Genomic DNA, 56,673 nt, shown 5'->3' with positions numbered 1-56,673 from the left:
GAGCTCAGAAGCCACCAGTGGTACGGCACCGAGGGCCGGCTGCGCACCTGGTCGCACAACGCCCGTATGCGTCAGCTCGGTTACGAGGCGGAGGAGTACCGGGGCCGCCCGGTGATCGCCGTCCTCAACACCTGGTCCGACATCAACCCCTGCCATGTCCATCTGCGCGAGCGCGCCGAGGCGGTCAAGCGGGGCGTGTGGCAGGCCGGCGGCTTCCCGTTGGAGTTCCCCGTCGCCACGCTCTCGGAGACGTACCAGAAGCCGACCCCGATGCTCTACCGCAACCTGCTCGCGATGGAGACGGAGGAACTGCTGCGGTCGTACCCGGTCGACGCGGCCGTGCTGCTCGGCGGCTGCGACAAGTCGACCCCGGCGCTTCTCATGGGCGCCGCCTCGGCCGACGTACCGTCGATCTTCGTGCCCGCGGGGCCGATGCTGCCGGGGCACTGGCGCGGTGAGACCCTCGGCTCCGGCACCGACATGTGGAAGTACTGGGACGAGCACCGCGCCGGCAACCTGACGGACTGCGAACTGCGGGAGTTGCAGGGCGGGTTGGCGCGTTCGCCCGGTCACTGCATGACCATGGGGACCGCCTCCACGATGACCGCGGCGGCCGAAGCCCTCGGCATGACGCTGCCGGGCGCCTCCTCGATCCCCGCCGTCGACTCCGGGCACGAGCGGATGGCCGCCGCCTCCGGGCGCCGTGCCGTGGAACTCGCCTGGACCGGGCTCAAGCCGTCCGGGATCCTCACCCGCGAGGCCTTCGAGGACGCCGTCACCACGGTGCTCGGGCTCGGCGGCTCCACCAACGCCGTCATCCACCTGATCGCGATGGCCGGGCGCTGCCAAGTCCCGCTCACCCTCGACGACTTCGACCGCATCGCCCGCACCGTGCCGGTGCTGGCCGACGTCCGGCCCGGCGGACAGACGTACCTCATGGAGGACTTCTACTTCGCCGGCGGTCTGCCCGCCTTCCTCTCCCGGATCACCGACCTGCTGCACCTGGACCGGCCGACGGTGGCCGGCACCCTGGGGGAGCAGATCGACGGCGCCGTCGTCCACGACGACGACGTCATCCGCACCCGCGAGAACCCGGTCGCCGCCGAGGGCGGAGTCGCCGTCCTGCGCGGCAACCTCTGCCCCGACGGCGCCGTCATCAAGCACATCGCCGCCGAGCCGCACCTGCTCAAGCACACCGGCCCCGCGGTCGTCTTCGACGACTACAAGGCCATGCAACGCACCATCAACGACCCCGGGTTGAATATCACGGCCGACAGCGTGCTGGTGCTGCGGGGCGCCGGCCCCAAGGGCGGCCCGGGCATGCCGGAGTACGGCATGCTGCCGATCCCCGACCACCTGCTCAGGCAGGGCGTGCGGGACATGGTCCGGATCTCCGACGCCCGTATGAGCGGTACGAGTTACGGCGCCTGCGCACTGCACGTCGCACCCGAGTCGTACATCGGCGGCCCGCTCGCCCTCGTCCGCTCCGGCGACCTCATCACCCTCGACGTCGAGGCACGCTCCCTCCATCTCCACGTGGGCGACGAGGAGTTGGAGCGACGCCGGGCGGACTGGACACCTCCGCCCACCCGTTACGAGCGCGGCTACGGCGCGCTCTACAACGACCAGATCACCCAGGCAGACACAGGCTGCGACTTCAAGTTCCTGTCCACCCCGGGCAAGGTCCCAGACCCGTACGCCAGCTGAAAGCGCTCCTTCAGGGCGCGGGGCTGTATCGATATGCGGCTTCGCCGCGTGGGCTGATCGCTCCGGCGGCCCTGCTCATGCTGGGCTTCATCGCCTACCCGGAGCGGGCCGCGAGCGCCATGTTGGAGACCTTGCGCACGCATCCGAAGGTGCGCGACAGCTCGGCTGCCTGCGCATCGGTCGGATGGAAGCGGTATTTGCGCGCTTCACGTGTGGGGACATGGCTCACGAACTATCACCTCATTTTGTGGGCACTGATGGGCCGTCGGAGTGAAACGCCGAACGGACATGGAAGCGACGCGGCATCAGGAGGTGTCCAATGAATGTCATGAGCATCGCTGTTCCCGTCGTCCTCGCGGGCGCGCGCGGCCACGGCCGCTGGCATCTGGACAACATCCGTCGGCTCCAGGACAAGGGGATCGTACGGCTGGCAGGCATCTGCGAGCTGACCCCGCTGGCTCCCGACGAGATCCCGGACGGCCTCGGCACGCCCGAGCAGTCCGCCGACTTCGGCGCGCTCCTCGACTCCACCGGCGCCCGGATCGCCGTGATCTGCACCCCCATCCCCACCCACACCGACCTGGCGCTCACGGCCGCCCGCAAGGGTGTGCACCTGTTGCTGGAGAAGCCGCCCGCGCCGTCGTACGCCGAGTTCCGGCGGATGGCCGACGGGATCGCCCAGGCGGGCGTGGTCTGCCAGATCGGCTTCCAGTCGCTGGGTTCGCACGCCGTACCGGCGATCCTCGGGATGGTCGCCGAGGGCGCCGTCGGCGAAGTCGTCGGGGTCGGCGGGGCCGGTGCCTGGGTGCGCCCCGAGGCCTACTACCGGCGGGCGCCCTGGGCGGGCAAACGGCGCCTGAACGGCGTCGACGTCATCGACGGCGTGCTCACCAACCCCCTGGCGCACGCCGTCGCCACCGCGCTCGCGGTCAACGCCACCACACGCGCCGAGGACGTCACCGGCATCGAACTCGAGCTGCTGCGCGCCAACGACATCGAGTCCGACGACACCTCCTGCGTCCGCGTCACCACCGCACCGGGGCGAAAGGTCACCGTCGCCGCGACCCTGTGCGCCGAGCGGGACGACGAACCGTATGTCGTCGTGCACGGCACCCGCGGCCGGATCACCTTCTTGTACAGGCAGGACCGCGTCCTGCTCCAGCGCGCCGACCACGGCCCCGAGGAGTACGAGTACGGCCGTACCGACCTGCTGGAGAACCTGGTCGACCACCTCACCGACGGCGCCGACCTGCTGGTCACCCCGGACGCAACGGGCGCCTTCATGAAGGTCGTCGAAGCGATTCGGCAGGCGCCCGACCCGGCCCCGCTGCCGACCGCGGCCTGGCATCTGATCCCCGACGAGGGCCGCAGGGTCGTGCCCGGCATCGACGGACTCGTCGCGGCCGCCGCCGACACCCTCGCCCTCTACTCCGAGCTCGGCGCCACCTGGGCCCCACCGAAGGAGGTGAGCACCTGAACGCCCGCAGCTCCAGTGGCACCCTGCCCGCGACGACCTTCCTGACGACGGGGAGTACGACGATCGGGGCGACGAGGAACTGAGCTGCAGCTATCCGGAACCGGCCCGTCCGGGCGGCTTGACCCGTTTTTTGCCTGTGGGAGAGATATCGATCAGGCAACGGGTCTCGCGCCCACCCGGATGACGCGCGTAGAAACCTGTCATGCATAAGTCACTGCGTATCGCGGCGATCGCCGCAGCGTGTGCCCTCGCCGGCGGCGCCCTGTACGGCGCCGGTGCGGCCACGGCCGGCCAGTCCACGGCCAACTCCACCCACGAGCCGTACAACATCGGGCTCCTGGTGAAGGACATCGACACCTATTACGGCACCACGGCCGACGCGGGCGGCGTCTACCAGGCGTCCCCGGACAGCCCGTACGCCCAGGACCTGGCGCGGCTCGACTCGGCCGCCCGGAAGTACATAGACCGGGCCGCCCGCAAGGCGCACCACCGGGGCGAGAAGCCCGCGGTCGTCTTCGACATCGACGACACGCTGCTGCTCAGCCTCGACTACGAGAAGCGGTACAACTACACGTTCAACCCGACCACGTGGGCCGACTACGTGAACAAGGCCGACCGCCCGGGCGTCTTCGGCAGTGCGGAGCTGGTCCAGTACGCCGAGTCCAAGGGCGTCGAGGTCTTCTACAACTCGGGGCTGAGCGAGGCGCAGCGCACGGCCGCCGTCGCGAACCTGAAGAAGATCGGCGCCGATGTGAACCTCGACGCCGACCACATGTTCCTCAAGGACAAGGCGAACCCGCCGGCCTACCTGAGCGCCTGCGCCACGCCGGGCGCCTGGACCTGCACGACCGTGCAGTACAAGTCCGGCACGCGCAAGCACATCGAGGACGACCTCGGCTACGAGATCGTCGCCAACTTCGGTGACCAGTACTCGGACCTGGACGGCGGCTACGCCGACCGCACGTACAAGCTCCCGAACCCGACGTACTTCGTGTCCTGACCCGTTCTGACCTTCCTGATCTGTCCTGACCTGTGCTGACCTTCCCGGTCAGTCGCACGTCCTGAGCAGCCGCTCGTACTCGGCCCCCGTCACCGGCAGCACCGTGCCGTGGCGGGGGCCGGGCGCGTCGTGCTACGCGGTGCGGGTCATCAGGGGGAAAGAGCATGTCAACAGCTGAGCGTGGGGACGGGAGTCAGCGAGAGTTTCGCCTGCTTTCGAGGACACGCGGCAACCTCTTCCGGCCACGGCGGCGACTGGCTTTCAGAAACGGCCGGGAGGGGCCCCTCCGGCCCCGTTTCGTTCCCACTCCCTAGGAAAGGAACGCCCAGTGCGACTCAGCACCGGACGCCACCGCAGGACGCGCACGCTCTCGATCGCCGCGGCGGTGGCCGTCTCCGCCGGGGCCGGCGGCGTCTACCTCGGCCTCTCGGACGGCGGCGCCCAGGCCGCCACGACGACGGTCACGGTGTCCACCACGGCCCAGCTGGAGTCGGCCGTGAAGAACGCGGCCGCGGGCACCGTCATTCAGGTGCGCGGCGGGACGTACTACCCCACGGCCACCCTCAAGTCCACGGCGAGCGGCACCGGTTCGAACCGCATCACGCTGCGGGCCCACGGCAGCGAGAAGGTGAGGATCGACGGCTCCAAGCTGCCCGCCGGGTCCTGGCTCACCGGGATCTACGGCAGCTACTGGACCGTCCAGAACCTCACCTTCCAGCACTCCCCGGCCCAGGGCTTCGTCGTCACCTCGTCGACCGGTGGCATCTTCAAGAACCTCGTCACGGCCGACAACGGAGACTCCGGGTTCACGCTGCGCGGCGACGACACCGTCGACAACCTCGTGCAGAACCTGGACAGTTACGGCAACTACGACCCCGCCGGGCACGGCCAGAACGCCGACGGCATCGCCATCAAGTTCGGCTCCGGCACGGGCAACAAGGTCACCGGCGCCCGCCTCTACGACAACTCCGACGACGGCCTCGACCTCTGGCAGTTCTCCTCGCCGGTCACCATCGAGCACTCCTGGGCCTTCGGCAACGGCAAGAACCGCTGGAACGACTCCGCATTCGAGGGCAACGGCAATGGATTCAAGCTGGGTGGCGGAGGCGTCGCCGTCGCACACGTCGTGAACAACAACGCGGCCTGGGACAACACGCTCAACGGGTTCACCGAGAACTCCAACACCGGCGCGATCGCGCTGAACCGCAACACCGCCTACGCCAACACCGAGGCCGGGTTCTGCTTCGCCACCGGCAAGGCCCGGCTCGCCCGGAACCTCGCGGTGAGCGACAAGGGCGGGATGGACAACCCGGGTTCGAGGACCGTCTCCGCAGCGAACAACTGGGACAGCGGGGTCGGTACGCCGGCCTTCAGGTCGACGGACGCCACCTCGGCCTACGGCGCCCGCAAGGCGGACGGCTCACTCCCCGCGACGGCCTTCCTCACCACGAGCTCGACCACCATCGGCTCGACGATGAACTGAGGCGCACGAGGATGCGCAGGAAAACGCCCCGCCGGTCGTCACCGGCGGGGCGTTTCTTCTGCTGACCGAGGGGGGCTCAGGTCAGCAGGTCCAGGCAGTCGAACGACGTACCGGCGCTGAGATAGGCCGTGCCGCCCGAACCGCTCACGATGTTGATCTTCAGGACGTTGTACTGAGAGGTGTCCGTCCGCCACGCACTTGTAGGGACGTTGAAACTGAAGGTGTGGTTGTTTCCACGATACGAACCCGTGGTGAGGGAACGAGTCGAGGGCTGTGTGGGTGCTGTGGGAATGACCGAAACCCAGTCGTTCACGGCCACCCGCGGCCGCCCGCCGGCGAACGCGTCCGTCACCCCGACCCGCAGCGTGTGCGCCGCCGCGGCCTGCGCCTCGGTCAGCTTGAAGTAGACCAGGATCCCGTCGTTGACGCCCTTCCACATGTACGCGGGGAAGGACGCGGCCTCGCTGCCGCTGCCGATGGTGACGTTGCCGGTCCACTTGGCCGCGCGGGCGTCGGAGGGATGCGCGTACGTCATCAGCCTGGCGTTCTTGAACTCGCCGGGCGTGCCGTCCCAGTCGCCGAGCCGCCAGACGGCGGAGGCGGCGGACGGGTCACCGGTGATGCTCAGGGTGTGCAGGGACGTCGTACCGCCCGCCCTCACCTTCACCGACGCGGTGTGCACGGCGAGTTCGCCCTTGTAGACGGTCAGTGTGTACGTCCCCGGGAGCATCCCCTTGCAGGAGAAGGCGCCGGTGCCGGCCGCGGCCCTCGCCCAGTACTGCGCGTCGGGGTTGGCGAAGCCCACGGTGTAGGCGTACTTGGCGTCCATGCCCTTCAGGCCGACGCCCGCCACCTTGCCGCGGCCCGCCCTGCCGACCCAGCCGGTGATGCCGAGCCCGTCCACCCAGGAGGTGTCGAGGTTGGCCTGGAAGAGCGAGGGGGAGGGGGCGCCGCCGTCGGTGAGGGCGATGACGTACGGGCCCTGGAGGCCGAAGCGCTCCGCCTCCGTCTGGGCCTCGTTGTAGTGCAGGATCTCGTACAGGCCCGCGCCGCCGTCGTTCGAGTGCCGCAGCAGTGAGCGATAGAAGGGGCCGCCGGAGGCCTTCTCGTGGTTGGAGCGGACCATCCAGAGGCCGACCGAGCCCGTGGTGAAACCGACGTGGTCGTAGTCGATGGTGCGCTTGCCCGAGTAGTGCTTGGAGTGGGTCGTGCCGTCCGGATGCCGCCAGACGTCACCGGCCTCAATGATCTTGTCCGTGGTCGAGTTCCAGGCGTCCGAGCCCGTGTTGGGGAACATCCCCGGCTTGAGACGGACGATGTAGCGGGTCGCGGTGACGGAGGCGTCCTTCTTGTCCGTCCACAGGTAGACGTTGTTCTGGCCACGGCGGGCCGCGTACCACTGGGTGATCGCACCGTGCACGACCTTGATCAGGATGGTCGACCCCGACTGCTTGACGGTGACGGTGGAGGCCCCGAGCCCCGACTCCACGTGCGAGTGCTTGCCGCCGTAGCCCTCGTACTCCTTGCCCTTGTAGACCAGGGACGTGAGGTCGCCGGTCGTCTTGGAGACCTTGAAGACGAGGGAGGAGCCGGTGTCGACGACGTAGTCGCTGCCGTCGTCCTGGTAGCCGAAGCCCGCGGCGGACGCGGACGACAGCAGGCCGACGCCTCCCGCCACGGCGGCGCCGGTGGCGGCGACGCCGAGCGCGGAGGCCCCGAGCACCCGGCGGCGGGTGGGGTGTCTCTTGTGCGTGCTCAAGGGGCGAAAATCCCGTCGTACTTGAATGTTCACTCAGCTGCAGGTGAAGAGGAAGTCCTGTGCTTCCTGGTTGCCGCCGCCGAGGAACGGGTTGCCGCCCTTTTCAAGATTTTTTGCGCGGGATTCCGCGCAAGGTCCTCCTACGAGTCGCCCGCGTCGCCGGCGTGGGCTGCGAAGTCGCCGCTCACCGAGTGCTGGGTGCCGTCCGCCGTGGCCGTGATCACATAGGTGTCGCCCTTCGCGTCCCGGCCGCCGCGCAGATGGTTGTACTGCCCGGCGAACACCCACTCGCCCTTGGGGACCGTACGGCCCGCCTTGAGTGTCCAGGTGTAGACGAGGAAGCCGTTCTGCTCGCCGACCGTGAGGTCGAAGTCCTGCTCCGGCAGTGCGCGCCAGGCCCCGGTCGAGCTGACCCCGCCGGTCTGGGCGACCTTCAGCTGCACGGTCAGCGCGGTGAGTTGCTCGCTCGTCCTGAGCGTGATGTTGCTCTGCGCCCAGAAGTCGTTGCTGTGCGGGTCCACCGAGCCGTTCGACGACAGCGGGCCGTCGCTCTCGCCGGGGGCGGGCGGCAGCATGGAGGCCGAGGGCTTCGTGGTGGGGATGCTGCTCGGCTTGTGGGACTGCTGTGGGGTGCTCGGTGTTCGGTCCACCGGCGGGCCCGGCGCCCGGCTCGTCGCATCGGGCGACGGTGTGGGGGTCGGCGAGACCGCGACCGTCTGCCGCTGGGGAGTGTCGTCCTTCACCGCGGACGCCACCGCGTAACCGCCGACCGCGAGCATGCCCGCGACCGCGGCCGTCGCACTCACCACCCGGGCCCAGCCCCACACCGGCGGACGGGTCGCCCGGTGGTCGGGGCGGCTGTGCTCGCTCATGCCCCGCTCGATCCGCGCCAGGATCCTGGCCCGGTCCGGCTGGTGCGCCTCGGCCGTCTCGTGCAGCCGGGCGCGCAGCTCGTCGTGCACGTCCTGCTGCCTCATCGGTCGACTCCTCCGGTCTCGCCGCCGCGCGCCATCGCCACGTGCACCTTCCGCGGTACGCCCTGGGAACCGAGGATCTTCTGCAGTTCGGCCATTCCCTTGGACGTCTGGGACTTAACCGTACCCACGGAAACACCCAGGGCGAGAGCGGTGTCCTTCTCCGACAGGTCGAACGCGTGCCGAAGCACCACACACGCCCGTTTCCTGAACGGCAATCTGCGCAGAGCGGCCTGGACATCGACAACGCCCGCTATGTCGGGATTATCGGTCTTCTCCTCGCGCTGTGACCAGAACAGCGAGATCCGCCGGCGCTCGCGCACGGCGCTGCGGATCCGGGTGCGGGCCAGGTTGGCGACGACCCCGCGGGCGTACGCGGCCGGGTGGTCCGCGGCGCGTACCCGGTCCCAGCGGTGCCACAGGGCGAGCAGCGCATCGGCGGCCAGATCGTCGGCGGCGTCCGCCTCGCCTGTCAACAGGTGAGCGAGCCGGGACAGTTCGGCGTAGTGGCGCTCGAAGAAGGCGTGAAACTCCACGGAGGCTGCATCGTCGACGACAGTGCCCACGGGCGACCTCTCTGTGCGTGGCATGTAGATGGCATGTGATCATCCGGAGGAGGACCGGATGAGATCCGGAAGCGTAGCAGTGATGAACAACTCGGTTCGTACGGGGCTTCGAACGCAGTCTGGCGAGCCGACCGATTCCGTAACACGGAGAAAACCTGAAACGGGTTCACCGGGGGAACAATCCAGCCAGCATCCGCACACTGATCCATCAGGTACCTAGGAGCACCCGCCATGCCCGACACCGAGAAGACGGCCGACCGGTCAAGTGCCGCGCCACCAGCGACGCACGGCATCGACCGGTTCTTCAGGATCTCCGAGCGGGGATCCACCTTCGGCCGGGAGATACGCGGCGGCTTCGCCACGTTCTTCACCATGGCCTACATCCTTGTCCTGAATCCCATCATCCTCGGCAGCGCGAAGGACAAGTTCGGCCACAGCCTCGACACCGGCCAACTCGTCACCGCCACCGCCCTGGTGGCCTGTGTGATGACGATCATCATGGGCGTCGGCGGCAACCTCCCGCTCGCCATCGCCGCGGGCCTCGGCCTCAACGCCGTCGTCGCCTTCCAGCTCGCCCCGCTGATGAGCTGGTCCGACGCGATGGGCCTCGTCGTCCTGGAAGGCATCCTGATCTGCGTCCTGGTCGTGACCGGGCTGCGGAAAGCGATCATGGACGCCATTCCGCAGCAGCTCAAGCAGGCGATCGGCGTGGGCATCGGGCTGTTCATCGCCTTCATCGGCTTCGTCGACGCCGGGTTCGTCAGCCGTATCCCGGACGCGGCGCAGACCACCGTGCCGGTGCAGTTGGGGGCCGTGGGCAGGCTCACCGGCTGGCCCGTCCTCGTCTTCTGTCTCGGCGTGCTGCTCACCATCGCGCTGCTCGCGCGCAAGGTGAAGGGTGCGATCCTGATCAGCATCGTCACCATGACGGTCGTCGCGATCATCATCGACGCGGTGGCGGACATCAAGAGCTGGGGCCTGACCACCCCGCATGTGCCCGACAAGATCGTCTCCACGCCCGACTTCGGACTCGTCGGTCACTTCAGTCTGTTCGGCGGCTTTGCGAAGGCAGGGTTCCTCACCGCGGTCCTGCTGGTCTTCACCCTGATCCTGTCGGACTTCTTCGACGCCATGGGCACCATCGTGGGCATCAGCGCGGAGGCCGGACTGCTCGACGAGCAGGGCCAGGTGCCGGGTATCGGGCGGGTGTTGTTCATCGACGGCGCGGCGGCCGTGGCCGGCGGTCTGGGCTCCGCGTCCTCCAACACCGCGTACATCGAGTCGGCGGCCGGTGTCGGTGAGGGAGCGCGCACGGGCTTTGCGAACCTGATCACCGGTGGGTTGTTCGGGCTCGCGCTGTTCCTGACGCCGTTGCTGACCATCGTGCCGCTGCAGGCGGCTGCGCCGGCGCTGATCGCGGTCGGGTTCCTGATGATGACGCACGTCAAGCACATCGACTGGGACAAGTACGAGATCGCGATCCCGGCGTTTCTGACCATCGCCGCGATGCCGTTCACTTACTCGATCACCGACGGTATCGGGGCGGGCTTCGTGGCCTACGTGGTGATCAAGGCGGTGCTCGGCAAGGCCAAGGAGGTGCACTGGCTGCTTTGGGGGGTTTCGGCGCTGTTCCTCGTGTACTTCGCCATTGACCCGGTTGAGCAGGTTCTCGGGGTGAAGTGAGGGACGCTGCGCGGCCGGTGCGGGTTTGTAGTGGCTGGTCGCGCAGTTCTCCGCGCCCCTAAAAGAACGGGGCGCCCCCCTACGGGGGCTACTTCAGCGCCGCCTGCATCACTGCCTTGGCCACCGGGGCTGCCAGGCCGTTGCCGCTGACCTCCGAACGTGCCGCGTTCGACTGCTCGACCACTACCGCCACGGCTACCTCCTTGCCGGCCTCCTTGCCGTAGGACGTGAACCAGGCGTACGGCGTCTTGCTGTTGTTCTCGCCGTGCTGGGCCGTGCCGGTCTTGCCGCCCACGGTGGCGCCCGAGATCTGGGCGTTCGTGCCGGTGCCCTTCTCCACCACCGTCTGCATCGCCGACTGGAGTTGCTCGGCGGTCGAGGAGCTGACGATCTCCTTGGTGTCCGTGCCGTCGTCGTAGTTCTCCAGCACGTCACCGCCGCTGTCGGTGATCTGCGAAACCATGTGCGGCGAGACCAGCTTGCCGCCGTTGGCTATGGCGGCGGACACCATGGCCATCTGGAGCGGGGTCGCGGTGACGTCGTACTGGCCGATGCCCGTCAGGGCCGTGGAGGACTGGTCCATGTCGGAGGGGTAGACGCTGGGGTACGCCCGCACCGGCACGTCCTGCTCCTTGTCGTTGAAGCCGAACTTCTCCGCCATCGCCCGTACCTTGTCCTGGCCCAGGTTGAAGGCCATCTTCGCGAAGACGTTGTTGCAGGAGTACTGCAGCGCGGTGCGGATCGAGGCGTCCTCGCAGGGCGCGTTCGGGTTCTCGTTGGACAGGTCCTTGGTGGTGCCCGGCAGCGTGTACGGGTCGGGACTCTTCGTGTTCTCGTCCACCGACGAGTACAGCCCGTCCTCCAACGCGGCGGCCGCCACGACCAGTTTGAACGTCGAGCCCGGCGGCAGCGGCTGGCGCAGCGCGCGGTTGGTCAGCGGCTTGTCGGAGTCGGCGTTGAGCTTCTTCCAGGCCGTGCCCGCGGTGTTGGCGTCCGTCAGCGACGTCGGGTCGTACGACGGCGTCGACACGATCGCCAGGATCCTGCCGGTCTTCGGATCGATCGCGACGGCCGCGCCCTTCTTGTCGCCGAGCGCGTTGTACGCCGCCTTCTGCACGTCCGGGTCGATCGTCGTGACCACGTCGCCCGGGTCGGCACGCTTGCCGGTGATCGTGTCCATCACGGTCTTGAGGCGGCTGTCCGTCCCGTCGAGGACGTCCTGGTAGATGCCCTCCAGCTGGGTCGGGGCGTAGGCCTGCGAGGCGTAGCCCGTCACCGCCGCGTACAGCTTGCCGTCCTTGTACGTGCGCTTGTACTTGAGGTCGCTGTGCCTCGTCGCCGCGGAACCGGTGATCGCGTTGCCGCCCACGATGATGTTCCCGAGCGGGTCCGCGTACGTCTGGATCGCGTTGCGCCGGTTGTACTTGTCGTCCGCGAGCGCCTTGCCGTCGTAGAACTGCACCCAGGTCGCCCTGACCAGCAGAGCGATCACGAGCAGCAGTGTGAAGACGGAGGCCCGCCTGATCGTCTTGTTCATCCCACTCGGAAGACGATCAGAAGCGGGTCGATCGTTCCCATCCGTCCGACTTTCTCATCGGACGCTCATCCACGGCGGTGTCAGGCGTCCAGCGCGAGCACGAACTCGTCGATCTCCTCGCCGCGCGCGTTGGCGAACTCGGAGGCCCGGGCGGTCACTCGGAATCCGCACTTGCTGAGGACGCGCAGGGAGCCGGTGTTGTCGGCGGCCGCACGGGCGTACAGCGGACGCTCGGGCACCTGGGCCACCAGCTCCCGCAGCGCTGCCGTGGCGATGCCCCGGCCCCAGTACGCGCGGTCGATCCAGTAGGTGACCTCGCGCTCGCCCGGCTCGCCGTAAACCGCCGCGCTGCCCACGACGTCGCCGTCCGCCAGGACCGCGCGGAAGGCGGCCTCGGAGGCCCGGATCCGTTTCCAGCGGGCGTCGAACGCGTCCCGGTCGGCCGGATCCTTCGGGGTGAACGCGGCCATGCGCAGGGCCTCGGGATCGTTCATCTGCCTGAAGAAGACCGGCAGATCACTGTCGTGTACTTCACGGAGTACGACGTCCATGGCGTCGAAGCCTAGGAGTCACAGCCTCCGTGTAGCCAGAGTCAGCCGGTCCCGCGCGTCGAACAGCGCGTCCTTCACCATCTGCTCGTGCGCGGGCGTCAGCCGCGCCACCGGCACCGAGCAGCTGATCGCGTCACGCGCCGGAGTGCGGTAGGGAATCGCGACCCCGAAGCAGCGCAGGCCCAGCGTGTTCTCCTCACGGTCCACGGCGAAGCCCTGCTCGCGGACCTGGTGCAGCTCCTCGATGAGCTTCTCCCGGTCGGTGATGGTGTTCTCGGTCAGCGCCGGCAGGGTCTCCGGGAGCATCTTGCGGACCTGCTCGTCCGTGTAAGTGCTCAGCAGCGCCTTGCCCAGCGAGGTGGAGTGCGCGGGCAGCCGGCGCCCCACCCGCGTGAACGGGCGCAGATAGTGCTGCGACTGGCGGGTGGCCAGGTACACCACGTTCGTGCCGTCGAGGCGGGCCAGGTGAATGGTCTCCGTGGTGTCGTCCGACAGCCGGTCCAGGGTCGGGCGGGCCGCCGCGACCACCTCGTCGCCGTCGATGTACGACGTACCGACCAGCAGGGCCCGCACCCCGATGCCGTACCGCGTGCCCGTCGCGTCCGTCTCCACCCAGCCCAGCTCCACCAGCGTGCGCAGCAGCATGTACAGGCTGGACTTGGGATAGCCGACGGCCTCCTGGACCGAGGCCAAGGAGTGCATACCGGGCCGGCCTGCGAAGTACTCGAGCAGTTCCACGGTCCGCACCGCGGACTTGACCTGCGCCCCGCCGCCTGTCTCGCCTGCCGACATCGCCCTTGACCCCTTCGTTCGACGGGAAATAGTCTCCGACAGCATATTCATCATCAGAGACAGCGTTCAGTATATCGAACGACCCTGGTGGATGACCCAGATACTGCGGCAATACAAGCAGGACATACCGCAAGACATACGTGGAGGGACCCGCGGTGGCAGCAGCACCAGTCTGGAGTGTCGACCCCCGTACCGGGAAGCAGCGTGAACAGGTTGCGGTGGAGGCCACAGCCCAGGAGGTGGACGCCGCCGTCCGCGCCGCGCACGCCGCGCGCGGCGCCCTCGCCGACCGCGCGGTCCGCTCGGCCTTCCTGCGCACGGCCGCCGAGCAGCTGGAGGCGGCGAAGGACGGGCTCGTCGAGACCGCCGACGCCGAGACCGCGCTCGGCCCGGTCCGCCTCAATGGCGAACTCGCACGCACCTGCTACCAGTTGCGGGCCTTCGCGGACATCGTCGACGAGGGCGCCTTCCTCGACGTGATCATCAACCACCCCGACGACACCGCGACCCCGCCCATCCCGGACCTGCGCCGCTACAAGGTGCCGCTGGGCGTCGTCGCCGTCTACTCGGCCTCCAACTTCCCCTTCGCCTTCTCCGTCGCGGGCGGCGACACCGCGAGCGCGCTCGGCGCGGGCTGCCCGGTCGTCGTCAAGGCCCACCCCGACCACCCGGCTCTGTCCGAGCTGGTCGCCAAGGTGCTGCGCCGGGCGGCCGCCGCACACGGCATCCCCGAGGGCGTCGTCGGCCTGGTCCACGGCTTCGAGGCGGGCGTCGAACTGGTCAAGCACCCCCTCGTCTCGGCGGCCGGCTTCACCGGTTCCGTACGGGGCGGCCGCGCCCTCTTCGACGCAGCCGCCGCACGCCCGACCCCGATCCCCTTCCACGGCGAGCTCGGCTCCCTGAACCCGGTCGTCGTCACCGAGGCCGCGGCGGCCGAGCGCGCCGAGGCGATCGGTACGGGCCTCGCCGGGTCGATGACGCTGGGCGTCGGCCAGTTCTGCGTCAAGCCGGGCCTGGTGCTCGCGCCGAGCGGTGCGGCGGGCGACCGCCTGGTCAAGTCCCTGACGGACGCGGTCAGCGACACGGACGCCGGAGTCCTGCTGGACCACCGCATGCGGGACAACTTCATCGCCGGGGTCGCCGAGCGTGCGGAGCTTCCCGAGGTCGAGTCCCCGGTGACGCCGGGCGCGGGCGGCGAGCACACGGTGAGTGCCGGGTTCCTGACGGTCTCGGCGGACAAGCTGGCCGAGGAAGGCCAGTACGACCTGCTCCTCGAGGAGTGCTTCGGGCCGGTCACCGTGGTGGCCCGCTACGAGAACGAGGCCCAGGTGCAGGGGGTGCTGTCGCGACTGCCCGGCAATCTCACCGCCACGGTCCATCTGTCGGCGGAGGAAGCGGCCGGGGAGGGCCGCGGCGCGGAGCTGCTGGCCGAGCTGACGCCGCTTGCCGGGCGCGTGCTCGTGAACGGCTGGCCGACCGGTGTTGCGGTCGCTCCCGCCCAGCACCACGGCGGCCCGTACCCGGCGACCACGTCCACGTCGACGTCGGTCGGCGGTACGGCCATCGAGCGGTGGATGCGGCCGGTGACGTACCAGACGGCACCGGAGGCGATCCTTCCGCCGGAGCTCCGGGACGACAACCCGCTGGGATTGCCTCGGCGGTTCAACGGGCGGCTTGAGCGTTAGCGCTCCGCGGGCTGCGCCGTAGGGGTGCCGCGCCCTTAAGGCGGCCTTACCGGCCTGCGACAATCAGCTGATGGACGTGGAACTTCCCGAACTGCCTTTCGCTCTCCGCACCTACGGCCCCGACGGGCACTGGTTGTACGAGGACGGGATCCTCAGTGGATGGGCCGGGCCCCGGCAGGACCGGTTCGTGCCGCCTGCCGGGGAGGCGCTGGATCCGGCTTCCGACGCGCCGCGGCTGCTCGGGGCGCCCGAAGGGGACTTCCAGCTGATCGCGCGGGTCACGGTCGGGTTCGCCTCGGCCTTCGACGCGGGGGTTTTGTACGTCCATGTCGGCGAGCGGGCCTGGGCCAAGCTCTGTCTGGAGTACTCCACGGCCGTGCCCACCGTCTGCACGGTGGTCACCCGGGGACACTCCGACGACGCCAACTCCTTCACCGTGGAGGGCAGTTCGGTCTGGCTCCGGGTGAGCCGCACCGGTCGCGCCTTCGCCTTCCACGCCTCCCGCGACGGCAGGCGCTGGACCTTCGTCCGCCTCTTCACCCTGGGCAACGAGAAGGAGACCGGCGACGCCCTCGTCGGCTTCATGACCCAGTCACCGATGGGAGAGGGGTGTGTGGTCACCTACGACCACATAGAGTTCCGGCCCAACTGGCCCGCGGATCTGAGAGACGGCAGCTGAGCCCTCCGGGGGTCGTGCGGTGTTCGTCTGCGGCGCCGTTGTGGCTGGTCGCGCAGTTCCCCGCGCCCCTTCAGAGCGCTACCGCAACCGAGACGTCGCCGCACCCGTCAGCGCGAGCAACCCCGCACTGATCGCCAGGCTCAGCCGCATTCCCCCAGTAAACCCGTGGGACACCAGCGTCCCGAAGACGGCGATCCCCAATCCCCCCGCCACCTGCCGCGCGGAGTTGAGCACACCGGCCGCGAGCCCGGCCCGCTCCGCCGGCACCGTGTCCATCATCGCGGCCGTCAGCGGCGGCACCGTCAGCGCGCACCCCAGGGCCAGCGGTACGAGCAGCGCGGCCGTCAGGACGGACGACGTGCCGGCGTCGACGTACAGCAGGACGAGCAGCCCCGCGACGGCCAGCGCCTGCCCCACCAGCATCGGCAGCCGCGGCCCGTATCGCCCCGCGAGCTTGCCCGCCACCACGTTCGTCACCGCGATCAAGCCCGTCATCGGCAGGAAAGCCAGCCCGGCGCGCAGCGCGGACAGGCCCTGGACCTGCTGGAAGAAGAGGGAGAAGACGAACACCACGCTGTAGAAGGCCACACTCACCGCCGAGCCCGCCGCGACCGCCACGGCCACCGTCCGGTTGCGGAAGAGCCCGAGGGGGACGACCGGGTGCTGGCTGCGCGTCTCCACGCGGAAGAAGACCACGGCCGCCAGGGCGGCGACGGCCAGGGCCGCCCACCCCGCCGTACCGCCCTCGATCACCGCGAACGTCAGGCCCGTGAGCGCCACCACCGCCGTCGCCTGCCCCGGCAGGTCCAGGGGGGACGGGCGGCGTTCGGAGCGCGGGGCCCGTACGAGCAGGCCCACGATCAGCGCTCCCAGCGGCAGGTTGACGAAGAAGATCCCGCGCCAGTCCCACGCCGTGGTCAGCAGACCGCCCGCCACCGGGCCGAGCGCCACGGCCACCGAACCGCCGGCGGCCCATGCCGCCACCGCGCGCGCCCGCCGCTTCGGCTCCGGATACGCCTGCCGCACCAGCGCCAGTGAGGCCGGGAGCACGACGGCCGCAGCCGCGCCCTGCACCACCCGCGCGCCGATCAGGGACGGCAGGTTCGGCGCCAGTCCGCAGGCCGCCGAGGCGAGCGTGAAGACCGTCGTGCCGAGCGCGAAGGCGCGGCTCGCCCCGGCCCGGTCCGCGAAGGCCCCGGTGGACAGCATCAGCGCGGCGAAGGGAAGGGTGTAGGCGTCCACCACCCACTGCAGACCGGACATCCCCGCGCCGAGGGAGGAGCCGATCGCGGGCAGGGCCACGTTCACCACCGACGCGTCGAGGCAGATCAGCGCGAAGCCGAGGAGGGCGGCGGTCAGGGTGAGCCCGGGGGAGGGCCGCTTGGACGTCAACTCCACGTCGGAGAGGGCAGGTTGGGAGATGCTGAGGATCCGGTCGGTCGACATGACTCCATGCTGCGGATCCCCGCCGTCGTACAGTAGTGGCCCGAATGCCATGCACCCGGAGGTTCTGGCCATGTCCGACCGGCTCGCCCCGCACCGCATCGCCGTGATCGCACCCTCGCCCGTCTCGATGTTCAACCTGGCCATCCCCGAGCTGCTGTTCGCCAAGGTCGAGGTGGACGGGCGGCCGGGCTACGACGTGGTGATCTGCGCCGCCGCACCCGGGCCCGTGCCCACCAGCGGAGGGCTCGACCTGTATGTGCGCGACGGGCTGGAGGCCGTGCGGGAGGCGGACACGGTGGTGGTCGCCGGCACGGGCGCGCCCTATGAGCCGGACCCGCGGATCGTGGCCGCCGTCCGCGAGGCAGCCGACGCCGGCAAGCGGATCGCGTCCCTGTGCACCGGCGCCTTCCAGCTCGCGGAGGCGGGCCTGCTGGCGGGCCGCAAGGCCACCACCTACTGGGCGCACGCCGAGGAGCTGCGCCGGCGCTACCCGCAGGTCGACCTCCAGGGAGACGTGCTGTACGTCCAGGACGGCCCGTACGTCACGGCGTCCGGCTACGCCGCCGGCATCGACCTCTGCCTGCACGTCATCCGCACCGACTACGGCGCCGCCGTCGCCAACGAGGTCGCCCGGCTCGCCCTCGTCGCCCCCGTACGGCCGGGCGGCCAGACCCAGTTCACGCACACCCCGCTGCCGCCCGAGCGCGGCACCGTCTGCGCCGACACCCGCGGCTGGGCCATGCGCAACCTCGACAAGCCGCTCACCCTGACCGATCTGGCCCGCCACGCGGGCGTCTCCGTCCGCACCCTCACCCGCCGCTTCCATGCCGAGAGCGGCGTCAGCCCCCTGCAGTGGCTGCTGCACCAGCGCATCGAGCGCGCCAAGGAGCTCCTGGAGACCACCACCCTCCCCATGGACCAGGTGGCCCGCGCCTGCGGCCTGGGCACGGCCGACTCGCTGCGCGCCCATGTGGTGCGCCGCACCGGGCTGACGCCCAGCGCCTACCGGGCACAGTTCACCCGCCTGGGAACCACGGCCGACGCGGACACGTCCTCCGCTGCATGATCGGAGCGAACCGGACCGTCGAGTCCGTGGTGATCAGAACCGCCCTGCGGGTCGAGGCCGCCGCCGTCGCCGCCCTGCACCTACGCGCCCGCGCCACCTACTACCCGGACGGCCTCCCGGACGACGGCCTCGACTGGCCGAACCTCTGGAGCGATGCCATCGAACGCCCCGACGGCCAGGTGCTGTGCGCGGTCCGCGACGCCCGCCTGGTCGGCATCGCCTCCTTCCGCACCCCGGAGGGTGCCCCGGCAGAAACGGTCAAGCTGTTCCAGTTCCACGTCGACCCCGGCCACTGGCGCTCCGGTGTCGGCACGGCCCTGCACACCGCCTGCGTCGAGCAGTGGCGGGCCGACGGCAGGCGTACGGCCGTCCTCGACGTGCACGCCGGCAACGAGCGCGCCCAGGGCTTCTATGCCCGCCAGGGCTGGGTACCGGACCCGGAGAACCCGCCCGCCGCGGGCGACCATCACCTGTTCCTGCGGTATGCGGTGACCGGGGAATGATCCCCGCTGCTTGAACGTTCATTCACTCGGCGGAGGGTGCCTCCGTACCCGTACGAGCTGGAGAGAGCCGAGAACATGAAGGTCGAGATCTGGTCGGACATCGCATGTCCCTGGTGCTATGTCGGGAAAGCTCGATTCGAGAAGGCGCTCGACGCCTTCCCGCACCGCGACCAGGTCGAGGTCGTGCACCGCTCCTTCGAGCTGGACCCCGGCCGCGCCAAGGGCGACATCCAGCCGGTGATCAAGATGCTCACCAAGAAGTACGGCATGAGCGAGGCGCAGGCGCAGGCCGGTGAGGAGAACCTGGGGGCCCAGGCCGCGGCCGAGGGTCTTGAGTACCGCACCCGGGACCGCGACCACGGCAACACCTTCGACATGCACCGTCTGCTGCACTTCGCCAAGGAGCAGGGCAAGCAGGACGAGCTGATCCAGATCCTCTACAAGGCGAACTTCGCCGAGGAGCGGTCCGTCTTCAGCGAGGGCGACGAGCGGTTGGTGGAGCTGGCCGTCGCCGCCGGTCTGGAGGCCGAGGACGCCCGCAAGGTGCTCGCCGACCCGGCCGCGTACGCCGACGAGGTCCGCGCCGACGAGCGGGAGGCCGCGCAGCTCGGCGCCAACGGTGTGCCGTTCTTCGTGCTCGACCGCAAGTTCGGTGTCTCCGGCGCCCAGCCCGCCGAGGTGTTCACCCGGGCGCTGACCCAGGCCTGGGGCGAGCGCTCGCCGCTGCAGCTGATCGACCAGGGTGACGCGGACGCCTGCGGCCCCGACGGATGCGCCGTGCCGCAGCACTGAGAAAGTGCGCAGGTCGGGGCTGTCATATAAGCGTTCCTTAGTGGAACCACGTAAAAATCGGCAATGGACTATGGGTTCCTCCGGGCTCACAGTGGACCCATGGAGACCTTCGAGAGCCTGGTCCGTGCCGAGTTCGCCCCGAAGAACACCTATCTGAACACCGCGAGCACCGGCCTGCTGCCGACGCGCACCGTGACCGCCATGCGCACCGCGGTGGAGGCGGCCGCGGCCGGTGATCCGACCGACATGTTCGCGGACGTCGAGGCGAGCCGTGCCTGTTTCGCGCGGCTCGTCGGGGTGCCCGAGCTCCGGGTGGCGGCCGGGGCCTCGGTCGCCGTCTACAGCGGCCTCATCGCCGCCTCCCTGCCGGAGGGCGCCGAAGTCCTCACCGCCGAGGGCGACTTCAGCTCCGTGGTGAACCCCTTCCACGTCCGCCCCGACCTCAAGGTGCGCAGCGTGCCCCTGGAGCGCGTCGCCGAGTCCGTGCGGCCCGGCACCGCCCTGGTCGCCGTCAGCGCCGCGCAGTCCGCCGACGGGCGGGTGGCCGACCTGCCCGCGATCCGGCAGGCGGCGCGCGAGCACGGAGCCCGTACGTACATCGACGCGTCCCAGGCCGCCGGATGGCTGGACTTCGACGCGGACGCCCACGACTACTCCGCCTCCGTCGCCTTCAAGTGGCTCGTCTGCCCGCGCGGAGTGGCCTTCCTCGTCGTCCCGGAGGACCTCGGCGGACTCACCCCGCTGTTCGCCGGCTGGGTGGCGGGGGAGCGCCCCTGGGACGCCTGTTACGGCCCCATCGACGAACTCGCCCACTCCGCAAGGCGGTTCGACGAGAGCCCCGCCCTCTTCTCCTACGCCGGCGCCCGCCGCTCCCTCGAACTCCTGGAGGAACTCGGCACGGACGCCGTACGCGCCCACGACCTCGCCCTCGCCGACCGCTTCCGCGCGGGCCTCGCCTCCCTCGGCCACGAGCCCGTTCCGTCCCCCGGTTCACCGATCGTCTCGGTCCCGGGACTCGGCCGTCGCCAGGGCGAGTTGAGCGGCGCCGGAGTGGAGGTCTCCGACCGCGCGGGCAACCTGCGGGCCGCCTTCCACCTGTACAACACCGTGGCCGATGTCGACCGGCTGCTGGACGTCCTGTCCGACTGAACCACTGGCGCGGGCCCTGCGAGGACGCTAGGAAGGGCACGTGGAGTCCACGGGCAGTACCCCACCGCAGCCGCCCGCCGACGCGGAGCTGCACCGGCGGCTGGTGTACGGGGACGAGTCCGCGCTGGCCGAGGCGTACGGGACCTACGGGGCTCTGGTGCGGCGGGTCGCCGTGCGGGTCACCCGCTCCACGGCCGCCGCCGAGGACGTGGCGCAGGAGGTCTTCGCCCAGCTGTGGAGCAGGCCGTACGCCTTCGACGCGGACCGGGGCTCGCTGCGCACCTGGCTGTCCGTGCTCGCCCACCGCAGGGCCGTGGACTGGGTGCGCAGCGAGGCCAGGCACCGCAAGGACATCCGCACCGACGACTCGGCACTGCACGCGATCCCGGACGCCGCACCCGGCCCGGACGAGACGGTCGTCGACCGCGAACGCTCCCTCCTGCTGCACTCGGCCCTCGCCGAACTCCCCGAGCCCCAGCGGGAGGTGGTGCACCTGGCCTACTTCGCCGGACGCACCTACCGGCAGGCCGCCGTCGAACTCGGCATCCCCGAGGGCACCGCCAAGACCCGCCTACGCACGGCTTTACGCACCTTGGCGGCTTCTTTAACGGATTTGACCGACCCACCCGACCATGCGCTGGAAAGGGGCGCATGATGACGGCAGGGTGTCCCGAAGACGGTCCGGAACACGGTCCGGCACGGGAAGGAGGGGCTCGGTGACCGACGACCACGACGGCGTACGCGACCTGCTGGCCGCATGGGCCTTCGGCGCTCTCCCGCCGGCCGAGGAGCAGGCGGTTCCCGGGCACCTCGCCGAGTGCGCGACCTGCGCGGCGGAGGCGGAACGTCTGCGCGAGACGGTACGGCTGCTCGACGGACCGGCACCGGACCGCACACAGGGGCACTCCACCCTCGACGTCCTGTCCACCGCCCTGCGGGCCCGCCCCGCCACGCCCCGCGTGGCCGCGCACGCCGCCCCCTACGCCGCCGCCGTCGCCGGACTCAGGGCGCTGCTGCCCGAGGCGGAGGGCCGCTGGGGCACACCGGTCGTGCACGACTGGGACGTGCACGCGACCGTCGCCCATCTGCTCGCCGCCGACGAGCCCCTGGCCGGCCGGCTCGGCATCGCGGCGCGCCTACCGGCCGCCCCGGCCGCCGAGGGCGCAGGCTGGGAGGAGGCCTGGAACCGCCGTACCGCCGAGGTCATCGCGCACGAGCACGGCCGTACGCCCGATGAGACGGTCGCCGACTGGGCGGCGCAGGCGGCCGCGCTGCTCGCCACCCCCGAGGCCCGCGAGCCCGAACCGGCAGCGCGGGCAACGATGTTGATGGGCGTACGGCTGCCCATCGCCGATCACTTCGTGGTGCGCGCCTTCGAGACCTGGATCCACAGCGACGACATCGGCCGTGCCCTGGGCCTCGCCGTCCCGCCGCCGCCCGCCGGGCACCTGGGGCAGCTGGTACGGCTGGCGGTCCGCATCCTCGGTCTGGCCCTCGGCCCCAGCGCACAGCCGGTGCTGTTCGCCGTGGACGGTGCCGAGCAGTGGGTGCTGGGCTCGGAGGGCGAGCCCGTCCGGGCCGAACTCGCCCTGGATCCGGTCGACTTCTGCTACCTGGTCGGCGGCCGGCACACCGCCGACCAGGTTCCGCGCCGTGCCACCGGAGACGAGAGCGCGGTCAGGAACGTACTGGAGCGGGCGGCGTCACTGTCGTGGCTGTGAAGCCGCGAACCCTGTGACACCGCCCGCTCCAGAACAAGTCGCCCACGTCACCGCACGGGAGTGAAGTCCCTCGCGCCAATGAACTCGGGCCGGCGGATGGGCGCCGCGAAGGGCTCCACGGCCGCGTTCTCCACGCTGTTGAACACGATGAACACGTTGCTGCGTGGGAACGGCGTGATGTTGTCGCCCGAGCCGTGCATGCAGTTGCAGTCGAACCAGGTCGCCGAACCGGCCCTGCCCGTGAAGAGCTTGATGCCGTACTCGCTCGCCATGGCGGTCAACGCCTCGTCCGAGGGCGTGCCCGCGTCCTGCATCTGCAGCGACTGCTTGTAGTTGTCCTTGGGCGTGGCTCCCGCGCACCCGAGGAACGTCTTGTGCGACCCCGGCATGATCATGAGGCCGCCGTTGGTGTCGTAGTTCTCGGTCAGTGCGATCGAGACGGACACCGTGCGCATGTTCGGCAGGCCGTCCTCGGCGTGCCAGGTCTCGAAGTCCGAGTGCCAGTAGAAGCCGCTGGCCCCGAAGCCCGGCTTGACGTTGATCCGCGACTGGTGGACGTACACGTCCGAGCCGAGGATCTGCCGGGCCCGGCCCACGACCCGCTCGTCGCGCACGAGATGGGCGAACACCTCGCTGATCTTGTGCACTTCGAAGACGGAGCGGATCTCCTTGGACTTCGGCTCGATGATCGAGCGCTCGTCGGCCCGGATCGCCGGGTCGGTGACGAGGCGCTCCAACTCCTGCCGGTAGACGGCGACTTCGTCCTCGGTGATGAGCTGGTCGATGGCCAGGAAGCCGTCACGCTCGAACGACTGGAGGTCGCCGGTCGTGATGGGGCCCGGTGTGTCGGGGGAGCCCCATACGACGGGGTCCTGGCGCGGGGTCGACACCTCGGTGGTGCCGCGGCTGGGATAGAGATCGGTGACGGTGGTCATGGTGATGTCACACCTCCTCGGGCTCGGGCTCGGTGAGCAGCGGGTAGACGCCGTTCTCGTCGTGGTCCTCCCGGCCGGTCACGGGCGGGTTGAAGACACAGATGCAGCGGAAGTCCTCCTTGATCCGCATCGTGTGCCGCTCGTGCCCGTCGAGGAGGTACATGGTGCCGGGCGTGATCGTGTACTTCTGCCCGGTCTCGTCGTCGGTGAGCTCGGCCTCGCCCTCGACGCACACGACGGCCTCGATGTGGTTCGCGTACCACATCGACGTCTCCGTACCCGCGTACAGAATCGTCTCGTGCAGGGAGAAGCCGACCCTCTCCTTGGCGAGGACGATGCGTTTGCTCTCCCAGGTACCGGACGCGGCCTTCACATGCCGGTCGGTGCCTTCGATGTCCTTGAACGAACGGACGATCACGGTGCTTGCACTACTCCTTGCTGGTCGTGGCTAGATGGTTTCGCGTACGGCGCGGGCGAGGGTGCTGAGCCCCTCGTCCATCTCGTCGGCCGTGATGGTGAGCGCCGGGAGGAGCTTGACGACCTCGCCCTCGGGGCCCGACGTCTCGATGAGCAGCCCGAGTTCGAAGGCGCGCCGCGCCACCCGCGACGCACGCTCCTTGTCGTGGAACTCCAGGCCCCACACGAGCCCGCGGCCGCGGTACTCCTTGACGTCGGCGCGGTTCTCCTCGGTGATGGCGGCGAAGGCCTCCTCGACCTGCTCGCCGCGCGCCCGGGTCTGCTTCTCCATCGCGGACCCGTCCGCCCAGTACGCCTCCAGGGCGGCGGTGGCCGTGACGAAGGCGGGGTTGTTGCCGCGGAAGGTGCCGTTGTGCTCGCCCGGCTCCCAGATGTCCAGCTCGGGCTTGAACAGGCACAGCGACATGGGCAGTCCGTAGCCGCTGATCGACTTGGACACGGTGACGATGTCGGGCGTGATGCCGGCCTCCTCGAAGGAGAAGAAGGCACCGGTACGCCCGCAGCCCATCTGGATGTCGTCGACGATGAGCAGCATGTCCTGGCGCTCGCACAGCTCGGCCAGGGCCCGCAGCCACTCGGGCCGCGCGACGTTGATGCCGCCCTCGCCCTGCACTGTCTCGACGATCACGGCCGCGGGCTTGTTGAGGCCGGACCCCTGGTCCTCCAGGAGCCGCTCGAACCACAGGAAGTCCGGCACCTTGCCGTCGAAGTAGTTGTCGAACGGCATGGGCGTGCCGTGGACGAGCGGGATGCCGGCCCCGGCCCGCTTGAAGGCGTTGCCGGTGACGGCCAGCGACCCCAGGGACATCCCGTGGAAGGCGTTGGTGAACGACACGATGGCCTCGCGCCCCTTCACCTTCCGCGCCAGCTTGAGCGCGGACTCCACGGCGTTGGTGCCGGTCGGGCCAGGGAACATGACCTTGTACGGCAGGTCGCGCGGCCGCAGCACCAGATCCTGGAAGGTCTGCAGGAAGGAACGCTTGGCGGTGGTCGACATGTCGAGCCCGTGCGTGACGCCGTCCCGCTCCAGGTAGTCGATCAACGCCCGTTTCAGGACGGGGTTGTTGTGCCCGTAGTTCAGCGAGCCCGCGCCGGCGAAGAAGTCCAGGTACTCGTGGCCGTCCTCGTCGTACATGCGGCTGCCGTGCGCACGGTCGAAGACGGTGGGCCAGCCGCGGCAGTAGCTGCGCACCTCGGACTCGAGTGTCTCGAAGACGCTGAGGTCGGGCTGGGTGATGGTCACGACGAATCGCTCCTCGTTGCGTGGGGGGAGTGCGTGTGGGTCGTCAGTGGGGTGGGTCATCGGTGCCGTCATCGGTGTGGTCGTCCGCGTCGGTCAGAGGGAGAGGGGACCGATGCGGTACAGGACTTCGGGGTCGTGCGGCCCGTCGGGGAACAGGCCCTCGTCGAACAGCACCTCGCGCTCCACGAGGGCGCCGTGCCGCTCGGCGAACGAGGTGAACAGACGCTCGGAGCCGGTGTTGCCGGGTGTGATGGTGGTCTCGACGGCGGTGATCCGGTGCGCGGCACCGGCCCGCGCGACGAGCCCGTCGAGCAGCGCACCGGCGAGCCCGCGCCCGCGGTACGCCTCGTCCACGGCCACCTGCCAGATCAGCAGGGTGCGCGGGCGGTCCGGTCGTACGTACGCGGTGACGAAGCCGACCGGCTCCCCGCGCCCGTCGCGGGCCACGGCCGAGGTGGCCGCGAAGTCGCGACACCACAGCAGATAGCTGTACGACGAGTTCAGGTCGAGGGCCTTCGAGTCCTTGGCAATCCGCCACAACGCGGCTCCGTCCGCGACCTGCGGACGGTCGATGTGCAGATCTGCTTGAGCGGCAGTCATGCGGATTGAATTTACCGAGGGAAATTCGAAATTGCATCGCCGGTGAGGGTTACGCACGGCGGGCTCATGTGTTATCGCGCGGGCGCGAGCGATCACTCAAAGTAGGGGCGATACCGGGGGCTTTGTCCGAAAAATATGGGGCAAATCGACCGCGATGTGTAACGCGTCACAAGCATGTAACCGCCACGAGATCTGCCCGAATTCCCCCGGTTGGCGTTCGCGAAATCTTTGCGTTTAGGTCGGGAAAAAGCGGGCAGAAGAACACGGGAAGCTGTGCAGGAATGAATTCCGGAAATACGCTCGAAGTTTCTCCCGGAATTAGAATCCGGTTACTCCGTCGATCCGTTCCCGCAAGATGTCGGCATGGCCGTTGTGCCGGGCGTACTCCTCGATCATATGAATGAACACCCACCGCAGACTGACCTCCAGCCCCGCCATGGGGCCGTCGACGATCCGCCCGGTGTGATCCAGCGACCGCACGGCACACAACTCCCGCCCGCGCGCGATCTCCCGGCGCCACACGTCCAGCGCCTCGTCCAGCCCCCGCGCCGGGTCGAGCACGTATCCGGTCTCCTCTCCGAACAGCGGCGGTACGTCGAGCCCGCCGACCACCCGCTGAAACCAGTTCCGCTCGACCTCGGCGAGGTGCTGCACCAGCCCGAGCAGCGTCAACGCGGACGGCTCGGCGGACGCCAGCCGCACCTGCGCATCGTCCAACCCCGCGCACTTCAGGGCCAACGTGCTTCGATGAAAGTCGAGCCAACTGTCGAGCATGGGCCGCTCGTCGCCGGTGAGGTGGGGGATGGGGCGGCCGTCGGGGAGAGTGTCCATGGCCCGAGCATGACACCCCCCGCGGTGCCGGCCTGGGGGCTGCCGCCCCCAGGCCCCTGCTTTCGGCCTGAACGGCCTCGTCCTCAAACGCCGGACGGGCTGAAAGATCAAGCCCCGGCGGGCGAAGAAGACCGGGTCACCCCCAGCTCTGCTCCGCAGCCCGCCGAGCCCCGGCAAGGTCAACCGTCAGCCCCCGCTCGGCCAGCGCGCCGCCCAGCGCCGCCAGGCACCCCTGCACCACCCCCACCGAGGCATCCACCCCATAGTGATTGACCCGAACCATCTCTTTGGCCAACGCACCCCCACCTGCCGCCAACGGCAGCGAAGGATCGCCCTCGAGCGCCCGAGCCACCAACTCCGACGCCACCACCCCGGCAGGCGCCCTCAACGTGGTGGCGACCGGCGCCGCCTCCCGCGCCGAGTACACATACGGCTCCAGCCCTCCACCCAGCGCCACCGCTCCCGCCCGAGTAGCCGCCGCGGCCGCCGCATGCCGGGCCATCACGGCATCCAGCCCCACCGTCTCGATCCGCTCGACACACGCCTCCAGCGCCAGCATCTCCAGCTGCGCCGGCGCATGCAGCAGCGCCTTCCGCCCGCCGTCGACCCACCGCTCCTTCCAGTCCAGCAGCGACAGATACGAGCGACGCGGCGCCCCCGGGTTGGCCGCCATCCGCGCCCACGCCCGCTCGCTCACCGACACGGCCGACACCCCCGCCGGCCCGCCCATCGCCTTCTGCGCCCCGATGACGCACAGATCCACACCCCACGCGTCCGGCAGCACGGGCTCGGCCCCGATGGAGGCGACCGCGTCCAGATAGAACAGCGCCCCCTGCTCCCGTACGACCTCCCCGATCTCCGCGACGGGGTTGGTGTTTCCGGTTGCCGCCTCCGCATGCACCAGCGACACGAAGTCGATCTCGGGACGCTCGGCGAACGCGGCCCGGATCTGCTCGGCGGTGACCGCCGTGTGGAAGGGCACGGCCAGGTCGACGACCGTCGCGCCGCAGTCCCGCAGCCAGTTCCCGAAGGTCTGCCCGTACGGACCCGTGATGACGTTCAGCGCGACCGTCCCCGGTCCGGCGGTCGCGCGAATCGCCCCCTCCAGCGGCAGCAGCGCCTCACCCTGCATGATCACGACGTCCTGCTCGGTGCCGAGCAACCGCGCCACCCGGTCCTCGATCGACGCGAAGTGCGCGGCGCTCATCGGGGGCAGATCGAGGAAAGGGTGGGTCACGACGGTGCTCTCTTCGCTCACGAGTGGTCGGCTCGGTCGAGGGTATCCACCATCCGTGACCCCACTCGTGCCTCTCCCGCCACTTGAGACTTCTTAGGCCGGGCAGCCCCGCCACCATCGGTTTGATTTGAGAGACCCAAACATCTCCTTATAATCGGAACCCACAGTTCCCACACAGGAGGCCACCCGTGAAGACGTTCTCCGGGCGCCGGACCCGCATTCTGGCCGCCACCACCGCGACGGCCGGGCTGGTGCTCGTGGCTGCCTGCACGTCCACCGGCAACGGTGGCAGCGGGAGCAAGACCGCCGCAGGCGGCGTCGAGCTCGTCAAGGCCGGACAGCTCACCACCTGCACCCACCTGCCGTACCCGCCCTTCCAGTCGGAGATCAACGGCAAGGTGCAGGGCTTCGACGTCTCGATGATCGACCTCGTGGCCAAGGACCTGGGTGTGAAGCAGCAGATCCTCGACACGCCCTTCGAGAACTTCAAGACCGGCGCGTTCCTCAACTCCGGTGAGTGCGACGTGGCCGCGGCCGGCATGACCATCACCGCCGAGCGCAAGAAGAACGTCGACTTCTCCGACCCGTACTTCGACGCCACCCAGGCCCTTCTGGTCGACAAGAACAGCGGCATCACCTCGCTCGCCGACGCGAAGGCCAAGAAGGTCAAGCTCGGTGCCCAGGCGCAGACCACCGGCGAGGACTACGCCAAGAAGCAGGGCTTCGACCCGGTCTCCTTCGAGTCCTCCGACGCCGTCCTCAACGGCCTGCGCACCGGCCAGGTCAAGGCCGTCATCATCGACTACCCGGTGGTCCAGGGCTGGCTCAAGGACAAGGCCAACGCGGACAAGTTCAAGGTCGCCGACAACCTCAACACCGGTGAGCAGTACGGCTTCACGGTGAAGAAGGGCAACACCAAGCTCCTCGCCGCCCTCAACAAGGCGATCAAGGACGCCAAGGCCGACGGTACGTACAAGAAGCTGTACGAGAAGTGGATCGGCCCGTACAACCCCTCCGCCACCTCCCCGTCCCCCGCCGCGTCCTGACCCATGACCTCCGACACGGACGTACAACTCCAGCCCAGGAAAAAGGGCCTGACGCGCAGTCAGAAGCGGAGCCTGTCGCGCGGCGCGCAGTACGTCGTCTTCGTCGCCGCCGTGATCGCCTTCGCGGTCTCGGCGGACTGGGGGCGGTTGAAGAACCAGTTCGCGCAGGGCAGCATCGCCAAGCAGATGTTCCCGGACGTCATCACGCTGGCGCTGAAGAACACCGTGCTGTACACGCTGTCCGGGTTCGTCGTCGGCCTGGCGCTCGGCATGGTGATCGCGCTGATGCGGCTGTCGTCGGTGGGCCCGTACCGCTGGCTGGCCGGCATCTACATCGAGATCTTCCGCGGCCTGCCCGCCCTGCTGATCTTCATCTTCATCGGGGTCGCCGTCCCGCTGGCCTTCCCCGGCACGGAGATCGTCGGCGGCACGTACGGCAAGGTGGCCCTTGCGCTCGGCCTGGTCGCCGCCGCCTACATGGCCGAGACGATCCGCGCGGGCATCCAGGCGGTGCCCAAGGGGCAGATGGAGGCGGCCCGTTCGCTGGGCTTCTCACCGGCCCGTGCCATGGTCTCGATCATCATCCCGCAGGCCTTCCGCATCATCCTTCCGCCGCTGACCAACGAGCTCGTCCTGCTCTTCAAGGACTCCTCGCTCGTCCTGTTCCTCGGCGTCACCCTGGAGGAGCGCGAGCTGTCCAAGTACGGCCGTGACCTGGCCAGTACGACCGCCAACTCCACGCCGATCCTGGTCGCGGGCCTGTGTTACCTGCTGATCACGATCCCGCTCGGCTTCGTCGTGCGCCGTATGGAGGCGAAGGCCCAGGAGGCCGTCAAATGAGCCGTCCGGAAATCGAAGTACGCGGTCTGCACAAGTCCTTCGGCGACAACGAGGTGCTGCGCGGCATCGACCTGGAGATCGGCCAGGGCGAGGTCGTCTGCGTCATCGGCCCGTCCGGCTCGGGCAAGTCGACCCTGCTGCGCTGTGTGAACCTGCTGGAGGAGCCCACCAAGGGCCGGGTCTTCGTGGGCGGCACCGAACTCACCGACCCCGATGTCGACATCGACGCCGTACGCCGCCGTATCGGCATGGTCTTCCAGCAGTTCAACCTGTTCCCGCACCTCACGGTGACCGAGAACCTCACGCTGCCGCAGCGCCGGGTGCTGAGGCGGGACAAGGCGAAGGCCGCGCGGGTGGCCGCCGAGAACCTGGAGCGCGTGGGCCTGTCGGAGAAGGCGGACGCCTACCCCGCCTCCCTCTCCGGCGGCCAGCAGCAGCGCGTGGCGATCGCCCGCTCGCTGTCCATGGGCCCCGAGGTGATGCTGTTCGACGAGCCGACCTCGGCGCTCGACCCCGAGCTGGTGGGGGACGTACTGGCCGTGATGCGCATGCTCGCGAACGAGGGCATGACCATGATGGTCGTCACCCACGAGATGACCTTCGCCCGCGAGGTCGCCGACCGGGTCGTCTTCATGGACGGCGGCACCATCGTCGAGGACGGCACCCCCGACCAGGTCATCGGCAACCCGAGCCATGAGCGGACCCGTCATTTCCTGTCCCGGCTCCTCGACCCGGCGATGGCCCAGGTGGAGGAGGAGACCTCGGACCAGGTGGGCGGGGTCGGCTGACAGTGCCGGGTGCGAGGGTCGGCCATGAACTCGGCGCAGGTGGAACACGCTTGGGAAGAGACCGTCGCCCCGTCTGCGATCCGACCGTCGAGGGCGACATCATCAACGTCGACGACGACTGCCCGGCGTCGATCGTCCTGGGGGACCTGCGGGCCGTGAACGTCCCCTCGATCTCGCCCAGGACGCGGACCCGGCCTCGGTACTCGTCCCCGAGGTGCTGCGCGAGGACGGCGACGACGACCCGCGCGGCTTCGACGCCCCGAGGGTGCACGGCGGCCGGCTGCTGAGCCGGATCGGGGAGGGACTGCCCGTCGTCCTAGGCTGAGGCCCATGAGCGATCGCGCGGTGCTGCATGTGAAGGGCAGGGTCCTCGTCGGACCCGAGGACGTCCGGGACGAGCTGTGGGTGGTCGACGGCCGTGTCTCCTACGACCGTCCCGGCGGCGCGGACGACGTCCGTACCGTCGAGGGCTGGGCGCTCCCCGGGCTCGTCGACGCCCACTGCCACGTCGGCCTCGGCCCGCACGGGCCGGTCGAGCAGGACGTCGCCGAGAAGCAGGCGCTCACCGACCGCGAGGCGGGCACCCTCCTCATCCGAGACGCGGGCTCGCCCTCGGACACCCGCTGGGTCGACGACCGAGAAGACCTCCCGAAGATCATCAGGGCGGGACGTCACATCGCCCGCACCCGCCGCTACATGCGGGGCTACGCCTGGGAGATCGAGCCGGACGAACTGACCGCATACGTCGCCCAGGAGGCCCGCCGCGGCGACGGCTGGGTGAAGCTGGTCGGCGACTGGATCGACCGCGACCTCGGCGACCTGGCCCCCAGCTGGCCGCGGGAGGCCGTGGCGGCGGCCATCGCCGAGGCCCACCGCCTGGGTGCCCGCGTCACCGCGCACTGCTTCGCCGAGAACTCCCTCCAGGACCTGGTCGAGGCAGGCATCGACTGCATCGAGCACGCGACGGGCCTGACCGACGACCTGATCCCCCTCTTCGCCTCGCGCGGCGTCGCGATCGTCCCGACGCTCGTCAACATCGCGACCTTCCCGCAGCTCGCCGACGGCGGCGAGGACAAGTTCCCGCAGTGGTCGGCCCATATGCGCCGGCTCCACGAACGCCGCTACGACACCGTGCGAGGCGCCTACGACGCCGGCATCCCGGTCTACGTCGGCACCGACGCCGGCGGTCACCTCGCGCACGGCCTGGTGGCGGCCGAGGTGGCGGAGCTGGTCACCGCCGGCATCCCGCCCGTCGAGGCGCTGTCGGCGACCACCTGGGGCGCGCGGAAGTGGCTCGGCCGCCCCGGCCTGGAGGAGGGGGCCCCGGCCGACCTCGTGGTGTACGAGAGCGATCCACGGGCCGACGTACGTGTGCTGGAGGCCCCTCGGCGGGTAGTGGTGAACGGACACGTCGTCGGCTGACCGACGCGGGCGCAAGGCGATACGGCGGTGAAAGAGTGGAACGCCTGTGCCTGGTGATTCGAAAATGTTCACGGCGAACGCACGATGGGGTGAACTGGCGCCGGAATGCCGCCGGGGTGCCCCCGGTGCGCAATTCTTGACGGGTCCCGAGCAAGAATCCTCTGAGGGGTCCCCACCTTGAACGGCAAGAACTTCCGCATGCCCGCACGCCGTCTCGCCACCGTCGCGACGGCCACGGCCCTCGCCGCCGGTCCCGCGGCGCTGGCCGGCGCGGGCGCCGCGCACGCGACTGGCGACCAGGGCCGCGCGAGCGCCGTCGTCCTGCGCACCGGGCTCGATGTCTCCCTGCTCAACAAGACCGTGAACGTCCCCCTCGCGGTCTCGCTCAACCAGGTCGAGGCACCCCGCAGCGCCGAGAAGACTGCGCTGAGCGCCGAGCTGGACGGCGTGAACGGCGGCAGGGCCTTCAGCGTGCTGGACGCGAAGGCGGCGAAGTCCGCGGCGAGCGTCACCTCCGACCGCGCCGAGGGCTACACCAACCTCACCCACGCCAGTGTCCACGTCCCGGGGCTGCCGCTGCTGTCCCTCATCGAGCTGGAGCAGGTCACCTCGAAGGCGGTCTGCGAGGCCGGGAAGAAGCCCGTCGCCTCCTCGAACCTGGGCGGCTCGGTGACCGTCCTGGGCAAGAAGGTCACCCTGACGACCGGCGGCACCACGGTGGTCAGGGCGGCCGGCATCGGTGAGGTGCGCCTCGGCCTGTCGAAGACGGAGACGACGTCGCGTACGGCGGCCGCCACCGCCCTGGAACTCAAGGTCTCCGTCAACCCGTTGAAGCTGAACGTGGCCGAGGTCGAGGGCACGGTCACCCTGGCGAAGGCGACCTGCGAGACGCCGGCGGCGGTGCAGCCCTCGGGCGCGCCCAGCACCGACCCTGCCGGCGGCTCCGGCGGCACCGGTGCCATCAAGGCGCAGGGTGAGGAGTCCGGGCTTGCCGAGACCGGCGGTAGCTCCATGACGCCGTACATCGCCGGTGGGGCGATCGCCCTGGTCGTGGCGGGCGGCGGAGCGGTTGCGCTGGCGCGGCGAGGCCGGAGCTAGGCGCTCCGCTGGGGGCGCGGGGATGGGCCGGTTTTTGGCTGCGGGCTCGATGTGGCTGGTCGCGCCCACGCGGCGGAGCCGCATATCGATACCGCCCCGCGCCCCTAAAGGGGCGCCAGGGTCAGCGCTTGGTCCAGTGCCTGGAGGAACTTGTTGACCGTCGTCCGGTCCCGCACCGCCAGCCGTAGCCACTCCTCGCCCAGGCCCGGGAACGTGTCCCCGCGTCGTACCGCGAAGCCCAGGTTCCGGAGGTGGCCGCGTACCGCGGCCGCCCGGGGCAGGCGTACGAGGACGAAGGGGCCCTCCGCGGGCTGTGTCACCCGCAGCCCGTCCGAGGCGAACTCGCCGAGGCCGGCGACGAGGTGGGCCCGGTCGGCGGCGATGCGGTGCGCCGCGTGCGCCGCCTCCGCCAGGGCCTGTGGCCCCATGCAGGCCTCGGCGGCGGCCAGCGCGGGCGTGGACACCGGCCACAGCGGCTGGGCGCGCTCCAGTTCGGCGATCGTCTCGGGGGCGGCGAGGACGTAGCCGATCCGCAGTCCGGCCAGCCCCCAGGTCTTCGTCAGGCTGCGCAGGACCACGAGCCCCGGCACGTCCGTCCGTCCGGCCAGTGCCTCCCGCTCTCCCGGCACCGCGTCCATGAACGCCTCGTCCACGACCAATGTCCGTCCAGGACGGGCGAGTTGGGCGACGGTCGCGGCGGGATGGAGGACGGACGTCGGGTTCGTCGGGTTGCCGATCACCACCAGGTCCGCGTCCTCGGGGACCGCCGCCGGATCCAGCCGGAAGCCGTCCTCCTCCCGCAGCAGCACCCGGTCCACCGTGTGGCCCGCGTCCCGCAGGGCCGCCTCCGGCTCCGTGAACTGCGGGTGCACGACGACCGGTCGGCGTACCTTCAGGGCGCGGGCGAGCAGCACGAAGGCCTCGGCGGCACCGGCCGTCAGCAGCACCCGCTCCACCGGGAGCCCGTGCCGCGCCGCCACCGCCGCCCGCGCGGCCCGTCCGTCCGGATAGGCCGCGAGGGAGCCGAGCGAGCCAGCGATGCGCTCGCGCAGCCAGGCGGGCGGTGTGTCCGCGCGGACGTTCACCGCCAGGTCGACCAGGGCGGAGCCGTCGTCGCGCACCTCGGCGTCACCGTGGTGCCGGAGATCGTGTTCAGTGGGCATGGGCGTGTCCGCCGTGGTGGTGGCCGTGGTGGTGATGGTGACCGTCGTCGTCCGGGTGGAAGTGCGGCTGCTGGGGGAGGCCCACCTTGTCCTCGAAGCCGGGCAGCGCGATGCGGTACACGCACGAGTCGCAGTTCATCCGCAGGTCGCCCTTGACGGCCTCCTCGTACCGCTCCATCACCAGATCGAGCAGCTCCGGCTCCGGGCCGATGACGTCCGCGGAGTGCACCTCGACCTCCGGGTGCGCGGCCGCCCAGCCCTCCGTCTGCTGCCGCACCCGGTCCGGCAGGATGCCGGTGAACAGGAAGTAGGGGAGGACGACGATCCGGCGTGCCCCCAGTTGCACGCACCGGTCCAGGCCGCTCGGCACGTCCGGTGCCGCCAGCGACACGAACGCCGTCTCCACGCCCGCGTACCCGCGTCCCTCCCACAGCAGCCGCGCCGCCTTGTACACCTCGGCGTTGGCGTCGGGGTCCGTGGAGCCGCGCCCGACCAGCAGCACGGTCACGTCCGCTCGGTCGTCCGGCGTCCGCGCGGTCCCTCCGAGCGCCTCGTCCAGCCGCCGCTCCAGCACCGACAGCAGCGAGGGGTGCGGGCCCAGCGGACGCCCGTACGTGTAGGAGATCCCCGGGTGGCGCTCCTTCTCGCGGGACAGGGCCGCCGGGATGTCGCCCTTGGCGTGCCCGGCGGAGACCAGCATCAGGGGCACGGCGGCGAAACGCCGCACCCCCCGCTCCACCAGCTCGGCGACGGCCTCGCCGAGCGGCGGCGGCGAGAGCTCGATGAAGCCGCCCGCGACGGGCAGGTCGGGGTGGCGGTCCCCCAGCTGCCGTACGAAGTCACGGAACGCCTCGGCTCCGGCCTCGTCCCGGGTGCCGTGACCGGCGATGAGCAGGGCGGGCGGCGGGGTGGTCACGATGTCTCCTCGGAGTACGAAGTGGGGTGGTACAGCAGAGCGTTCAGTGCGGCCGAAGCGACCGCCGAGCCGCCCTTCTCGGACACGTTGCTCACCGCGGGCAGCCCGCTCTCGCGCAACGCGGCCTTGGACTCGACCGCGCCGACGAAGCCGACGGGCAGGCCGATGACCAGTGCGGGGGAGGCGTCCAGGGTCAGCAGTTCCTCCAGGGCGGTCGGCGCGTTGCCGATCACCCAGAGGGCACCAGGGCCGACCTGCTCGTAGGCGAGCCGTATCGCGTGCGCCGAACGGGTCAGACCGGGACCGGCGACGGCGTCCCTGAGCCGGCAGACCGTCTCGCGCCGGGTGATCCCGGCCGCGACCATCTCCACGTCCACGACGACGGGCGCCCCGCCGTGCAGGGCCGCGTACGCCTTTTCCAGGGCGGCCTCGTCCATGACGAGATCGGTCGCGTAGTCGAGGTCGGCGGCGGAGTGGACGACCCGCTCCACCACCGCGCGCGTCAGCGGCGGGAAGTGCGAGGTGTCCAGGCGGGCACGCAGCCGCCGGTAGGACTCCTCCTCGATCGGATGGACCACACGGTTCACCGGTCGGCCTCCTGCCAGCGGTAGCCGCGCGGCGTCACCATGCGCCCCGCGATCTCACGGGTCGCCGTGTTGCCCACGGTCACGACCGTCATCATGTCGACCGTCGCCGGGTCGAGCGAGGCGAGGTCCGTCACTCGGCTGGATTCGTCCGGCCGGGACGCGTTCCGTACGACACCGACCGGCGTCGTCGGCTCCCGGTGTTCCGCGAGGATCGCCAGCGCCTTCGGCAGCTGCCAGTCCCGGCCCCGGGAACGGGGGTTGTAGAAGGTCACCACGAGGTCGGCCTCGGCCGCGGCCCGCACCCGCCGCTCGATGACCTCCCACGGTGTGTGCAGGTCGGAGAGGCTGATGGACACGTGGTCGTGGCCGAGCGGCGCGCCCAGGATCGCGCCGGCGGCGAGCGCCGCGGTGACTCCCGGTACGCCGATCACGTCGATGTCGTCGGAGGCCTCGGCGAGCGCGGGGGAGGCCATGGCGTACACGCCGGCGTCGCCGCTGCCGATCAGCGCGACCGCCTGCCCCTTCCGGGCCTCGGCGACCGCGGTACGCGCCCGCTCCTCCTCGGCGCCGAGCCCCGACTCCAGGACCCGGGTGCCGGGCCGCAGCAGGTCGCGGATCTGGTCGACGTACTGGTCGAGCCCGACGAGCACGGAGGCCCGCCGCAGTTCGGCCGTGGCGCGCGGGGTGAGCAGATCGCGGGCACCCGGACCGAGTCCGACCACCGCTAGCCGTCCGCGCCCCGGACGCCGTACGACGGCACAGGTGGCCATCGAGGCGTGCCCGTCGGCACGTGCCGACTTCCGCTTGGGGACGAGGAGTTCACCGCCGCGGACGAGCGCGGAGGCCTCGGCCACGGACGAAGTGCCCACGGCGTTGAGCGGCGCGTCGGAGGGGTTGGGGACCTCGACCTTCGCCAACTCCTCGGCGGAGTAGGTCACCAAGGGCACGCCGAGCCGCGCGGCCGCCTCGACGATGCCGGGCTCTTCGCGCTTGGCGTCCACGGTGGCGAGCTCGGCGACGCTACGAGGAGACAGTCCCGCATCCCGCAACGCGCCCTCGACCAGCCCGAGCACCTCGTCGGCCGGGGCGCCCTTGGACGCACCGACACCGACGACGAGGGTCGGCGGACGCAGCAGCACCTCACCGTCGGCGGGTTCGGCCGCACGGTCCGTCAGCCGCACGGTCCGCGTGCCCTCCGCCGCGAACGGCACCGGCGGCAGCGGCCACGCCACCTCCGCGTCCAGCGCGACCGGCTCCCCGTCCAGCAGCGCCCGCGTCACACCGGCCACGTCGCCCTCCACCGGGAGGCCGAGCGTGTCCAGGCCGGGGATGCCGACGGCGTCCGTCCCCGTGGTCACCACAGGCGCCGCACCCAGCAACTCACCCACCCGCTCGGCGAGTTCATTGGCACCGCCCCCGTGTCCGCCCACCAGCGACACGGCGAACCGCCCGCCCTCGTCGACGCACACCACACCGGGGTCGCTCTTCTTGTCCCCCAGCAGGGGCGCCACGAGTCGAACCACCGCCCCCGTCGCCAGGAAACACACGAGCTGCTCGCACTCCGCGAACGCGGCTCGTACGGCGTCCCCCACAGGACCCTCGTACACGCGCGTGCGGTCCGGCCACGCCGCGGCCAGCCGGTCGCGCGCCGCCGCCCCCGCCGCGGTGGCGGAAATGAGGCCGATCACAGGGCAACTCCTTCGTGAGACACGGGGGTTCTGGTCCCCCACAGCAGGAATACGGGGTTCGTCGCCGCGAGGCGGGTGACATCCCCCGGCAGCGGTGCGAGCCGCGAGGACTGCAGCAGCACGCCCTCGCAGTCGAACCCGGCATCGGTGAGCGCCGCGCGCACCGCGGGCACTCGGTCCAGCGCGGCCATGGCGACCACGACCGTCCGCCGGGCCCGCCGCGCGCACGCGCCGACGATCTCGGGCAGCTCGCGCCCCCCGCCGCCGACGAACACGGCGTCGGGATCGTCGAGTTCGTCCAAGGCGTCCGGCGCCGTCCCGTGCACCACGTGCACGCCGACGCCGTGCGCACCGGCGTTGGCGCGGATCCGCTCCACCCCGTCCGGGGCCTTCTCGACGGCGCTGACCGCGGCGCCCAGCCGCGCGCACTCCACGGCCACGGAACCCGAGCCGGAGCCGATGTCCCAGACCAGGTCGCCGGGGCGCGGCCCGAGCCGGGCCAGGGCCAGCGCGCGTACCTCGAACTTGGTGATCATCGAGTCGCGATGCGCGAACTCACTCTCGTCCAGCGCCCATCCGGAGGCTCGTACGACCGCTCCCGCCAGCGTGCGTGCGCGACCGAGCGCCCGCGTCTCGTCCAGGCACAGGACGACACTCACCGCCGTACCCCAGTCGCGGCCCGCGGCCTCGGCGGGGGAGACGCGCTCCAGGCGCTCCTCGTCCGAGCCCAGCGCGGAGGCGACGACGAGGACCCGGCCGGGCGCGGTGCGGGCGAGCGCGGCGCCCAGTTCCGCCGGACCGGCACCCGGCCCGGTCAGCACGCCCACCTTCGGGTGCGCCCGGCACACGTTGACGGCCGTCCGCGGATCCCGCCCGTGCGCACTGACGACGACCGCGTCGTCCCAGGTCAGCCCGAGCCGGGCGAAGGCGGTGGCGACGGACGAGACACCCGGCCGTACGTCCAGACGCTCCGCACCGAACCGCTCGGCCAGCGCCCGCACGATCCCGAAGAACCCGGGGTCGCCGGAGGCCAGCACGACCACCCGCCGGTCCTTGCCGACGTACTCCTCCATGGCGTCCAGGGCGGGTGCCAGCGGGCCGAGCACGATCCGCTCGGCGGTCTCGGGCAGCCGCACGGCGTCCAGGTGCCGTCGCCCGCCCACGACGAGCTCGGCCCCTGCCACCGCTTCGTGGGGGACGGGTGCGCCCGTCCCCGTGCCGACGACCGTGATCACGTACTGGCACCCCGCGTGCGCAGGGCCCTGCGGGCCTCCGGGTCGGCCTTGCGGTAGCCGTGGAAGTGGCCGGGGTGGTACAGGTGCGAGCGAGTGCCCTCGGCGTCCAGCGCCGGGCCGACCAGGAACAGGGTGTGCTTCCAGAGCTTGTGCTCCTTGACCGTCTCCTCCAGCGTCCCGATGGTGCAGCGCACGATCAGCTCCTCCGGCCAGGTCGCCTGGTAGGCGACGACGACCGGCGTGGACGTCGGATAGCCGCCCTCCAGCAGCTCCCGCACCAGCTGCCCGCTGCGGGCGGCGGACAGGAAGATCGCCATGGTGGTGCCGTGCTTGGCGAACTCCCGCACCTCCTCACCGGGCGGCATCGGCGTCTTGCCGCCACCGAGCCGGGTCAGCACGACGGACTGCGCGACCTCCGGGATGGTCAACTCGCGCTGCGCGAGCGCGGCGACGGCCGAGAAGGCGGACACACCCGGCACGACCTCCGTCTCGATGCCGATCCGCGCACACCGGTCGAGCTGCTCCTGCGTACCGCCCCACAGAGCGGGATCCCCGGAGTGAATACGGGCGACCTTCAGACCGGTGTGATGCGCGCGCTCGTAGACGGCGACGACGTCCTCCAGCGACATCGTCGCCGAGTCGAGGATCTCAGCGCCCTCGCGCGCATGCTCGAGGACCTCCGCCTGCACCAGGCTCGCGGCCCAGATCACCACGTCGGCCTCGGCGATGGCGCGCGCGGCACGGAACGTCAACAGGTCGGCGGCGCCGGGGCCGGCACCGACGAAGGTCACCTTGCCGGTGGGGGCATCGGCCATGGGAACGGTCCTCTCTAGCAAAGCTCTGGTGTGGCTCTTGGTCTGACGAGTGCGGTTGGTCTTACCAGTGCAAGTCGGTCTTACGAGTGCGGTGTGGTTATTGCCGTCGGACGTGCGTGAACGGGGGTTGATCGGATAGCAAGGGCGTATGGCGGTCTTCGTCGCGCTCGGCGCGTTCCTGATGACGCTGGCCGGCGGCTGGACGGCACAGCGTGTGACCGACCGCCGCCACCTGGTCCTGGGCCTGGCCGGCGGACTGATGCTGGGTGTCGTCGGCCTGGATCTGCTGCCGGAGGCGCTCAAGGCGGCGGGCGAAGAGGTCTTCGGCGTACCGGCGGCCCTGCTCCTGTTCGTGGCCGGCTTTCTGCTGGCCCATCTGGTGGAACGCCTGCTGGCCGCCCGCCAGGCCTCGCACGGCGGGGAGGAGAGCAACGGACGCGCGCCCGAGGTGGGCCTCACGGCGGCCGCGGCGATGGTCGGTCACAGCTACATGGACGGCGTGGCGATCGGCGCGGCCTTCCAGGTCGGCGGGGGCATGGGCACGGCGGTCACACTGGCGGTGGTCGCCCATGACTTCGCGGACGGCTTCAACACGTACACGATCACCAGCCTGTACGGAAACGCCCGCCGCAAGGCCCTGACCATGCTGTTCGCGGACGCGGTGGCCCCGGTGGCCGGCGCGGCCTCGGCGGCCTTCGTCACCATCCCGGAGGGCCTGCTCGGCGGCTACCTCGGCCTCTTCGGCGGTGTACTCCTCTACCTCGCCGCCGCTGAGATCCTCCCCGAGGCACACCACGAGCACCCCGCCCGCTCGACGCTGCTGTGCACGGTGGCGGGGGCGGCCTTCATCTGGCTGGTGGTGGGCCTGGCCGGGTGAGCCGGCGCCGTTCACAGCTTGCCGCCGCGCCCGCCGTCGCGCGGCGCGGGCGCGATGAGCGTGGAGAGATAGGGGAGGGGCTCGCCGTCCAGCTGGGACGCCGGCCGGATGGACTCCGCCTCCAGCCCGAGCGCGGACCCCCACACGGCGTCGTCGATCCGCCCGGTCTCGCGCAGGGCCTCGGCGACCTCTCCGGCCTGCCGACCGAACTTGTAGGCGACGACGGTGCCGGGCCCGCTGAGGGCGTCCTTCAGCACGGCGGCCCCGGCGGTGACGGGCACGAGGGTGAGCGGCTCGGTGCCTTCGGTGAGCACGGCACCCGAGCGCGCCGCGAGATCCTGCATGGCGGTGATCCCGGGCACGGTCTCGATGACGGTCCCCGGCACGAGTCCGGAGATGGTCTGCGCGAGATAGGTGAAGGTCGAGTACACGTTGGGATCACCGATGGTGGCGAACGCGACGACACCCCGCTCCCGCAGCAACTGCGCGACCCGCTCCCCGGCCGCGTCCCAGGCAGCCTCCCGCCGCCCGCGATCACTCCGCTCGTTCAGCGCGAACACCACGCGAACGACCTTCTCCGCGGGCACGTAGTGCAACACGGTGGCCTCGGCCCGCCCGCGCTCCAAGGTGTCCATGACGGGCACGACGACAACATCGGCGGCCCGCAGGGCATTGACGCCCTTGACGGTCACCAGCTCGGGGTCACCGGGCCCCACCCCGACCCCGATCAACCTGCTGCTGTTGCTGCTGGTCATGACGTCCGGCACCTCTCCACGAACCGACGGGCCACACCGGGCTCGGACGCCCAGTGCGTGTGCAGATAACTGGCGTGCACACCTTGTTGTACGAAACCTTCGACCCGCGGCACAGGGGCGCGCACGCCCCAGGCAGGAGCCGCCCCCGCCCCCGGCTCGACGACCGTCCGATGAAACTCGTGCCCCCGCATCCGGGTCCCGGCGGGCGCCAGCACACTGTCACCGACGGCCACGGCGTCCCGATACCCGAGAGTGAGCCGCCCGCTCATCCGCGCACCCGCATCGAGCACCCCGCACATGGGCTGCCCGTCGAGCTCCCGGCACAGATACAGCAGCCCGGCACACTCGGCAGCAACGGGAGCCCCGCCCTCCGCAAGCGCGGCGACGGCTTTGCGCAGCGGTTCGTTGGCGGACAGCTCGCTCGCGTACACTTCGGGAAACCCGCCGCCGATGACCAACCCCCGTGTCCCGTCGGGCAGTTGCTCATCGCGCAGCGGATCGAAGGGAACGACTTCGGCACCTGCGGCAGCGAGCAGTTCACTGTGCTCGGCGTAGGAGAAGGTGAAGGCGGCCCCACCGGCAATGGCAACCCTCACCGACTGGGAGTTCCGCCCCCGCCGCCCCTTCCCGTCCCGACCCGGGGGCCAGCCCCCGGACCCCCGCTCCTCAAACGCCGGAGGGGCTGATTTTCGGAAGGGCTGATTTTCACCGGCCGGGGCTTGGTCTTTCAGCCCGTCCGGCGTTTGAGGACGAGGCCGTTCAGGCCGAAAGCGGGGGTCTGGGGGCGCAGCCCCCAGGGTCGGGACGGGAAGGGGCGGCGGGGGCGAGGAACCCAGGACCTCAGCCGCATCCCAGGCCGCACACGACAACGCACCCGCACTCCGCGCCAGCCCCGCCAACGCCTCAAGATCGCACCCGGCAGCCACCTGCGCAGCCATCGCCGCAACCGCATCAACCGCCGCAGCCCGCCGCTCGGCGACAGGCACCAACCCCAGATGCCGCGAGGGCGTATCCACCTGCGCAACCCGCCGCAGCACCCCCAACACAGGCACCCCGGCCGACTCCAACGCCTCCCGCAACAACTCCTCGTGCCGATCCGAAGCGACCTTGTTGAGGATCACGCCCCCGACCCGAACCTCCGGATCCCAGGACGCGAACCCATGCACCAACGCCGCCACGGACCGAGACTGCGACGACGCGTCGACCACCAGCACCACCGGCGCCCGCAACAGCTTCGCGACATGAGCGGTGGACGCGAGTTCACCCTCCCCCGCGGCCCCGTCGAACATCCCCATCACACCCTCGACGACGGCGATGTCACACCCACGAGCCCCGTGCAGGAACAACGGCCCGACCAACTCGGGCCCGCACAGATACGCGTCGAGGTTCCGCCCCACCCGCCCGGTGGCGAGCGAGTGATACCCGGGATCGATGTAGTCCGGCCCGACCTTGTGCGGGGACACGGCGAGCCCCCGCGCGGCGAACGCGGCCATCAACCCCGTGGCGACGGTGGTCTTGCCACTGCCCGAGGAGGGCGCGGCAATGACCAACCGAGGGACGGACACGGAGGAGGACATCACCACTCGATACCCCGCTGCCCCTTCTGCCCCGCGTCCATCGGATGCTTGACCTTGGACATGTCGGTCACGAGATCGGCGAACTCGACGAGCTTCTCGGGCGCGTTCCGCCCGGTGATCACCACATGCTGGGTCCCGGGCCGGTTCCGCAGCACGTCGACGACCTCATCGGTGTCCACCCAGCCCCAGTGCATCGGGTACGCGAACTCGTCCAGCACATACAGCTTGTACGTCTCCGCGGCGAGGTCCCGCTTGACCTGCTCCCAGCCCTCCCGGGCCTTCTCCTCGTTGTCCATCTGCTGATCCCGCTGCACCCAGGACCAGCCCTCGCCCATCTTGTGCCAGTCGACGGTCCCGCCCTCGCCCGAGGCGCCGAGCACCCGCAGCGCGTTCTCCTCGCCGACCTTCCACTTGGCCGACTTGACGAACTGGAACACCCCGATCGGCCACCCCTGGTTCCAGGCCCGCAGTGCAAGCCCGAAGGCGGCGGTGGACTTGCCCTTCCCGATGCCCGTGTGCACGACGACCAGCGGCCGGTTGCGACGTTGACGAGTCGTCAGCCCGTCGTCCGGCACCACACTCGGCTGCCCCTGCGGCATTACGCGGCCCTCCTGTTCGCGCCACCCTGTACATCCCTGACCAGCCCGGCGATCGAGTCCGCCCGCAACTCGTCGAGCGTCACCGCCGTACCGCCCAGCTCACCCGCGAGCTGCCCGGCGAGCCCCAGCCGCACGGGCCCGGACTCACAGTCGACGACCACGGAGGCGACCCCGTCGGCCGCGAACAGCCGAGCGGCCCGCCCGGCCAGCGCGACCGGCTCGGGGCCGCCGGTTGCCCGCCCGTCCGTCACCACCACGACCAGCGCCCGCCGCGCCGGATCCCGCAACCGCTCCACCCGCAGCACATCGTGCGCGCGCAGCAGCCCGGCCGCGAGCGGCGTCCGCCCGCCCGTCGGCAACGACTCCAGCCGTACGGCCGCAGCGTCGACGGACGAGGTCGGCGGCAGCGCGACCTCGGCGGCCGCGCCCCGGAACGTCACCAGCCCCACCTTGTCCCGCCGCTGATACGCATCCAGCAGCAGTGACAGCACGGCCCCCTTCACGGCACTCATCCGCTGCCGGGCCGCCATCGATCCCGACGCGTCGACCACGAACAGCACGAGGTTCCCCTCACGCCCCTCCCGCGTCGCCTGCCGCAGATCGTCCCGCCGCACGACCAGCCCACGCCCGGACCGGCCGCGCGCCCGCTGATGCGGCGCAGCAGCCTGCACGGTCGCCGCCAGGTGCAGCTTGGTCAAGGCCCCCTGAGGCCGCCGGGCTCCTGTCGTCCGGCCATGCTCCGTCCGCGCCCGCGAACGCCGCCCGGCGGCTCCCTCACCGATCCCGGGCACGCTCAGCACCTTGGTGCGGAAGGGCTCCGAGGCCCGTGCGGCGGACTGCTCGGCAGCCCCCGAGGCCTGCGGCTGTCCGCCCTCCCCGGCCTCGGGCCGGGCATCGGTGTCACCGCCCTGCGGACCGTCCGAGTCCCCGGAGGGCGGCTGCCCGCCACCGCTCGGTCCGCCGCCGTCGGGGTCCGGGTCGGGATCGTCGTCGCCGGAGAACTCCTCCAGCGTCTCGTCGAGCTTGTCCTCGTCGAGCCCCGGCGCGTCGAAGGGGTTACGGCGCCTGCGGTGCGGCAGCGCGAGCAGTGCCGCCTGCCGTACGTCCTCGGCGAGCACCTCGGTCCGTCCGGCCCAGGCGGCCAGCGCGGTGGCCGTGCGCGCCATCACGATGTCGGCCCGCATGCCGTCCACCTCGAAGGCGGCACAGGTCGCCGCGATCTGCCGGAGCGCCCCGTCGCCCAGCCGCACCGACGGCAGCAACTCCCGTGCGGCGACGATCCGTTGACGTACGGAAGCCTCCTCGCCCGCCCAGCGGGCCACGAAACCGGCGGGATCGTCGTCGTAGGCGAGCCTGCGCCGTACGACCTCCACCCGCTGGTCCGGCTCCCGGGAGGCGGCGACCTCGACGGTGAGCCCGAACCGGTCGAGCAGCTGCGGCCGCAGTTCGCCCTCTTCGGGGTTCATCGTGCCGACGAGCAGGAAGCGCGCGGCGTGCCGCACCGAGACGCCCTCGCGCTCGACGTACGACGCACCCATCGCGGCCGCGTCCAGCAGCAGGTCGACGAGATGGTCGTGGAGGAGGTTGACCTCGTCGACGTAGAGGATCCCGCGGTGCGCGTCGGCGAGCAGGCCGGGCTCGAAGGCCTTCACGCCTTCGGACAGTGCCCGCTCGATGTCGAGGGCGCCGACGAGACGGTCCTCCGAGGCGCCGACCGGCAACTCGACCATGCGGGAGGGGCGCCTCGTGCCCGGCCCCGGCTCGTGCGGTCCGTCCGGGCAGGACGGGTCCGGTGCCGCCGGGTCGCAGGAGAATCGGCACCCGGGGACGACGGCCACCTCCGGCAGCAGCGCCGAGAGTGCCCGCACGGCCGTCGACTTGGCGGTGCCCTTCTCGCCGCGCACCAGCACACCGCCGACCGCCGGGGACACGGCGTTCAGCAGCAGCGCGAGCCGCAGGTCGTCCTGGCCGACGACGGCCGTAAAGGGGAAGGGGGTGGTCACTGGTCGCCCTCCAAGTCGCCTTCCAGCTCCAGATACGTGGCGCGCAGCTGCTCCAGCGTCTCAGCGTCCGGCTCGGCCCACAGGCCGCGGTCGGCCGCCTCCAGGAGCCGTTCGGTGATGCCGCGCAGCGCCCACGGGTTGGACTGCTTCATGAACTCCCGGTTCTCCGGGGCGAAGACATACTCGGCGCTGAGCTTCTCGTACATCCAGTCGTCCACGACGCCGGCCGTGGCGTCGTAGCCGAAGAGGTAGTCGACGGTCGCCGCCATCTCGAAGGCACCCTTGTAGCCGTGCCGCCGCATGGCCGCCATCCAGCGAGGGTTGACGACTCGCGCGCGGAAGACGCGGTGCGTCTCCTCGCCCAGCGTCCGCGTCTTCACCTGGTCGGGGGTGGCGGAGTCACCGACGTACGCCTCGGGGCTCTCGCCCGTCAGATGCCGCACCATGGCGACCATGCCGCCGTGGTACTGGAAGTAGTCGTCGGCGTCGACGAGGTCGTGCTCACGGGTGTCGACGTTCTTCGCGGCCACGGCGATCCGCTTGAAGGCCGTCTCCATGTCCCCGCGCGCGGCCCGTCCGTCGAGCCCGCGGCCGTAGGCGTAACCGCCCCAGACGGCGTACACCTCGGCCAGGTCGGCGTCGGAGCGCCAGTTGCGGGCGTCGATCAGCGGCAGCAGACCGGCACCGTAGGCGCCCGGCTTGGAGCCGAAGATCCGGGAGGTCGCGCGCCGCCGGTCGCCGTGCCGTGCCGTGTCCTCGTCGGCGTGCGCGCGGACGAAGTTGCGGTCGGCGGGCTCGTCCAGCTCGGCGATCTTGCGGACGGCGTCGTCGATCAGCCCGACCACGTGCGGGAACGCGTCACGGAAGAAGCCGGAGATGCGGACGGTGACGTCGATGCGCGGCCGTCCGAGCTCGTCGAGCGGGATCACCTCGAAGCCGGTCACGCGGCGCGAGGCGTCGTCCCAGACCGGCCGGCAGCCCAGCAGCGCCAGGATCTCGGCGATGTCGTCGCCCTGCGTGCGCATCGCGGAGGTGCCCCAGACCGTCAGGCCGACGGACTTCGGGTACTCGCCGGTGTCCTGCAGATACCGCTGCACGAGGGAGTCTGCGAGGGACTGTCCGACCTCCCAACTCAGCCTGGAGGGAATGGCCTTGGGGTCGACAGAGTAGAAGTTCCGGCCGGTCGGCAGGACGTTGACCAGTCCACGGGTCGGGGAGCCGGACGGACCGGCCGGGACGTAACCGCCGTCGAGCGCCTTGAGGATGTGGCCGATCTCGTCCGTCGTACGCGCCAGTCGCGGCACCACCTCGGTGCAGGCGAACTCCAACACCGCGACGGCGTCCGGGAGTTCGGCGCCCAGAACCCCGCGTACGAGAGCCGGGGCGAGGGTGACGTCCCAGTCCCGTGCCTCCATGCCCTCCGCGATCCGCCGGCACAGCTGCTCCAGCAGGTCGATGGCGTCGGCGGCCGTACGGGAGGGGCCCTCGACGAGATCGGTCAGCTCGACGGGCACCTTCACCGGAGCACCGGGCTCGGCGAGCAACTCCTTCTCGACCAGCCCGAAATGAGCGGCCAGCGAAGCCCTGAGCCCCGGCAGAGCGTTCGCCTGCCCGCCCCACACCTGCGAGGCGCGCAGCACGGCGAGCACCAGGTTCACCCGCGGCTCGCCCACCGGCCCGCCGCCCAGGATGTGCAGTCCGTCCCGGATCTGCACGTCCTTGATCTCGCACAGATAGCCGTCGATGTGCATGACGAACTCGTCGAACTCGTCCTCGTCCGGCTGCTCGTCCACATGCAGGTCGTGGTGCAGCTCGGCCGCCTTGACCAGCGTCCAGATCTGCGCCCGCACCGCCGGCGCCTTCGTCGGGTCCAGGTCGGAGACCAGCGCGTACTCGTCGAGCAGCTGCTCCAGCTTGGCCAGATCGCCGTAGGTGTCGGCACGGGCCATCGGCGGTACGAGGTGGTCGACGACCGTGGCGTGCCCGCGCCGCTTGGCCTGGGTGCCCTCACCGGGGTCGTTGACGATGAACGGGTAGATCAACGGCAGTTCACCGAGCACGGCGTCGGGCGCGCATCCGCTGCCGAGCCCGAGCCCCTTGCCGGGCAGCCACTCCATCGTGCCGTGCTTGCCCATGTGGACGATCGCGTCGGCGCCGAACGTGTTGTCGAGCCACCGGTAGGCCGCCATGTAGTGGTGCGAGGGCGGCATGTCGGGGTCGTGGTAGATCGCGATCGGGTTCTCGCCGAAGCCGCGCGGCGGCTGGATCATCACGACGACGTTCCCGAACTGGAGGGAGGCGAGAACGATGTCCTCCCCGTCGACGTACAGATTGCCCGGCGGCTCGCCCCACGCCTCCAGCATCCCGTCCCGGAGCTCCGGGTCGAGCTTGTCGAACCAGGCCCGGTAGTCGGCGAGCGGCACGCGCGCGGGCGCGGCGGCCAGCTGCTCCTCCGTCAGCCACTCCACGTCGTGACCACCGGCCGCGATGAGCCGGTGGATCAACTCGTCGCCGCCGGAAGGGTATTCGGTGAGCGAATACCCGGCGGCCTTCAACGCGTCCAGCACCTGTACGGCCGACGCGGGCGTGTCCAGACCGACCGCGTTGCCGACCCGTGAGTGCTTCGTCGGGTACGCGGTGAAGACGAGCGCCAGCTTCTTGTCCGCGTTCGCCTTGTGCTTCAACAGCGCATGCCGTACGGCGATCCCGGCGACGCGCGCGGCCCGCTCCGGGTCGGCGACGTACACGGGCACGTCGTCGGGGCCCTGCTCCTTGAAGGAGAACGGGACGGTGATCAGCCGCCCGTCGAACTCGGGGATCGCGACCTGCATCGCCGCGTCCATGGGGGACAGGGCGGCGTCCGACTCGTCCCAGGCCGCGCGGGACGAGGTCAGGCAAAGGCCTTGCAGGACGGGGACGTCGAGGTCGGCGAGCGCGCCGATGTCCCAGGCCTCCTCATCACCGCCCGCCGACGCCTGCGAGGCGTGCGTGCCGCCGGCGGCGAGGACGGTGGCGACCAGGGCGTCGGTCCGGCCGAGGATCTCGTACAGCCCGGCGTCCGCACCGCGCAGCGAACCGCAGTACACGGGAAGGGCGTTGGCGCCCTTCGCCTCGATCGCGTCGCACAGGGTGTCCACGAACGCGGTGTTGCCGCTCAGCTCATGGGCCCGGTAGAAGAGCACGCCGACGGTCGGCCGCCCCTCGATGAACTCCCGCTCGCCGTGGACGCCGTACTCCGGCATCTTCTGCGGCTCGACGAACCCCTCGCCGGTCAGCAGCACGGTGTCGGACAGGAACCGGGCGAGCTCGGTGAGGTTGGCGGGGCCGCCCTCGACGAGGTACCTGAGCGCCTCCGCCACGACACCGGCGGGCACGGACGACTCGGCCATCAGCTCGGCGTCGGGGACGGCCTCCCCGCCGAGCAGCACGGTCGGGATCCCGGACGCCCGGAGCGCGGCGAGCCCGTCCTCCCAGGCCCGCTTCCCGCCCAGCAGCCGTACGACGGCGATGTCGGCGCCGTCGAGGAGGCCGGGCAGCTCCTCGGTCACATCCACCCGGGTCGGATTGCCGATCCGGTAGTCGGCACCGGAGGCGGCCCGAGCGGCCAACAGATCCGTGTCGGCGGTCGACAACAACAACACTGTGCTCATGCGGGCGCTCCCGGTGGAATGAAAGGCAGTCCTTGCGGCGCGCCGGACTCGATGAGCCGCCAGAGCGCGTCCGTGTCCGCGTGGTGTTCGATCAGGTCGCCGAGCCGGTCGAGCTGCTCCTCGCGCAGCGCGGCGAAAGAGGTGTCGGGCGCCGGCACGAAACGACGGCCCGCGGCGGCCGCCACCTCGCGCAGAAACGCCCGCCGGAACCCGTCCGACTCCAGCGAACCGTGCCAGTGCGTGCCCCAGGTCTGCCCGACCCGGATGCCGTCCAGGAAGGCTTCCCCTCCGTGGATGTCGGCGACCCCGTGATGGATCTCGTACCCCTCGACATGCTCGCCCAGGGCTTCCCCCACGGGCCGGGTGAGGGTCTTCTCGCGGGCGAACCGCACCCGTACGGGCAGCACTCCGAGCGCTTCGACATGCCCGCGCCGGCTCTCGACCTCGTCCTCGATGTGCTCGCCGAGGACCTGGAAGCCACCGCAGATGCCGAGGACGGGCCGCTGTTCGGTGGCCCTGCGGACCAGAGCGTCCGCAAGTCCCCGCTCGCGCAGCCACTCCAGGGCCTTCACGGTCCCCCGGGTCCCCGGAACGACGACGAGGTCGGCGTCGGCGAGCTCCTCCGGCCGGTCCACGAACCGCACCACGACGCCCGGTTCGGCGGCCAGGGCGTCCACGTCGGTGAAGTTGGACATCAGCGGGATCGCGCACACGGCGACCCGCAGCACGTCCTCGCCGACGGGCGGCGCGACGTTCGACTCCCGTACCGTCCCCCGAAGGGAGACCCGCAGTCCGTCCTCCTCGTCGATGCCGAGGCCGTGCTGGAACGGCAGGACGCCGTAGGTGTGCCGTCCGGTGAGCCCGTGCAGCATGTCGAGCCCGGGCTCCAGAAGGCTGACGTCCCCGCGGAACTTGTTGACGAGGAACCCGGCGACGAGTTCCTGGTCCTCGGGCGAGAGCAGGGCGACGGTCCCGAAGAAGGAGGCGAAGACCCCGCCGCGGTCGATGTCACCGACCACGAGCACGGGAAGCCGCGCGTTACGGGCGATCCCCATGTTCACGATGTCGGTTCGGCGCAGGTTGATCTCGGCGGGAGAACCCGCCCCCTCACAGATTACGGCGTCATACGTGCCCCGCAACTCGGCGAGACAGTCGAGGACGGTGCCGAGAAGCTTCTGCTGGCGCCCCCCGTGATACCCGCGTGCGCTCAGCTCACCCACCGGCTTGCCCATCAGCACGACCTGGCTGCTCTGCTCGCCACCGGGCTTGAGCAGCACGGGATTCATCAGCGCGGTCGGCTCGACCCGGCAGGCCTGCGCCTGCATGGCCTGAGCCCGCCCGATCTCGGCACCCTCGCGCGTCACAAACGAATTGAGGGACATGTTCTGCGCCTTGAAGGGCGCGACCTTGACCCCCTGCCGCACCAGCCAGCGACAGATCCCGGCGGTGACGACACTCTTACCGGCATCGGAGGTGGTACCGGCAACGAGAAGACCCCCGCCACTCATGACGCACCGCCCTGCTGTGGCCCTGGCTGTGGGCAGTCGTTCCGCAGGGCGGAACGGGTGGGCACGGCCCCCACCGCCGGTCGCCGTGCGACCCGGCCTCGCAACACCGCCCCAGCCGCACTGACCCCCAACGCCAGCCACCCCACCCGCCGCGACAACCGCACGGCACGCTCGATGTCGCCGACTTCCACCGCACGCCCCTCCCCGTTCAGCACAGGCCGATGCTCGACCCGCCCCCCGTAGGACAAGGTCCCCCCGAGCCGCACCCCCAGCGCCCCCGCGAACGACGCCTCCACGGGCCCGGCGTTGGGACTCGGATGCTTCGAGGCGTCGGAACGCCAGGCGCGTACGGCCCCCCGGCCGTCACCCCCGGCAGCGGCGGCCAGAACGGCGGTCACCCGCGCCCCCGGCCACCCGGCCACGTCGTCCAGCCGCGCCGAAGCCCACCCGTACCGCCGGTACTTGGCCGACTTGTGCCCCACCATGGCGTCGAGCGTGTTGACGGCCCGGAACCCGAGCAGCCCCGGCACCCCGCCCACGGCCCCCCACACCAGCGCCCCCACGACGGCATCGGACGTGTTCTCGGCGACGGACTCCACAACGGCCCGCGCGATCCCGTCGACGTCCAGGGCCTGCGGATCCCGCCCGCACAGATGCGGCAGCCTGGCCCGGGCGGCCTCGACGTCCCCGGCCTCCAGCGCACGCCCGATGCCACGGGCCTCGCGCGCGAGCGAAGTCCCCCCGACGACGGCCCAGGTGGCGGCCGCGGTCAGCGCGAGGGAGGCGGCACGGGACGGACGTACGGCTCGCTGCGCCACGAGGCCGAGCGCAATGGCGCCACCGGCGCACACGGCGGTGTGCAGCGCGCCCCACCCGCGATGGTCCCGCCACAGCACCCGCTCCACGGCCCCCGCGGCCCGTCCGAACACGGCGACCGGATGTCCGCGGCGCGGATCGCCGAGCAGATGGTCACCGAGGAGGCCGGCGGCGGCGCCGTACGCGAAGACGCGATCGGCACGCATCGGCTCAGCCGGCCGTGGGGTCGGGCAGGGACCTGGTCCTGTACCTCAAACGGCAGGCTGGCATGACGACATGTCCTCACTCAGGGTGTCCACGCCCTGGTTCGACTAGACCGGCGGTGAGAGTTCCTGGCTCCCGGGGCTTACTACCCCGGTGACAGTGGCGGGACCGCGCCGGACTTGCACCGGCTTCCTCTCGCGCCGCCGTATATGGCTTCGGCAGTCCACCACGCCCCCGAACGGCAGTCAACTTGCCGTTGACCTGCGGCGGGGGAGTGTGCTGAGGCCCACACCCGGTGCTCGGATCCGCGCATGAAAAACCCGCGGGGCGAGGAGGCACGAAAGGGTGCTTCCTAGCCCCGCGGGACGGTTGGGGAGGCGGTCCGGCCGCCTCAGGCCTTGGCGATCACCAGATGGATCCCGTACGCCACCGCCGCCGCGCACCCCGCGAAGGCCACGTACGCGCCGGCCACCGCGAGGGACGCCGAGTTGCCCTGCGCCACGGCCCGCTCGCGGCGCGACAGGCCCATGATGCCGAGGGTGAACAGGGCCACGAGGCCCACCGTGACCGCGAGGCTGACGCCGAAGACGGAGCCCAGGGCTGCCCAGTCGATCTTCATGCTGCTTCTCTTCCTTCGTACCGGGAGGCGGGCTCAGACGGCCGCGGCCGGCGGGGTCGCCGGGTCGGGGGCGGCGGTCACGGGGGCCGGGGCGGGGATCGTCGCCGTCAGGCCCTCGGTCACCGTGCCCGTGGGGGGCGGGGTCACGGCGGCGATCGCCGTGGTCACCACGCCCGCGGGTTCGTCGGTCTCGTTGACGTTCGACGCGTCGACGACCTCGCGCCGGGAGATCTTCCAGATGGCCGCACTGGCGACGACCAGGAAGACGGCGACGACGGCGGTGCCCCAGTCGCCGAGATCCGTGACGGACTCCGCGCCCGCACCGACCAGGGCCGCGGCCGGCAACGTCAGGCACCAGGCCACGAGCATGCGGGTCGCCGTCGACCAGCGGACCACGCCGCCCTTGCGGCCGAGACCCGCGCCCATCACCGAACCGGAGACCGAGTGGGTGGTGGAGAGCGAGAAGCCGAGGTGCGAGGAGGCCAGGATGACCGTGGCCGCGCTGGTCTGGGCGGCGAAGCCCTGCTGCGGCTGGAGCTCGGTCAGGCCCTTGCCCATGGTGCGGATGATGCGCCAGCCACCGAGCCAGGTGCCGAGCGCGATGGCGAGGCCCGCGGAGAGGATGACCCAGGTGGGCGGGTCGGAGTCGGGGGCGACGGCGCCGCCGGCGACCAGGGCGAGGGTGATGATGCCCATCGTCTTCTGTGCGTCGTTGGTGCCGTGGGCCAGCGAGACCAGGCCCGCGGAGGCGATCTGGCCGACGCGGTAGCCCTTCTCTGCGGCCTTGCCGTCGGCCTTCTTGCCGAGGGTGTACGACAGCCGGGTCGCGAGCAGCGCTGCCAGGCCCGCGACGATCGGGGCGGCGAGCGCCGGGATGAGCACCTTGGTGACGAGCACGTCGCCGTGCACCGCGCCCATGCCGGCCGAGGCGATGGTGGCGCCGATCAGGCCGCCCATCAGGGCGTGCGAGGAACTGGAGGGAAGGCCGACGAGCCAGGTCAGCAGGTTCCAGAGGATCGCGCCGACCAGCGCCGCGAAGATGACCTCGGGACGTATGCCGGTCTCGTCGACGAGACCCTTGGAGATCGTGTTGGCGACCTCCACGGAGAGGAAGGCACCCGCAAGGTTCAGCGCGGCGGACATGGCCACCGCGACCTTGGGCTTGAGCGCGCCGGTCGAGATGGTGGTGGCCATCGCGTTGGCGGTGTCGTGGAAACCGTTCGTGAAATCAAACGCGAGTGCGGTCACTACCACAATCGCGAGGATCAGCGAGAAGTTTTCCATTTACCCAGGCAATCGTTCGAAGTCAACGGTCGGTTGACCGTAGGCAACCTGGGTGAACGGAAGATGAACTGAGGGAGGCTGCGCGATGTCCGGATGAGGGGGTCGCCGCTCCGCCCGGTCCCGGCGGCCCCCTGGTCCCTCGGTGTCCCTTGGCTAGTAGCCCCGGGCGAACCTCCTCAGCTGGGTCTGCGACCCGTTGAAGAGATTCTGGTCACCCGGCAGACCGCCGCTGTTGTCGTACTGCCAGAAGGTCCAGAACGACCAGCCGGCCGGCAGCGAACCCGCGGCCCCGGACTCGTGACGGGCTATCCACAGCGCGTGGTTCGAGGCGAACGCGCTGCTCCCCCCGGTGCACGTGTTCCACCAGTGGGTGGTCGTGTAGATCACGGGGTGGCGGCCGGTGAGCCGCTTCACCTCGCTGCTGAACGACTTGATCCAGCCGACCATGCTCGCCTTGCTCATGCCGTAGCACCTGTGCTTGGCGCTGTAAGGGTTGTATTCGATGTCGAGCGCGGGCGGCAGCGTCCAGCCGTCCGAGGACCACCTGCCGCCGTGGTTCACGAAGTACGCGGCCTGCGCCCTGCCCGACGACTTGTCCGGCAGCGCGAAGTGGTACGCCCCGCGGATGATGCCGGCGCTGCGGGCGCCGTTGTACTGCTGGCTGAAGTACGGGTTGCGGTAGTTCGTGGACTCGGTCGCCTTGACGTATACGAACCTGGCGCCCTTGGCCTTCGCGCTCGACCAGTCGACGTTCTTCTGGTGCGAAGAGACGTCGTGCCCCTTCGGTAGGCCCGCCGCCGATGCCGGAAGGTCGGCGAGAGCTGCCCCTGCGACGGTGAGTGCCGCCACGGAGACCGCGATGACGCGGGCGCGACGGCGGAACGGTTTGCGATCACGAGCCATATTTCCCCCCGGAATGGCGACGTGCACGACAAAACAACGGGAGATTACTGGAAGGTCGTCGAATGCTCGGCGATCTCCGGCCAAGAACCGAGAGAGACGGATATGTCCCTATAGCGGGTCTTTCGAAGGCATGGCTTCCGCCCTAAAGTGCCCCCGCCCGGCGGCGGGTCGAGGGTGTGCCTGGCAGGATCGCGGCATGGCTGAGCAGCGGCGGGACCAGCGAGGCGAACGGGATGCGCGGGAAGGTGTGCAGGACGCGCCGGGGCGGTGGGGGAGGGACGTGAGTGCCGAGACGGCCCACGCCTGGGAAGCGCTCGTCGCGACCGCCCGCCGCACGGTCGCCGACGGACTCGTCGTCGGCACCTCCGGCAACGTCTCGGTGCGCGTCGGGGACACCGTGCTGGTCACGCCCTCGGGCGTGCCCTACGACCGGCTCACGCCCGAGGACGTGACCGGCGTCGACCTCGACGGCCGCCAGGTGCTCGGCACGCTCGTCCCGACGAGCGAACTCCCCATGCACCTTGCGATCCACCGCACCACCGACGCCCGCGCCGTCGTCCACACCCACGCCGTGCATGCGACGGCCGTCTCGACGCTCGTCCCCGAGCTCCCGGCGATCCACTACATGGCCTGCGCCCTCGGCGGCCCCGTCCGAGTTGCCCCCTATGCGACATACGGCAGTGAGGAGTTGGCCGAGAACATGCTCCACGCCCTCGCCGACCGCACCGCCTGCCTGCTGCAGAACCACGGCACGATGGCGTACGGCACCACCCTCGACCAGGCCTACGACCGCACGGCCCAGCTGGAATGGATGTGCCGCCTGTGGCTGACGGCCTCGTCGGTGCCGGGCCTGTCACCGACACTCCTCTCCCCGCAGCAGCTGGCGGAGGCGGCGGACAAGCTGCGCGGGTACGGGCAACGACAGTGAGGCCCGCACGCCCGCAGTCGGCGTGCCGGCAGGGGCGAGCAGGCTCGCACAACCGCGGTCGCTGCGGTCGCCGCGGGCGGCGCGGCTGTCGGTCGCCCGCATCACCCTGATGCTGCGGTCCCCGCAGCGGGTGGCGGAGGCGGGGAGGGGGTGCGTGCGCACGGCCAACCGTAGTGAGGTCCGTACAGCCGTGGTGGGCGTGAACGCGGCACGGCTGCCGGCGACCTCGCCTCACCCCGCCCCGTCCTCCCGCTGGCCGCAGGCGAGGTCGGCCAGGACACTGGACGGGTGCGCACAGTCAAAGCGACGGCTGCAGCCGTCACCGTAGCCCTGGCGGCCGGCGCGGCAAGCGTGGCCGCCGGCCGGTTCGCGAGCGACGCGGCGCTCAAGGCGCCGCCGGGCCGGCCGCTGCCCACCGAACCCCGGCTCACCGTGCACGCCACGGCCGCCGGCCAGATCGCGCTCACCCGCGACCTGGCGGCCATGCGCCCCGGCATCTACGGGCTCACCGGGGACGGCACCCACGCCGTCGTCGGCCCCGTCCTCGCCACGGCGACGCACACCGCCGACACCGTCGTCCGCCGCCTGGAACGGGTCACCCACGGCACCCTGGAGCCCGGCGCCCAGGTGTGGCTGACCCCCAACGTGCACATCGGCGACCCGGGCACCGCCCTCGGACTGCCCCACACCGACGTCGAGATCCCCGGTGAACTCGGCTCCCTGCCCGCCTGGTTCGTGCCCGGCGTGCGGGACACCTGGGTGATCGCCGTGCACGGGCTGGGAGCCACCCGCGAACTCCCCATGAACATCATGGAGTTCCTGCACCGCCAGCGCTTCCCGGTGCTCGCCCTCGCCTACCGCGGCGACCCCGGCGCACCCCGCTCCCCGGACGGCCTGGGCCACCTCGGCGAGACGGAGTGGCGCGACGTGGACGCGGCGATCCGGCACGCCGTCAGCCACGGCGCCAAACAGGTCGTCCTGCACGGCTGGTCGACCGGCGCCACCATGGCGCTGCGCGCCGCCGCCCACTCCGGGCTGCGCGACAGCATCTCCGGACTGGTCCTGGACTCCCCGGTGCTCAGCTGGGCCACGACACTGCGCGCCCTCGCCGCGGCCCGCCGCACACCGGGCGCACTGCTGCCGCTCGCCGTCCGCGCCGCCCAGGGACGTACCGGCATGGAGCGCGAGCGCACCGCCGAGGCCGAGCAGCTCACCGTGCCGACCCTGATATTCCACGGCCCGGACGACACCCTGGCCCCCTGGGAGTACTCCCGCCGTCTCGCCCACGCCCGTCCCAACCTGATCGCTCTGCGCACGGTCCCGAACGCCCCGCACTCAGCGATGTGGAACGCCGACCCGGAGGCCTACGAAGAAGCGTTGCGCCGCTTTCTGACCCCGCTGATGTGACCGCCTCCACCGGCCCCTCACCCTGCTCGCGCACCCCTTTCGACCCGGACTT

General features: G+C 70.9%; 49 protein-coding genes, 2 pseudogenes and 1 riboswitch (1 of these 52 cut by a window edge). Of the genes and pseudogenes, 21 read left to right on the top strand and 30 right to left on the bottom strand.

Going from position 1 to position 56,673, the window contains the following annotated elements:
- A protein-coding gene (gene araD / locus ACWDAG_RS08810) for an L-arabinonate dehydratase (protein ID WP_450694902.1) crosses the window boundary here: on the top strand, nucleotides 1-1,707 show its 3' portion. The gene continues 24 nt to the left of window position 1, outside the view; only the last 1,707 of its 1,731 coding nucleotides appear in the window; the start codon falls outside the window, past its left edge; the stop codon is at nucleotides 1,705-1,707.
- Between the two features lie 100 nt (nucleotides 1,708-1,807).
- Here araD and ACWDAG_RS08805 read toward each other — a convergent pair.
- Nucleotides 1,808-1,936, bottom strand: a pseudogene (locus ACWDAG_RS08805) (helix-turn-helix domain-containing protein); the annotation flags it as partial.
- Between the two features lie 99 nt (nucleotides 1,937-2,035).
- On the opposite strand from ACWDAG_RS08805, the gene ACWDAG_RS08800 reads away from it, so the two are divergent.
- From ACWDAG_RS08800 to ACWDAG_RS08790, 3 genes are all read left to right on the top strand, one after another.
- Entirely contained in the window at nucleotides 2,036-3,184 is a 1,149-nt protein-coding gene (locus tag ACWDAG_RS08800) for a Gfo/Idh/MocA family protein (RefSeq protein WP_450694901.1), read from the top strand.
- A 202-nt stretch (nucleotides 3,185-3,386) separates the two neighbouring features.
- Nucleotides 3,387-4,184: an HAD family acid phosphatase gene (locus tag ACWDAG_RS08795; protein ID WP_450694900.1), complete on the top strand. Its 798-nt coding sequence runs from the start codon at nucleotides 3,387-3,389 to the stop codon at nucleotides 4,182-4,184.
- A gap of 328 nt (nucleotides 4,185-4,512) precedes the next feature.
- Nucleotides 4,513-5,667 carry a right-handed parallel beta-helix repeat-containing protein gene (locus ACWDAG_RS08790; RefSeq protein WP_450694899.1) on the top strand — a complete coding sequence of 385 codons (1,155 nt, stop codon included), beginning with the start codon at nucleotides 4,513-4,515 and terminating at the stop codon, nucleotides 5,665-5,667.
- 76 nt (nucleotides 5,668-5,743) lie between these two features.
- Here ACWDAG_RS08790 and ACWDAG_RS08785 read toward each other — a convergent pair whose 3' ends face one another.
- From ACWDAG_RS08785 to ACWDAG_RS08775, 3 genes are all read right to left on the bottom strand, one after another.
- Nucleotides 5,744-7,426: a rhamnogalacturonan lyase B N-terminal domain-containing protein gene (locus tag ACWDAG_RS08785; protein WP_450694898.1), complete on the bottom strand. Its 1,683-nt coding sequence runs from the start codon at nucleotides 7,424-7,426 to the stop codon at nucleotides 5,744-5,746.
- Between the two features lie 140 nt (nucleotides 7,427-7,566).
- Nucleotides 7,567-8,403 carry a hypothetical protein gene (locus ACWDAG_RS08780; protein ID WP_450694897.1) on the bottom strand — a complete coding sequence of 279 codons (837 nt, stop codon included), beginning with the start codon at nucleotides 8,401-8,403 and terminating at the stop codon, nucleotides 7,567-7,569.
- A complete protein-coding gene (locus ACWDAG_RS08775) occupies nucleotides 8,400-8,966 on the bottom strand; it encodes a SigE family RNA polymerase sigma factor (RefSeq protein ID WP_450694896.1) in 567 nt (188 codons plus the stop codon). Before ACWDAG_RS08775 ends, ACWDAG_RS08780 begins: the two co-directional genes overlap by 4 nt.
- A gap of 231 nt (nucleotides 8,967-9,197) precedes the next feature.
- On the opposite strand from ACWDAG_RS08775, the gene ACWDAG_RS08770 reads away from it, so the two are divergent.
- A complete protein-coding gene (locus tag ACWDAG_RS08770) occupies nucleotides 9,198-10,649 on the top strand; it encodes an NCS2 family permease (RefSeq protein WP_450694895.1) in 1,452 nt (483 codons plus the stop codon).
- An 88-nt stretch (nucleotides 10,650-10,737) separates the two neighbouring features.
- Here the strand turns inward: ACWDAG_RS08770 and ACWDAG_RS08765 are convergent, their stop codons facing one another.
- The 3 genes from ACWDAG_RS08765 to ACWDAG_RS08755 form a co-directional block, all read right to left on the bottom strand.
- Nucleotides 10,738-12,186, bottom strand: a complete 1,449-nt coding sequence (locus tag ACWDAG_RS08765) for a peptidoglycan D,D-transpeptidase FtsI family protein (protein ID WP_450694894.1) — start codon at nucleotides 12,184-12,186, stop codon at nucleotides 10,738-10,740.
- 80 nt (nucleotides 12,187-12,266) lie between these two features.
- The gene (locus tag ACWDAG_RS08760; RefSeq protein WP_450694893.1) at nucleotides 12,267-12,737 is read right to left on the bottom strand and encodes a GNAT family N-acetyltransferase; all 471 of its coding nucleotides are present in this window, start codon (nucleotides 12,735-12,737) and stop codon (nucleotides 12,267-12,269) included.
- A gap of 18 nt (nucleotides 12,738-12,755) precedes the next feature.
- Entirely contained in the window at nucleotides 12,756-13,529 is a 774-nt protein-coding gene (locus ACWDAG_RS08755) for an IclR family transcriptional regulator (RefSeq protein ID WP_004002235.1), read from the bottom strand.
- A 155-nt stretch (nucleotides 13,530-13,684) separates the two neighbouring features.
- Between ACWDAG_RS08755 and ACWDAG_RS08750 the strand changes: the two genes are divergently transcribed.
- Together ACWDAG_RS08750 and ACWDAG_RS08745 are read left to right on the top strand one after the other, a co-directional pair.
- The gene (locus tag ACWDAG_RS08750; protein ID WP_450694892.1) at nucleotides 13,685-15,214 is read left to right on the top strand and encodes an aldehyde dehydrogenase (NADP(+)); all 1,530 of its coding nucleotides are present in this window, start codon (nucleotides 13,685-13,687) and stop codon (nucleotides 15,212-15,214) included.
- Nucleotides 15,215-15,284: 70 nt separating this feature from the next.
- Nucleotides 15,285-15,893 carry a DUF1349 domain-containing protein gene (locus tag ACWDAG_RS08745; protein WP_450694891.1) on the top strand — a complete coding sequence of 203 codons (609 nt, stop codon included), beginning with the start codon at nucleotides 15,285-15,287 and terminating at the stop codon, nucleotides 15,891-15,893.
- Between the two features lie 78 nt (nucleotides 15,894-15,971).
- Here ACWDAG_RS08745 and ACWDAG_RS08740 read toward each other — a convergent pair whose 3' ends face one another.
- Nucleotides 15,972-17,339 carry an MFS transporter gene (locus tag ACWDAG_RS08740; RefSeq protein WP_450694890.1) on the bottom strand — a complete coding sequence of 456 codons (1,368 nt, stop codon included), beginning with the start codon at nucleotides 17,337-17,339 and terminating at the stop codon, nucleotides 15,972-15,974.
- 70 nt (nucleotides 17,340-17,409) lie between these two features.
- Here ACWDAG_RS08740 and ACWDAG_RS08735 point away from each other — a divergent pair, with 70 nt between their 5' ends.
- From ACWDAG_RS08735 to ACWDAG_RS08710, 6 genes are all read left to right on the top strand, one after another.
- A complete protein-coding gene (locus ACWDAG_RS08735) occupies nucleotides 17,410-18,405 on the top strand; it encodes a GlxA family transcriptional regulator (RefSeq protein WP_450694889.1) in 996 nt (331 codons plus the stop codon).
- Entirely contained in the window at nucleotides 18,402-18,908 is a 507-nt protein-coding gene (locus tag ACWDAG_RS08730; protein WP_450694888.1) for an N-acetyltransferase family protein, read from the top strand. Before ACWDAG_RS08735 ends, ACWDAG_RS08730 begins: the two co-directional genes overlap by 4 nt.
- Before the next feature lie 75 nt (nucleotides 18,909-18,983).
- A complete protein-coding gene (locus ACWDAG_RS08725) occupies nucleotides 18,984-19,700 on the top strand; it encodes a DsbA family oxidoreductase (protein ID WP_450694887.1) in 717 nt (238 codons plus the stop codon).
- 99 nt (nucleotides 19,701-19,799) lie between these two features.
- The gene (locus ACWDAG_RS08720; RefSeq protein WP_450694886.1) at nucleotides 19,800-20,849 is read left to right on the top strand and encodes an aminotransferase class V-fold PLP-dependent enzyme; all 1,050 of its coding nucleotides are present in this window, start codon (nucleotides 19,800-19,802) and stop codon (nucleotides 20,847-20,849) included.
- A 40-nt stretch (nucleotides 20,850-20,889) separates the two neighbouring features.
- Nucleotides 20,890-21,504 carry an RNA polymerase sigma factor gene (locus tag ACWDAG_RS08715; protein WP_450694885.1) on the top strand — a complete coding sequence of 205 codons (615 nt, stop codon included), beginning with the start codon at nucleotides 20,890-20,892 and terminating at the stop codon, nucleotides 21,502-21,504.
- A gap of 61 nt (nucleotides 21,505-21,565) precedes the next feature.
- Nucleotides 21,566-22,570: a maleylpyruvate isomerase family mycothiol-dependent enzyme gene (locus ACWDAG_RS08710; RefSeq protein ID WP_450694884.1), complete on the top strand. Its 1,005-nt coding sequence runs from the start codon at nucleotides 21,566-21,568 to the stop codon at nucleotides 22,568-22,570.
- A gap of 47 nt (nucleotides 22,571-22,617) precedes the next feature.
- On the opposite strand, the gene thpD is transcribed toward ACWDAG_RS08710, so the two are convergent.
- The 6 genes from thpD to ACWDAG_RS08680 all read right to left on the bottom strand — a co-directional run bounded on the left by thpD (nucleotide 22,618) and on the right by ACWDAG_RS08680 (nucleotide 27,893).
- Nucleotides 22,618-23,505 (bottom strand): ectoine hydroxylase, encoded by an 888-nt coding sequence (gene thpD, locus ACWDAG_RS08705; RefSeq protein WP_450694883.1) that lies wholly within the window; start codon nucleotides 23,503-23,505, stop codon nucleotides 22,618-22,620.
- Between the two features lie 7 nt (nucleotides 23,506-23,512).
- Nucleotides 23,513-23,923: an ectoine synthase gene (locus ACWDAG_RS08700; protein WP_030933607.1), complete on the bottom strand. Its 411-nt coding sequence runs from the start codon at nucleotides 23,921-23,923 to the stop codon at nucleotides 23,513-23,515.
- A gap of 30 nt (nucleotides 23,924-23,953) precedes the next feature.
- Nucleotides 23,954-25,225 (bottom strand): diaminobutyrate--2-oxoglutarate transaminase, encoded by a 1,272-nt coding sequence (gene ectB / locus ACWDAG_RS08695; protein WP_450694882.1) that lies wholly within the window; start codon nucleotides 25,223-25,225, stop codon nucleotides 23,954-23,956.
- 93 nt (nucleotides 25,226-25,318) lie between these two features.
- Nucleotides 25,319-25,825: a diaminobutyrate acetyltransferase gene (gene ectA / locus ACWDAG_RS08690; RefSeq protein ID WP_450694881.1), complete on the bottom strand. Its 507-nt coding sequence runs from the start codon at nucleotides 25,823-25,825 to the stop codon at nucleotides 25,319-25,321.
- Between the two features lie 318 nt (nucleotides 25,826-26,143).
- The gene (locus ACWDAG_RS08685; protein ID WP_450694880.1) at nucleotides 26,144-26,656 is read right to left on the bottom strand and encodes a DinB family protein; all 513 of its coding nucleotides are present in this window, start codon (nucleotides 26,654-26,656) and stop codon (nucleotides 26,144-26,146) included.
- Between the two features lie 136 nt (nucleotides 26,657-26,792).
- A complete protein-coding gene (locus ACWDAG_RS08680) occupies nucleotides 26,793-27,893 on the bottom strand; it encodes a pyridoxal-phosphate-dependent aminotransferase family protein (RefSeq protein WP_450694879.1) in 1,101 nt (366 codons plus the stop codon).
- Between the two features lie 188 nt (nucleotides 27,894-28,081).
- On the opposite strand from ACWDAG_RS08680, the gene ACWDAG_RS08675 reads away from it, so the two are divergent.
- From ACWDAG_RS08675 to ACWDAG_RS08655, 5 genes are all read left to right on the top strand, one after another.
- Entirely contained in the window at nucleotides 28,082-28,939 is an 858-nt protein-coding gene (locus ACWDAG_RS08675; protein WP_450694878.1) for an ABC transporter substrate-binding protein, read from the top strand.
- Between the two features lie 3 nt (nucleotides 28,940-28,942).
- Nucleotides 28,943-29,779, top strand: a complete 837-nt coding sequence (locus ACWDAG_RS08670; RefSeq protein WP_450694877.1) for an amino acid ABC transporter permease — start codon at nucleotides 28,943-28,945, stop codon at nucleotides 29,777-29,779.
- Complete coding sequence (locus ACWDAG_RS08665) at nucleotides 29,776-30,567, top strand: amino acid ABC transporter ATP-binding protein (protein WP_450694876.1); 792 nt, start codon at nucleotides 29,776-29,778, stop codon at nucleotides 30,565-30,567. The genes ACWDAG_RS08670 and ACWDAG_RS08665 overlap by 4 nt, the downstream gene beginning before the upstream one ends.
- A 330-nt stretch (nucleotides 30,568-30,897) precedes the next feature.
- Nucleotides 30,898-31,989, top strand: a complete 1,092-nt coding sequence (locus ACWDAG_RS08660) for an amidohydrolase family protein (RefSeq protein WP_450694875.1) — start codon at nucleotides 30,898-30,900, stop codon at nucleotides 31,987-31,989.
- Nucleotides 31,990-32,166: 177 nt separating this feature from the next.
- On the top strand, nucleotides 32,167-33,087 hold the full coding sequence (locus tag ACWDAG_RS08655) for an SCO1860 family LAETG-anchored protein (protein WP_450694874.1): 921 nt from the start codon (nucleotides 32,167-32,169) through the stop codon (nucleotides 33,085-33,087).
- A 104-nt stretch (nucleotides 33,088-33,191) separates the two neighbouring features.
- On the opposite strand, the gene cobC is transcribed toward ACWDAG_RS08655, so the two are convergent.
- From cobC to cobM, 6 genes are read right to left on the bottom strand one after another with little or no spacing between them, the layout of a single operon-like run.
- Entirely contained in the window at nucleotides 33,192-34,250 is a 1,059-nt protein-coding gene (cobC, locus tag ACWDAG_RS08650; protein WP_450694873.1) for an Rv2231c family pyridoxal phosphate-dependent protein CobC, read from the bottom strand.
- A complete protein-coding gene (locus ACWDAG_RS08645) occupies nucleotides 34,240-35,166 on the bottom strand; it encodes a sirohydrochlorin chelatase (protein ID WP_450694872.1) in 927 nt (308 codons plus the stop codon). Before ACWDAG_RS08645 ends, cobC begins: the two co-directional genes overlap by 11 nt.
- The gene (locus ACWDAG_RS08640) at nucleotides 35,163-35,753 is read right to left on the bottom strand and encodes a precorrin-8X methylmutase (protein WP_450694871.1); all 591 of its coding nucleotides are present in this window, start codon (nucleotides 35,751-35,753) and stop codon (nucleotides 35,163-35,165) included. The genes ACWDAG_RS08645 and ACWDAG_RS08640 overlap by 4 nt, the downstream gene beginning before the upstream one ends.
- A complete protein-coding gene (gene cobJ / locus ACWDAG_RS08635; RefSeq protein ID WP_450694870.1) occupies nucleotides 35,750-37,441 on the bottom strand; it encodes a precorrin-3B C(17)-methyltransferase in 1,692 nt (563 codons plus the stop codon). Before cobJ ends, ACWDAG_RS08640 begins: the two co-directional genes overlap by 4 nt.
- The gene (gene cbiE / locus ACWDAG_RS08630) at nucleotides 37,438-38,676 is read right to left on the bottom strand and encodes a precorrin-6y C5,15-methyltransferase (decarboxylating) subunit CbiE (RefSeq protein WP_450694869.1); all 1,239 of its coding nucleotides are present in this window, start codon (nucleotides 38,674-38,676) and stop codon (nucleotides 37,438-37,440) included. Before cbiE ends, cobJ begins: the two co-directional genes overlap by 4 nt.
- Nucleotides 38,673-39,491 carry a precorrin-4 C(11)-methyltransferase gene (gene cobM / locus ACWDAG_RS08625; protein ID WP_450694868.1) on the bottom strand — a complete coding sequence of 273 codons (819 nt, stop codon included), beginning with the start codon at nucleotides 39,489-39,491 and terminating at the stop codon, nucleotides 38,673-38,675. Before cobM ends, cbiE begins: the two co-directional genes overlap by 4 nt.
- Before the next feature lie 148 nt (nucleotides 39,492-39,639).
- On the opposite strand from cobM, the gene ACWDAG_RS08620 reads away from it, so the two are divergent.
- Nucleotides 39,640-40,368: a ZIP family metal transporter gene (locus tag ACWDAG_RS08620; RefSeq protein WP_450694867.1), complete on the top strand. Its 729-nt coding sequence runs from the start codon at nucleotides 39,640-39,642 to the stop codon at nucleotides 40,366-40,368.
- Between the two features lie 11 nt (nucleotides 40,369-40,379).
- Here the strand turns inward: ACWDAG_RS08620 and cobI are convergent, their stop codons facing one another.
- From cobI to ACWDAG_RS08570, 10 genes and pseudogenes are all read right to left on the bottom strand, one after another.
- Complete coding sequence (gene cobI / locus ACWDAG_RS08615) at nucleotides 40,380-41,123, bottom strand: precorrin-2 C(20)-methyltransferase (RefSeq protein WP_450694866.1); 744 nt, start codon at nucleotides 41,121-41,123, stop codon at nucleotides 40,380-40,382.
- Nucleotides 41,120-42,700, bottom strand: a pseudogene (locus ACWDAG_RS08610) (cobyrinate a,c-diamide synthase); the annotation flags it as partial. The gene cobI and the pseudogene ACWDAG_RS08610, both read right to left, overlap by 4 nt.
- On the bottom strand, nucleotides 42,700-43,299 hold the full coding sequence (cobO, locus tag ACWDAG_RS08605; RefSeq protein WP_450694865.1) for a cob(I)yrinic acid a,c-diamide adenosyltransferase: 600 nt from the start codon (nucleotides 43,297-43,299) through the stop codon (nucleotides 42,700-42,702). The pseudogene ACWDAG_RS08610 and the gene cobO, both read right to left, overlap by 1 nt.
- Nucleotides 43,299-45,302 carry a putative cobaltochelatase gene (locus ACWDAG_RS08600; protein ID WP_450694864.1) on the bottom strand — a complete coding sequence of 668 codons (2,004 nt, stop codon included), beginning with the start codon at nucleotides 45,300-45,302 and terminating at the stop codon, nucleotides 43,299-43,301. The genes cobO and ACWDAG_RS08600 overlap by 1 nt, the downstream gene beginning before the upstream one ends.
- A complete protein-coding gene (gene cobN / locus ACWDAG_RS08595; RefSeq protein WP_450694863.1) occupies nucleotides 45,299-48,952 on the bottom strand; it encodes a cobaltochelatase subunit CobN in 3,654 nt (1,217 codons plus the stop codon). The genes ACWDAG_RS08600 and cobN overlap by 4 nt, the downstream gene beginning before the upstream one ends.
- Nucleotides 48,949-50,460, bottom strand: coding sequence for a cobyric acid synthase (locus tag ACWDAG_RS08590; RefSeq protein WP_450694862.1), 1,512 nt, complete (start codon nucleotides 50,458-50,460; stop codon nucleotides 48,949-48,951). Before ACWDAG_RS08590 ends, cobN begins: the two co-directional genes overlap by 4 nt.
- Nucleotides 50,457-51,482 (bottom strand): cobalamin biosynthesis protein, encoded by a 1,026-nt coding sequence (locus ACWDAG_RS08585; protein WP_450694861.1) that lies wholly within the window; start codon nucleotides 51,480-51,482, stop codon nucleotides 50,457-50,459. Before ACWDAG_RS08585 ends, ACWDAG_RS08590 begins: the two co-directional genes overlap by 4 nt.
- A gap of 100 nt (nucleotides 51,483-51,582) precedes the next feature.
- Nucleotides 51,583-51,724: riboswitch (cobalamin riboswitch) on the bottom strand.
- Between the two features lie 147 nt (nucleotides 51,725-51,871).
- Nucleotides 51,872-52,099, bottom strand: a complete 228-nt coding sequence (locus ACWDAG_RS08580) for a hypothetical protein (RefSeq protein ID WP_398951906.1) — start codon at nucleotides 52,097-52,099, stop codon at nucleotides 51,872-51,874.
- A gap of 33 nt (nucleotides 52,100-52,132) precedes the next feature.
- Nucleotides 52,133-53,383, bottom strand: coding sequence for an anion permease (locus tag ACWDAG_RS08575; protein ID WP_450694860.1), 1,251 nt, complete (start codon nucleotides 53,381-53,383; stop codon nucleotides 52,133-52,135).
- Between the two features lie 153 nt (nucleotides 53,384-53,536).
- The gene (locus ACWDAG_RS08570; RefSeq protein ID WP_450694859.1) at nucleotides 53,537-54,286 is read right to left on the bottom strand and encodes a lysozyme; all 750 of its coding nucleotides are present in this window, start codon (nucleotides 54,284-54,286) and stop codon (nucleotides 53,537-53,539) included.
- Nucleotides 54,287-54,482: 196 nt separating this feature from the next.
- Here ACWDAG_RS08570 and ACWDAG_RS08565 point away from each other — a divergent pair, with 196 nt between their 5' ends.
- Together ACWDAG_RS08565 and ACWDAG_RS08560 are read left to right on the top strand one after the other, a co-directional pair.
- The gene (locus tag ACWDAG_RS08565) at nucleotides 54,483-55,214 is read left to right on the top strand and encodes a class II aldolase/adducin family protein (protein WP_450694858.1); all 732 of its coding nucleotides are present in this window, start codon (nucleotides 54,483-54,485) and stop codon (nucleotides 55,212-55,214) included.
- Between the two features lie 288 nt (nucleotides 55,215-55,502).
- Entirely contained in the window at nucleotides 55,503-56,621 is a 1,119-nt protein-coding gene (locus ACWDAG_RS08560; RefSeq protein ID WP_450694857.1) for an alpha/beta hydrolase family protein, read from the top strand.
- Nucleotides 56,622-56,673: the final 52 nt, after the last annotated feature.

Source organism: Streptomyces sp. NPDC001157 (genome assembly GCF_053598255.1).
Note: the sequence above shows the minus strand (reverse complement) of the source record. Positions and strands in the feature narration are given on the sequence as shown.

What these genes read in the sequence shown, in the direction of transcription:
- ACWDAG_RS08800 (WP_450694901.1), top strand. Translation starts at nt 2,036, where the DNA reads ATGAGCATCGCTGTTCCCGTCGTCCTCGCGGGCGCGCGCGGCCACGGC.
- ACWDAG_RS08795 (WP_450694900.1), top strand. Translation starts at nt 3,387, where the DNA reads ATGCATAAGTCACTGCGTATCGCGGCGATCGCCGCAGCGTGTGCCCTC.
- ACWDAG_RS08780 (WP_450694897.1), bottom strand. Translation starts at nt 8,403, where the DNA reads ATGAGGCAGCAGGACGTGCACGACGAGCTGCGCGCCCGGCTGCACGAG.
- ACWDAG_RS08770 (WP_450694895.1), top strand. Translation starts at nt 9,198, where the DNA reads ATGCCCGACACCGAGAAGACGGCCGACCGGTCAAGTGCCGCGCCACCA.
- ACWDAG_RS08765 (WP_450694894.1), bottom strand. Translation starts at nt 12,186, where the DNA reads ATGAACAAGACGATCAGGCGGGCCTCCGTCTTCACACTGCTGCTCGTG.
- ACWDAG_RS08760 (WP_450694893.1), bottom strand. Translation starts at nt 12,737, where the DNA reads ATGGACGTCGTACTCCGTGAAGTACACGACAGTGATCTGCCGGTCTTC.
- ACWDAG_RS08755 (WP_004002235.1), bottom strand. Translation starts at nt 13,529, where the DNA reads ATGTCGGCAGGCGAGACAGGCGGCGGGGCGCAGGTCAAGTCCGCGGTG.
- ACWDAG_RS08745 (WP_450694891.1), top strand. Translation starts at nt 15,285, where the DNA reads ATGGACGTGGAACTTCCCGAACTGCCTTTCGCTCTCCGCACCTACGGC.
- ACWDAG_RS08740 (WP_450694890.1), bottom strand. Translation starts at nt 17,339, where the DNA reads ATGTCGACCGACCGGATCCTCAGCATCTCCCAACCTGCCCTCTCCGAC.
- ACWDAG_RS08735 (WP_450694889.1), top strand. Translation starts at nt 17,410, where the DNA reads ATGTCCGACCGGCTCGCCCCGCACCGCATCGCCGTGATCGCACCCTCG.
- ACWDAG_RS08730 (WP_450694888.1), top strand. Translation starts at nt 18,402, where the DNA reads ATGATCGGAGCGAACCGGACCGTCGAGTCCGTGGTGATCAGAACCGCC.
- ACWDAG_RS08725 (WP_450694887.1), top strand. Translation starts at nt 18,984, where the DNA reads ATGAAGGTCGAGATCTGGTCGGACATCGCATGTCCCTGGTGCTATGTC.
- ACWDAG_RS08720 (WP_450694886.1), top strand. Translation starts at nt 19,800, where the DNA reads ATGGAGACCTTCGAGAGCCTGGTCCGTGCCGAGTTCGCCCCGAAGAAC.
- thpD (WP_450694883.1), bottom strand. Translation starts at nt 23,505, where the DNA reads ATGACCACCGTCACCGATCTCTATCCCAGCCGCGGCACCACCGAGGTG.
- ectA (WP_450694881.1), bottom strand. Translation starts at nt 25,825, where the DNA reads ATGACTGCCGCTCAAGCAGATCTGCACATCGACCGTCCGCAGGTCGCG.
- ACWDAG_RS08685 (WP_450694880.1), bottom strand. Translation starts at nt 26,656, where the DNA reads ATGGACACTCTCCCCGACGGCCGCCCCATCCCCCACCTCACCGGCGAC.
- ACWDAG_RS08670 (WP_450694877.1), top strand. Translation starts at nt 28,943, where the DNA reads ATGACCTCCGACACGGACGTACAACTCCAGCCCAGGAAAAAGGGCCTG.
- ACWDAG_RS08665 (WP_450694876.1), top strand. Translation starts at nt 29,776, where the DNA reads ATGAGCCGTCCGGAAATCGAAGTACGCGGTCTGCACAAGTCCTTCGGC.
- ACWDAG_RS08660 (WP_450694875.1), top strand. Translation starts at nt 30,898, where the DNA reads ATGAGCGATCGCGCGGTGCTGCATGTGAAGGGCAGGGTCCTCGTCGGA.
- cobC (WP_450694873.1), bottom strand. Translation starts at nt 34,250, where the DNA reads ATGCCCACTGAACACGATCTCCGGCACCACGGTGACGCCGAGGTGCGC.
- cobM (WP_450694868.1), bottom strand. Translation starts at nt 39,491, where the DNA reads ATGGCCGATGCCCCCACCGGCAAGGTGACCTTCGTCGGTGCCGGCCCC.
- ACWDAG_RS08620 (WP_450694867.1), top strand. Translation starts at nt 39,640, where the DNA reads ATGGCGGTCTTCGTCGCGCTCGGCGCGTTCCTGATGACGCTGGCCGGC.
- cobI (WP_450694866.1), bottom strand. Translation starts at nt 41,123, where the DNA reads ATGACCAGCAGCAACAGCAGCAGGTTGATCGGGGTCGGGGTGGGGCCC.
- cobO (WP_450694865.1), bottom strand. Translation starts at nt 43,299, where the DNA reads ATGCCGCAGGGGCAGCCGAGTGTGGTGCCGGACGACGGGCTGACGACT.
- cobN (WP_450694863.1), bottom strand. Translation starts at nt 48,952, where the DNA reads ATGAGCACAGTGTTGTTGTTGTCGACCGCCGACACGGATCTGTTGGCC.
- ACWDAG_RS08590 (WP_450694862.1), bottom strand. Translation starts at nt 50,460, where the DNA reads ATGAGTGGCGGGGGTCTTCTCGTTGCCGGTACCACCTCCGATGCCGGT.
- ACWDAG_RS08585 (WP_450694861.1), bottom strand. Translation starts at nt 51,482, where the DNA reads ATGCGTGCCGATCGCGTCTTCGCGTACGGCGCCGCCGCCGGCCTCCTC.
- ACWDAG_RS08580 (WP_398951906.1), bottom strand. Translation starts at nt 52,099, where the DNA reads ATGAAGATCGACTGGGCAGCCCTGGGCTCCGTCTTCGGCGTCAGCCTC.
- ACWDAG_RS08575 (WP_450694860.1), bottom strand. Translation starts at nt 53,383, where the DNA reads ATGGAAAACTTCTCGCTGATCCTCGCGATTGTGGTAGTGACCGCACTC.
- ACWDAG_RS08570 (WP_450694859.1), bottom strand. Translation starts at nt 54,286, where the DNA reads ATGGCTCGTGATCGCAAACCGTTCCGCCGTCGCGCCCGCGTCATCGCG.
- ACWDAG_RS08565 (WP_450694858.1), top strand. Translation starts at nt 54,483, where the DNA reads ATGGCTGAGCAGCGGCGGGACCAGCGAGGCGAACGGGATGCGCGGGAA.